This is a genomic window from Enterobacter nematophilus, from assembly GCF_026344075.1.
GTDB lineage: Bacteria > Pseudomonadota > Gammaproteobacteria > Enterobacterales > Enterobacteriaceae > Enterobacter > Enterobacter nematophilus.
In genome coordinates this window covers 1140201-1195544 of record NZ_JAPKNE010000001.1, presented here as the reverse complement: position 1 = coordinate 1195544, position 55344 = coordinate 1140201, and the positions used below count along the sequence as shown (strand labels likewise).

The window sequence follows — 55344 nt, the reverse complement described above, 5'->3', positions numbered from 1 at the left end:
GTCAGGATGACGCGATAGCTGCGTTTCAGAACTTTGTTAAGAAATACCCTGATTCAACCTACCAGCCAAATGCCAATTACTGGCTCGGTCAGTTGAATTACAACAAGGGTAAAAAGGACGATGCGGCGTTTTATTTTGCCTCAGTGGTGAAAAATTACCCGAAATCGCCGAAAGCGCCAGATGCGATGTACAAAGTTGGCGTGATCATGCAGGACAAAGGCGACACGGCGAAAGCCAAAGCGGTTTATCAGCAGGTGGTCGCAAAATTCCCGGGCACCGAAGGTGCTAAGCAGGCGCAAAAACGCCTGAATTCGATGGGATGATTATCGCATGACCAGAAATCGCGTTATTTCTGGTCGTGCAGCATGATTCGTAAGCAGTTAAGTGATCTTCATCGAAATTTTTGTTGCGCTGAATTCTTAAATCAGTAATATATGCCGCCGTTGCCACGGGATATCAAACAACGTGAAAACAGCGTAAAAGTGGGTCGTTAGCTCAGTTGGTAGAGCAGTTGACTTTTAATCAATTGGTCGCAGGTTCGAATCCTGCACGACCCACCACTTAACGCATTACCGGCAGTACAGAGTGGGTGATTAGCTCAGTTGGTAGAGCATCTCCTTTACACGGAGGGGGTCGGCGGTTCGAGCCCGTCATCACCCACCACTCGGGTCGTTAGCTCAGTTGGTAGAGCAGTTGACTTTTAATCAATTGGTCGCAGGTTCGAATCCTGCACGACCCACCAATTTAATTGGTACCGAGTGATAATTCAGGCAACACCCAGATGGGTCGTTAGCTCAGTTGGTAGAGCAGTTGACTTTTAATCAATTGGTCGCAGGTTCGAATCCTGCACGACCCACCAGCCTGAATAAATTTGAAGTACATCCCGCAAGGGGTCGTTAGCTCAGTTGGTAGAGCAGTTGACTTTTAATCAATTGGTCGCAGGTTCGAATCCTGCACGACCCACCAATGTTAAAAAGCGCCCTAAAGGCGCTTTTTTGCTATCTGCCGTACAACAAATGCTCCTCCCATCTATTCCCGGTGACTTTTCACTTCAGATTCGCTATCTTGTTTAGTATATGAAACACAATTGCCGCGCGTTTTGCTTTCTCAGGCAAAAGAAAGGCAATATTGTTAAGCCAGTAAAACGAGAAGCCATAATGAGCGTGATGTTTGATCCAGAAGCCGCAATCTATCCGTTTCCGCCAAAGCCTGTGCCACTAAGCCAGGATGAAAAACAATTCTACCGCGAGAAGATCAAACGGCTTCTCAAAGAGCGCGATGCGGTGATGGTGGCCCATTACTACACCGACCCGGAAATTCAGCAGCTGGCGGAAGAGACCGGGGGCTGTATTTCTGATTCACTGGAGATGGCCCGCTTCGGTGCAAAACATCCCGCTTCCACGCTGCTGGTTGCAGGCGTGCGTTTTATGGGCGAAACGGCAAAAATTCTCAGCCCGGAAAAAACCATTCTGATGCCGACGCTCAATGCGGAATGTTCGCTCGATCTCGGCTGTCCGATTGACGAATTCACAGCCTTCTGCGATGCCCATCCTGACCGGACCGTGGTGGTTTACGCCAACACCTCCGCGGCGGTAAAAGCGCGCGCAGACTGGGTGGTTACGTCGAGCATCGCCGTTGAGCTGATTGAGCATCTGGACAGCCTGGGTGAGAAAATTATCTGGGCCCCGGACCGCCATCTTGGCAAGTATGTTCAGAAGCAGACCGGCGCTGACGTTCTCTGCTGGCAGGGCGCATGCATTGTGCACGACGAATTCAAGACCCAGGCGCTGTCCCGCATGAAAGCGCTTTATCCTGACGCCGCCATTCTTGTACATCCTGAATCACCGCAGTCGATTGTCGATATGGCCGATGCGGTTGGTTCAACCAGCCAGCTTATCAACGCGGCCAGGACGCTGCCGCACAAGCAGCTCATCGTCGCGACCGATCGCGGTATCTTCTATAAGATGCAGCAGGCCGTACCGGAGAAAGAGCTGCTGGAAGCGCCAACGGCGGGCGAGGGCGCGACGTGCCGCAGCTGCGCGCATTGCCCGTGGATGGCGATGAACGGCCTGAAAGCGATTGCTGAAGGGCTCGAGACGGGCGGTGCGGCGCATGAAATCCATGTCGATGCCGCCCTGCGTGAAGGTGCGTTAATTCCGCTTAACCGCATGCTGGATTTTGCGGCTACACTACGTACTTAATTCAAAGACGCCCTGGGGAAAAGATGGATTTTTTTAGCACGCAGAACATTCTGGTTCATATACCGATTGGTGCAGGTGGCTATGACCTGTCATGGATTGAAGCCGTAGGCACGCTGGCGGGTTTGCTGTGCATCTGGCTGGCAAGCCTGGAGAAGATCGGCAACTACGCGTTCGGGCTGATTAACGTCACGCTGTTTGCGATTATCTTCTTCCAGATCCAGCTGTACGCCAGCCTGCTTTTGCAGTTGTTTTTCTTCGCCGCCAATATTTACGGCTGGTACGCCTGGTCCCGGCAGAATAGCCAGCAGGAGGCTGAGCTGCAGATCCGCTGGCTGCCCCTGCCGAAAGCCATCGCCTGGTTCGTTGCCTGCGTGGTTGCCATTGGTTTAATGACCGTCTACATCAACCCGGTGTTTGCGTTCCTGACCCGCGTTGCCGTTTCGGTCATGTCCGCTATGGGCCTCAACGTGACGATGCCGGAGCTTCAGCCGGATGCCTTCCCGTTCTGGGATTCCTGCATGATGGTGCTGTCGATCGCGGCGATGGTCCTGATGACCCGTAAATACGTTGAGAACTGGCTGCTGTGGGTCATTATCAACGTCATCAGCGTGGTGATTTTTGCCCTTCAGGGCGTTTATGCCATGTCGCTGGAATATCTGCTGCTGACCTTCATTGCCCTGAACGGCAGCCGGATGTGGATCAAGAGCGCGCGTGAGCGTGGCTCACACGCGCTATCAAGCTAATGGTGGTGATGATGTGAATGGTCGGGCTGCGCCTCGTTAAGGTGGCAGTCCGGCCCGCTACAGGGCTGATACTCCATCTGGATGGTGGCGTGACCAATCTCATAGTGATGTTCAAGAAAGTGCTGGATGCGTTCGAGCAGCGCATCGTGGTCGTGCGGCGGGATCACCTGGACGTGTAATGTCATAACCGGTTTCTCGCCCACCAGCCAGACGTGTACGTGATGAACGTTACGCACTTCCGGGACAGTACGGCGCAGGTTGCGCTTAAGCTCGTCAATGTCCATGGATGCCGGTGCCCCTTCCAGCAGTTCATTGACGCTCTCCTTCAGCAGTCGCCAGGCGCTGCGCAAGACCAGACACGACACCAGCACGGAGAGAATCGGGTCAACGGGCGTCCAGCCGGTATAGAGGATCACCAGCGCGGCGACAATCGCCCCAACTGAACCGAGCAAATCCCCCAGCACGTGCAGAGCCGCAGCGCGCACGTTGAGGTTCTTTTCCCCGCTGCCGCGATGCAAAATCCAGAACGCCAGAATATTTGCCAACAGCCCCGCCACGGCAATCACCATCATTGTCGTCCCGGCGATGGGCTGCGGGTGCCTGAAACGCTGTACGGCTTCCCAGACGATAAGAACAGTAATAACCACCAGCGCGATGGCGTTAACAAACGCGGCAAGGGTGGTCAGCCTCAGCCAGCCGAAGGTATGGCGCGCGTTGGGCGGGCGGCGAGCAAACTGCACCGCCAGCAGGGCGAAAAGCAGCGCTGCGGCATCGGTCAGCATATGTCCGGCATCAGCCAGCAGCGCCAGAGAGCCGGAAACCAGGCCGCCAATGACCTCGATAACCATAAACGTGGCCGTAACGCCAAAGGCCAGCATAAGTCGTTTTGCGTTGTCGTTGCCGGGAGAAGAGGGGTGTGAGTGGGTGTGCGCCATGTCTGCTTTCCTGATTCGTTATTATTTTAGTGTAGCGTTTTTAACAGGTTACTCCAAAAAGAAAGGAGAGCCTGGGCTCTCCTTTCGCACTTAACGCATCCAGAATTACTGAGTTGTGCCGTCAGTTTTGGTATTGGCGTCGTTACCCACTTTGTCGTTCGGATCGGGACATTTGCCGTCCTTACACATCGAGTTCTTATGAACCTCATCCGAGCTCATATTGTCATGATTCATGGTGTCAGAAGCACTACCGTTCGGATGCAGCATGGTGCCGCCGGTGTTGGTATTGCCGGTATTGATCTGGCTGTTATCGACATTATTCGGGGCGATATTCTGTTTCGCATCAGGCGCAACCTGGCCTGCCGCTGCTGCCGCATTGGCATCACCGTTGCTGTCTGAAGCACCCGTTTCTGCGGCCAGGACGCTGCCGCTGGCAAGGGTGAGTGTGGCAGTCAGGAAGAGGGTGGTCAGTTTTGTCATTTTCATGATGGTGCTCCTGTTCTTGTCGTTACGCTGGATAACATTCTCCAACAGTGCATCTTTTTAGAGGCGAAAGATTCCGCCTTACGGACTTACGTCAGTAGGGAATCGCGTTTAAGCGTTTAAAAATGGTTGTTACAGTTAAAAAGCTTAGGTTAGATCTCATTTTTCGCTATTTTGTGGCGATTTTTAGGCGAATTCCAGGAATTATCTGCGTGAAGTGTAAAACCGTGTTTACACTTCCTGGTCGACAAGATAGATTGAAAGGATTGCTTTCATTACTAAAGATATGGCAGAGCTGGAAAGAAGATGAATTATCAGAACGACGATTTACGCATTAAAGAGATCAATGAGTTATTACCTCCTGTAGCACTCCTTGAGAAATTCCCCGCCACTGAAAATGCCGCAAACACGGTTTCTCATGCTCGTAAAGCGATCCACAAGATCCTGAAAGGTAATGACGATCGTCTTCTGGTGGTGATTGGCCCGTGCTCCATTCACGATCCTGCCGCCGCGAAAGAGTATGCGGCGCGTCTGCTCACCCTGCGTGAAGAGTTGAAGGACGAGCTGGAAATCGTTATGCGCGTCTATTTTGAAAAACCGCGCACGACCGTGGGCTGGAAAGGGCTGATTAACGATCCGCATATGGATAACAGCTTCCAGATCAACGACGGCCTGCGCATTGCGCGCAAGCTGCTGCTGGAGATCAACGACAGCGGCCTGCCTGCTGCCGGCGAGTTCCTGGATATGATTACGCCACAATACCTGGCAGACCTGATGAGCTGGGGCGCGATTGGTGCGCGCACCACCGAATCTCAGGTTCACCGCGAGCTGGCTTCCGGTCTCTCTTGCCCGGTGGGCTTCAAAAACGGCACTGACGGCACCATTAAGGTGGCTATCGACGCCATCAACGCCGCGGGTGCGCCGCACTGCTTCCTGTCCGTGACCAAATGGGGTCACTCCGCCATCGTTAACACCAGCGGTAACGGTGATTGCCATATCATTCTGCGCGGCGGCAAAGAGCCAAACTACAGTGCAAAACACGTGGCAGAGGTGAAGGCCGGGCTGGAAAAAGCCGGGCTGCCGCCGCAGGTGATGATCGACTTCAGCCACGCCAACTCCAGCAAGCAGTTCAAAAAGCAGATGGAAGTGGGGACTGACGTCTGTCAGCAGATCGCCAACGGTGAGAAGGCGGTAATTGGGGTGATGATTGAAAGCCATCTGGTTGAAGGTAACCAGAACCTGGAAGGCAGCGAGCCGCTGGTGTATGGCAAAAGCGTTACCGATGCCTGCATTGGCTGGGACGATACCGATGCCATCCTGCGTCAGCTGGCGAATGCGGTAAAAGCGCGCCGCGGCTGAGTCTTAACGCACAAATAAAAAAGCGCGGAAGGCTCCGCGCTTTTTTTACGTCCGGCGAAAATTACTTCGCTTTACCCTGGTTCGCGACAGCCGCTGCTTTCGCTGCGATTTCGTCCGCGTTACCCAGGTAGTAGTGTTTGATTGGCTTGAAGTTTTCGTCGAACTCATACACCAGCGGTACGCCAGTTGGGATGTTCAGTTCGAGGATCTCGTCTTCGCCCATGTTGTCCAGGTATTTCACCAGCGCGCGCAGGGAGTTACCGTGAGCAGCGACGATCACGCGCTCGCCGCTTTTCAGGCGTGGCAGAATGGTTTCGTTCCAGTAAGGCACAACGCGGTCGATGGTCAGCGCCAGGCTCTCGGTGGTTGGCAGCTCAGCGTCGGTCAGTTTCGCGTAGCGCGGGTCGTGGCCCGGATAGCGCTCGTCATCTTTGGTCAGCTCTGGTGGGGTTACCGCGAAGCCGCGACGCCACTGTTTAACCTGCTCGTCACCGTATTTCTCAGCGGTTTCCGCTTTGTTCAGGCCCTGCAGCGCACCGTAGTGACGCTCGTTCAGTTTCCAGGATTTCTCAACCGGCAGCCAGGCCTGATCCAGTTCGTCCAGCACGTTCCACAGGGTGTGGATGGCACGTTTCAGCACAGAGGTGTAAGCAAAATCAAAGCTGAAGCCTTCTTCCTTCAGCAGTTTACCTGCTGCTTTTGCTTCGCTTACGCCTTTCTCGGACAGATCAACGTCGTACCAACCGGTAAAGCGGTTTTCGTTGTTCCACTGGCTTTCGCCGTGACGCACCAGGACCAGCTTAGTAATAGCCATCTCTTACTCCTCAAGCATTTTTAGAATGATAACAATTCTCATTATATTGCTGTGGCCGTGCCAGCAGCAACGCTTAACCCTAACCATAGCGAAAATAGTCTCTGAGTGTAAGATGCTTGTGAATTCAGGGTTATGATTTTGTCTGCGATCGGCGCTATTTTCAGCAAGACGCGCAGAAAAAAGCCCTCCGATGGGAGGGCTGGAAATCATTTCGGAATAAAATGGTATTCCGTCACGCTAATGTACTCTCCACCGGGGCGCAGCACGCAGTCCGGCTGCGGCCATTCAGGATGATTCGGGCTGTCCGGCAGGAACTCGCTCTCTAATGCAAGGCCTTGCCAGTCGCTGTACTCATCGTGTTCGCGTGCCGTCGTGCCGCCGAGGTAGTTGCCCGAATAGAATTGCAGGGCAGGGGCGGTGGTATACACCGTCATCTTCAGTTTCTCATCGCTGGACCAGACCTGCGCGGCAGGCTGCTTCACATCACCTTTGGCCTGCAGCAGGAACGCGTGGTCGTAGCCTTTCACCTTGCGCTGATCGTCATCGCTCAGGAAATCCTCGGCGATAACCTTAGCGCTGCGGAAATCAAAGCTGGTTCCGCTCACGTCTTTCAGGCCCTGATACGGAATGCCCGTCTCGTCAACCGGCAGATACGCGTCCGCCAGGATCTGCAGCTTGTGGTTACGCACGTCGCACTGGTTGCCGTCCAGATTGAAGTAGGCATGGTTAGTCAGGTTGACCGGGCACGGCTTGTCGACCGTCGCACGGTATTCAATGGCGATACGGTTGTCGTCCGTCAGCGTAAAGCGCGCGGAGGCGGTAAGGTTCCCCGGGAAGCCCTGATCGCCATCAAGCGAATCCAGCGAGAACAGCACTTCGCCGTCGTTTTGACGAACAATCTTCCAGCGGCGTTTATCAAACCCGTCCGGGCCGCCGTGCAGCTGGTTCTCCCCCTGGCTTGGCAGCAGGGGATACTGCACGCCGTCGAGCTCAAAGCGGCTCTTCGCGATGCGGTTGGCATAGCGCCCGACGGACGCGCCCAGATAGGCAGACTGATTCACGTACTGCTCGGGCGAGGCGCAGCCGAGCAGGGTTTCGCGCACGCTGCCGTCCGGCATCGGTACGCGGGCTGAAAGCAGGGTCGCACCCCAGTCCATCAGCGTAACCACCATCCCCGCGCTGTTGCGCAGGGTTAACAGGCGATACGGCAGACCATCCGGTGCGAGGGTAGGTGTTTCGTTTAGCACTGTCCGGCTCCTTGTGATGCTTTACATACATAGAACGTTTCTTTGATGCCCGTTTTCGCTTCGTACTGCTTCTCTACGGCGTCCTGGACGGCAGGGACCAGCTCTTCAGGCACCAGCGCGACGATGCAGCCACCAAAACCGCCGCCCGTCATGCGCACGCCGCCTTTATCACCAATGACCGCTTTGACGATGTCCACCAGGGTGTCGATCTGCGGCACGGTGATTTCAAAATCATCGCGCATGGAGGCGTGAGATTCCGCCATCAGCTCACCCATGCGCTTCAGGTCGCCTTTCGCCAGCGCGGAGGCGGCTTCAACGGTACGGGCGTTCTCCGTCAGCACGTGGCGCACGCGTCTGGCGACGACAGGATCCAGCTCGTGCGCCACTTTGTTAAATTCATTGAGCGTCACGTCGCGCAGGGCAGACTGCTGGAAGAAGCGCGCGCCGGTTTCGCACTGTTCGCGGCGGGTGTTGTACTCGCTGCCCACCAGCGTGCGTTTAAAGTTGCTGTTAATAATCACCACGGCCGCGCCTTTTGGCAGCGGAACGGCTTTGGTGCCAAGCGAGCGGCAGTCGATCAGCAGCGCGTGCTCTTTTTTGCCCAGCGCGGAGATCAGCTGGTCCATGATGCCGCAGTTGCAGCCCACGAACTGGTTTTCCGCTTCCTGACCGTTCAGGGCGATTTGCGCCCCGTCCAGCGGCAGATGATACAGCTGCTGAAAGACGGTTCCCACGGCCACTTCGAGCGAGGCCGACGAGCTTAAGCCCGCACCCTGCGGCACGTTGCCGCTGATAACTAAATCCGCACCGCCAAAGTTCTTGTTGCGCTTCTGCAGATGCTTCACCACGCCGCGCACGTAGTTAGACCACTGCTGGCCGTCGTGCGTCACAATCGGGGCGTCGAGGGAAAACTCGTCCGTCTCATTACCGTAATCTGCCGCAATGACGCGGACTTTGCGGTCGTCGCGCTTTGCGCAGCTGATGACCGTCTGGTAATCAATGGCGCACGGCAGCACGAAGCCGTCGTTGTAGTCGGTGTGTTCACCGATCAGGTTGACGCGACCAGGTGCCTGAATAACGTGGGTGGCAGGGTAGCCAAATTTCTCAGCAAACAGGGATTGTGTTTTATCTTTCAGACTCATTTTTAGACTCCTGATTCGCGATAGTGGACGTCGCTGACGGCGCGCAGACGCTCTGCCGCCTGTTCCGCCGTCAGGTCACGCTGGGTTTCCGCCAGCATTTCATAGCCCACCATAAATTTACGCACCGTCGCAGAGCGCAGCAGCGGCGGATAGAAATGGGCGTGCAGCTGCCAGTGCTGATTATCCTCACCGTTAAACGGCGCGCCGTGCCAGCCCATGGAGTACGGGAAGGAGCACTGGAACAGGTTGTCGTAACGGCTGGTCAGTCTTTTCAGCGCCAGCGCCAGGTCGTCGCGCTGCGCGTCGCTGAGATCGGTAATGCGCTGAACGTGCGCTTTCGGCAGCAGCAGCGTTTCAAACGGCCAGGCGGCCCAGTAAGGCACGACCGCCAGCCAGTGTTCGGTTTCCACTACGGTGCGGCTGCCGTCGGCCAGCTCGCGCTGGGTGTAGTCCACCAGCATGGGTGAGCCGTTTTCTGCGAAATAGGCCTTCTGCAGGCGGTCTTCACGCTCGGCTTCGTTGGGCAGGAAGCTGTTCGCCCAGATCTGGCCGTGCGGATGCGGGTTAGAGCAGCCCATCGCTGCGCCTTTGTTTTCGAACACCTGCACCCACGGATAGCTCTGCCCCAGCTCAGCGGTTTGCGCCTGCCAGGTGCTGACCACCTCTTTCAGCGCGTCCACGCTCAGTTCCGGCAGCGTTTTGCTGTGATCGGGCGAGAAGCAGATCACGCGGCTGGTACCGCGCGCGCTTTCGCAGCGCATCAACGGGTCGTGGCTCGCGGGGGCGTCCGGGGTGTCGGTCATCAGGGCGGCAAAATCGTTGGTAAACACGAAGGTGCCTTTGTAGTCCGGATTTTTATCCCCGGTCACGCGCGTGTTGCCCGGACAGAGGAAGCAGTCCGGGTCATGCTGTGGCAGCGTCTGTTTTGCAGGCGTCTCCTGCGCCCCCTGCCAGGGGCGCTTGGCGCGATGCGGGGAAACCAAAATCCATTGCCCGCTTAGCGGGTTAAAACGACGATGCGGATGATCGACGGGATTAAACGAAGTCATGACGGATCCTTAGTCCGGATAACCCTGCGGGTGGCGTGACTGCCAGTGCCAGGTATCCTGTGCCATTTCATCGAGCGTGCGGGTGACACGCCAGTTAAGTTCTTTATCGGCTTTGGTGGCATCCGCCCAGTAAGCAGGCAGGTCGCCATCGCGACGCGGAGCGAAGTGGTAGTTCACCGGCTTACCGCAGGCTTTGCTGAAGGCGTTAACCACGTCCAGCACGCTGCTGCCGACCCCGGCGCCGAGGTTATAAATATGCACGCCCGGTTTGTCAGCCAGCTGCTGCATGGCTGCAACGTGGCCGTCTGCTAAATCCATCACGTGGATATAGTCACGCACGCCGGTGCCGTCTTCGGTAGGGTAGTCATTGCCAAAAATGGCCAGCGACTCGCGACGGCCTACGGCCACCTGGGCGATGTACGGCATCAGGTTGTTCGGGATGCCCTGCGGATCTTCACCCATATCGCCAGACGGATGGGCGCCGACCGGGTTGAAGTAGCGCAGCAATGCGATGCTCCACTCCGGCTGGGCTTTTTGCAGGTCGGTCAGGATCTGCTCAACCATCAGCTTGCTTTTGCCGTACGGGCTTTGCGGGGTGCCGGTCGGGAAGCTTTCAACGTAAGGAATTTTTGGCTGATCGCCATAGACGGTGGCGGAGGAGCTAAAGATAAAGTTTTTGACGTTTGCCGCGCGCATGGCGGAGATCAGACGCAGGGTACCGTTGACGTTGTTGTCGTAATACTCAAGCGGTTTCGCAACGGATTCACCGACCGCTTTCAGCCCCGCGAAGTGGATCACCGCTTCGATGGCATGGTCGTGAAGGATCTCGGTCATCAGCGCTTCGTTGCGGATGTCGCCTTCCACGAATGTCGGCTGTTTACCGGCAAGACGTTCAATCACCGGCAGCACGCTGCGCTTACTATTGCACAGGTTGTCGAGGATGATCACATCGTGACCATTTTGCAGCAGCTGCACACAGGTATGACTTCCGATGTAACCGCTACCACCTGTTACCAGAACTCGCATAATTCGCTCCATTGGGCCTATGGTATGTAATAACCATAGCATAACAGAGACGCGAAAAGTGTGACATGGGATAAAATAGTGGAATCGTTTACACTCGTTTTCACACTCGCTTTTTCGATGACGTAGAGCATTCTAGATCAAAGAGATAGGGATGTATTGATGCAAGTTATCTGAAAAGAGGAGGGCGGTGCCCTCCGCGGTTAATCTACGCTGCCGAGAAGGTAGCGATAACCCTCGCCGTCCGCGACAAACTCGAGGCGGTGGGTGATGCAGGCGGGGGCATCTTCGGCATGATGTGAAACGAACAGCAGCTGCGTTTCACCTTCGCTAATCAGCACGTCCACAAAGCGGCGGACCAGCTGTCGGTTAAGCGGATCCAGCCCCTGCAGCGGCTCGTCGAGGATCAGGAGCGTAGGGTGTTTTACCAGCGCGCGAACGATCAATGCCAGGCGCTGCTGCCCCCACGACAGGCTATGAAACGGCGCGTCAGCCACCCGGCTATCCATCCCCAGAATATCCAGCCACTGCTGGGCCAGCTTGTGCTGTTTGTCCGACACCGCCTGATAAATGCCGATGGAATCAAAATACCCGGATAGGATCGCGTTGCGTACCGTGGTACTGACCCGGTAATCCAGATGCAGGCTGCTGCTGACGTAGCCGATGTGCTTTTTGATATCCCAGATGGTTTCGCCGCTGCCGCGACGGCGGCCAAACAGCGTCAGATCGTTGCTGTAGCCCTGCGGGTGATCGCCGACGATCAGGCTCAGCAGCGTGGATTTCCCCGCGCCGTTGGGGCCGACGATCTGCCAGTGTTCGCCAGGATTGACCGTCCAGCTGAGGTGGTTAAGGATCGGACGGTCATCATAGGAGACCACCCCGTCGCGCAGAACGATAAGCGGCTGCCGGGGATCGAGACCGTGGCGTGCTGCCTGCGCGTCGGGCTCCGGCAGCGCAATGCCCGCCAGCTTTTCGCTGTGCGCAAGCTGGGCTATCAGCGCCTGTCGGAGCAGGGCGGATTTTTCCCCGGTTTCGATCAGGCTGCAGTCTGCCAGCACGCCCGCGTTCTGCACGAAATCAGGAATTTCATCAAAGCGGTTCAGCACCAGTACGATCGTATAGCCTTCCTGATTCAGAGAGCCCAGCAGGGCGGCCAGCTGGGCGCGGGAGTGGACATCCAGCCCGTCAAAGGGCTCATCCAGAATCAGCAGCTCCGGCTGGCCCATAAGCGCCTGGCACAGCAGCGTTTTCCGCGTCTCGCCGGTAGAGAGGTATTTAAACCGCCGGTTCAGCAGCGCGGAAATGCCAAATTGTTCGGCCAGATGCTGGCAGCGAGCGGGATCTTTCACCTCATCCTGAATAATTTCCGCCGCCGTGCGGCCGGTATCTTCTTCGCCAGGACTGAGCAAATCGGTGTTATTGCGCTGCCACTCGTCGCTGACCAGCTTCTGCAGCTGTTCAAAGGACAGGCGCGTCAGGCGCGTGAAATCGCTCCGGCATTCGCCTTTGAGAAGGGGAAGCTCTCCCGCCAGCGCGCGGGCCAGCGCGGATTTACCGCTGCCGTTTGTGCCGACAAACGCCCAGCTTTCACCCGCGCGTATTGTCAGACCGGCAATCGTCAGCGTTCGGGTATCGCTAAGACGAAACGTACCTTGCGAAATATGCAATGATGACATGATTTATCCCATTTTTTGCAGCAACAGACGTCAGGGATACGCACTGTCGGCACGATTGTCAATGCGCTCAGCACAATGTGGCGATAATCACCCGGTCTGCGTTGAAATATGCGGTGACGATAGCACCTTCTTCTAAACCATCCGCCTCGCTGAGCGGAACCGTTGCGCAGAGCGCCTGTCCGTCTGCCAGGGGCATCAGCACCTCACACTGCTCCTTGCCGCGTTCAATATGGCTGACGGTGCCGCGCAGCTGGTTATCAGCCGCCTTTGCCGCGTTTGGGTCGCGTGTGATATTTACCCAGGGCGCTTTCAGCAACACCAGTACCTCTTTGCCTTCATCCAGATCGAGGCGCTGTGCACTCTGCGCCGTTATCGCCGCTTTCAGACGAGTGACGCCGTCGGCAAGCAGGATCTCAACATGCTGCTGTACCTGGAGATTATCGCGCGCCGTCACCGTACCAAACCACTGGTTGCGGGCGCTGGTCTGCAACGAGAAGCGGGAAATGGCGGCCAGCAAGCTGTCCAGCGGAACGTTGTCGTCGTCACTCAATACATCGAACGCTTTTTGCTGAATCTGTCCCAGGAGATCGTAAAGCTGAATCAGGCGCTTGCCGTAACGTGTGACGACAGCACCTCCACCGCCTTTGCCCCCTGTGGCTCTGTCCACCAGCGGTTGTTCGCTCAGGGTGTTCATTTCATTGATGGCATCCCAGGCGCTTTTATAGCTAATCCCGGCGTTCTTAGCGCCCTGGCTAATTGATCCGGTTTGTTCTATCTGTTTAAGCAGGGCAATACGTCGTGGATCGGCGAAAAGCTTTTGCTGAAGTCGGAGAGTAAGAAGAATTTCGGCCTGCATAACAGTGTCCTGGCAAAAAGAATATTGTGACCCAAATGGTGCAGGGCGCAAAGGGCACCGCACAAAAGGGGATGTTTTTCTTACTTTTCGGGGTAGAATAGCCCATTCACAAAATCTGGAGAAAACCATGTTAGAGTTGTTGAAAAGTCTGGTATTCGCCGTGATCATGGTACCAGTAGTGATGGCCATCATCCTCGGTGCCATCTACGGCCTGGGTGAAGTGTTCAACGTCTTTTCGAATATCGGTCACAGAGACCGTGCGAAAAAGCAGCATTAATTTCCCACAAAACGCCCGGCTTGCCCGGGCGTTTTGCTCTCAAGCTTTTCTTTCTTTCGCCGATATTATTTAACGCATCACACCGATTACCCCTTGAGCGGTACGAATTACCGCTGGGATCTCCCTGACGATACCGTTATATTAATATGTATATAACGCTACTCACAGGAGTTACAGATGGCACGTTCATGGGTACGCCTTTTCGCAGGGGCAACGCTGACGCTTTCACTTACCGGACACGCGCTGGCGGACGAAGGTAAAATCACGGTCTTTGCGGCGGCGTCGTTGACCAACGCGCTGCAGGATATTGCGACGGCGTATAAAAAAGAGAAAAACGTCGAGGTGGTCTCCTCTTTTGCCTCTTCCTCTACGCTGGCGCGTCAGATACAAGCGGGCGCTCCGGCAGATCTGTTTATCTCTGCTGACCAGAAGTGGATGGACTACGCGGTGGAGAAGAAATCGATTGATTCGGCGAGCCGCGAAACGCTGCTGGGCAACAGCCTTGTTGTGGTTGCACCGAAGGCCAGCGCGCAGGGTGAATTCACCATCAACAAAGAGACAAACTGGACTCGTCTGCTGAACGGTGGCCGTCTGGCGGTGGGTGACCCGGAACATGTTCCGGCCGGGATTTACGCTAAAGAAGCGCTGCAAAAGCTGGGCGCATGGGAGACCCTGTCACCAAAACTGGCCCCGGCGGAAGATGTCCGCGGCGCGCTGGCGCTGGTGGAACGTAACGAAGCTCCGCTGGGCATTGTGTATGGCTCCGATGCCGTTGCCAGCAAGGGCGTAAAAGTGGTTGGCACCTTCCCGGAAGACTCACACAAGAAAGTGGAATATCCTGTGGCGATTGTTGATGGACATAAAAATGCGACCGTAACGGCCTTCCGCGATTATCTGAAGGGGCCGGAGGCGAACGCAATCTTTAAACGTTATGGATTTACGACTCACTGATGATACTGACCGATCCTGAATGGCAGGCTGTTCTGCTGAGCCTTAAAGTCTCCTCCCTTGCGGTTGCGCTGAGTTTGCCCTTTGGGATCTTTTTTGCATGGCTACTGGTTCGCTGTCGGTTTCCCGGCAAAGCCCTGCTCGACAGCGTCCTTCATCTTCCCCTGGTTTTACCGCCCGTGGTGGTCGGTTATCTGCTGCTGATTTCGATGGGGCGACGCGGCTTTATCGGCGAAAAGCTCTACGACTGGTTCGGAATCACCTTTGCCTTTAGCTGGCGCGGTGCGGTACTGGCGGCGGCGGTGATGTCATTCCCGCTGATGGTCAGAGCGATCCGCCTCGCGCTGGAAGGCGTGGATATGAAGCTCGAACAGGCAGCCCGCACGCTCGGTGCCAGGCGCTGGCGCGTCTTTTTTACCATCACGCTTCCGCTTACGCTGCCGGGCATCATTGTCGGGACGGTGCTGGCGTTCGCTCGCTCGCTGGGCGAGTTTGGTGCGACCATCACGTTTGTGTCGAACATTCCCGGCGAGACGCGAACCATTCCGTCGGCCATGTATACCCTGATCCAGACGCCGGGGGGAGAGAGTGCCGCAGCGCGGCTGTGCATCATCTCCATCGTATTAGCCCTGGTTTCTCTGCTGGTTTCTGAATGGCTGGCGCGTCTGAGCCGCGAGCGGATGGGGAAATAACGATGCTGGAACTGAATTTCACCCAGACGCTGGGAAACCACACCCTGACGCTTAACGAGACGCTGCCTGCAAGCGGCATCACCGCCGTCTTCGGCGTGTCGGGCGCGGGAAAAACGTCTCTGATTAACGCCATCAGCGGCCTGACGCGCCCGCAGTCAGGCCGTATTGTCCTGAATAACCGCGTCCTGAATGACGTGGAGAACAAGGTTTACCTCTCGCCGGATAAACGCCGCATCGGCTATGTTTTCCAGGACGCGCGCTTGTTCCCGCACTACAGCGTGCGCGGCAACCTGCGCTACGGCATGGCGAAAAGCATGGCCGGACAATTTGATAAGCTGGTGACGCTTTTAGGCATTGAACCCCTGCTCGACAGGCTGCCGTCCTCGCTCTCCGGCGGTGAGAAACAGCGCGTGGCCATTGGCCGCGCGTTGCTTACCGCCCCCGAACTGCTGCTGCTCGACGAGCCGCTGGCCTCGCTGGATATACCGCGCAAGCGCGAACTTCTGCCTTACCTGCAGCGTCTGACCCGCGAAATTAATATTCCGATGCTTTACGTCAGCCATTCACTGGATGAGATCCTCCATCTGGCCGATAAGGTGCTTGTGCTGGAAGAGGGCAGCGTGAAGGCCTTCGGCAATCTGGAAGAGGTGTGGGGCAGCAGCGTGATGCACCCCTGGTTACCCAGAGAGCAGCAGAGCAGCATCCTGAAGGTCAGCGTTCTGGAGCATCATCCGCACTACGCGATGACCGCCCTGGCGCTGGGCGACCAGCATCTGTGGGTCAATAAGATCGATAAACCGTTACAGTCCGCGCTGCGTATTCGCATTCAGGCATCGGACGTCTCGCTGGTGCTGCAGCCGCCGCTGCAAACCAGTATTCGAAATATTCTGCGCGCCAAAGTGGCGGAGTGTTTTGATGATAACGGGCAGGTGGAAGTGAAGCTCGACGTGGGCAGCAGGACGCTCTGGGCGCGCATCAGCCCGTGGGCCAGGGATGAGTTAGCAATCAAGCCCGGCCTGTGGCTTTACGCGCAAATCAAGAGCGTCTCGATTACCGCCTGATTACAGCAGGTGGGTATAGATGTACTGCGCGATGCTGTCGGTGGTGTTGTCGCCAATCACCACGTTAGCGCGCGCTTTTACCGCGTCGTCGGCATTGCCCATCGCCACGCCCGTACCGGCGGCTTCCAGCATGCTAATGTCGTTGTAGTTATCGCCGAAGGCAATCACGTCCTGCATAGACCAGCCTTTTGATTCCACGTACTGCGTCAGGCGCTTGCCTTTGCTGTTACCCTTGCGGGCAATATCCACCTGATCGTGCCATGACCATTCGCACTCCAGCCCCAGCGTATCCTCGACGTGTTTCGCGAAGGTGTTCAGCTTGTTGGTGTCTTCATCCGTCAGGGCGAATTTCCAGATGGCTTCAACATCCCGGGCCGCCTGCCGCAGGGAGGAAACCTGGGTAAAGACCGGACGCTGCGCTTCAGGCAGGGACAATGCCCAGTTGCTGGTGCGCACCACGTGGCCGGTTGGGCGCTCGTACACCATCGCGTTATCCACGTACATCAGGCCGTGAACGTTATGCTCATCCAGCAGATCAATCAGCTGCAGCGCCTGGGGAACCGGCAGCGGGTCGGAGGCTAAAACCTTTTTTGCCTGATAATCATACAAATAAGTGCCATTACAACAAATTGCAGGTGTATCTAGCGCCAGTGCCTGATAAAAAGGGTGAATGGCAACGTGATGTCGACCCGTTACGATAAGGAGTTGATATCCCACTTCCTGCGCACGTTTAAGCGCTTCAAGGGAAGAGGGGAGCAGGGTTTTCTGAGGGGTAAGTAATGTTCCGTCTAAATCCAGTGCAATCACACGCGAGGTCATTTGTTCTTCCGGGTTAATGTTGAATTTTAGGTCTCAGGGGATGTTACACCGAGAGTAAATCGCTGCAAAATTCCTGGCTAAAATTCAGCATTCACCGTTAAAAATAATCACTTTCACGTGCAGTGAGGAAAGGAGTATTCATGAAACAAACCGTTTATACCGCCAGTCCTGAAAGTCAGCAGATCCACGTCTGGCGCTTGAATGCAGAAGGTTCGCTCACGCTGGTTCAGGTTGTTGATGTGCCGGGCCAGGTGCAACCGATGGTCGTCAGCCCGGATAAACGTTTCTTGTACGTGGGTGTGCGCCCGGAGTTTCGCGTGCTGGCCTACCGCATCTCTCCTGACGACGGCGCGCTGACCTACACCGCTGAAGCGCCACTGCCGGGCAGCCCAACCCACATCTCGACCGATCGTAAAGGCAACTTTGTCTTCAGCGGCTCATACAACGCAGGCTGCGTTAGCGTTACGCGACTGGACGATGGTATTCCGACGGATACCGTGGACGTGGTGGAAGGGCTTGAAGGTTGCCACTCGGCGAATATCTCTCCGGACAACCGCACGCTGTGGGTGCCTGCGCTTAAGCAGGATCGTATCTGCCTGTTTACCCTGAGCGACGATGGTCACCTGGTGGCGCAGAATCCTGCTGAAGTCACCACCGTTGAGGGCGCAGGTCCTCGCCATATGGTCTTCCACCCGAACCAGCAATATGCCTACGTCGTTAATGAACTGAACAGTTCTGTGGACGTATGGGAGCTGAAAGATCCTAACGGCCAGATTGAGTGCGTGCAGACGCTGGATATGATGCCGTCTGACTTCTCCGACACCCGCTGGGCGGCGGATATTCACATCACGCCGGATGGCCGCCATCTGTACGCCTGCGACCGTACCTCCAGCCTGATTACCGTCTTCAGCGTTTCCGAAGATGGCAGCGTGCTGGCTATTGAAGGCTTCCAGCCAACGGAAACCCAGCCGCGCGGCTTTAATATCGATCACAGCGGCAAATACCTGATTGCGGCGGGGCAGAAATCCCACCACATCGCACTGTATGAGATCAAAGGCGAGCAGGGGCTGCTGGAAGAGAAAGGACGTTACGCCGTCGGCCAGGGGCCAATGTGGGTGGTGGTAAACGCTCACTAAGCGGCTAAGAACAAAAAACCTCGCGAATGCGAGGTTTTTTTATGCCCGGTGGTTGCCGGGTGAGCACATCAAAACGTAACCAACACGTCCATCATAATATTGGCTTAAGGTGATGTAAATTCATCATTAACGTAGAAAAAAGATTATGAGACGATGTAAGATATAAATATTTAATATAATCAGTTGGTTATTTGTGTTCTCTTTATAAATTCCTAAACTCCCTTTAACTGTTTTTATGTACAGTAATGGTCTGATGTCATTCTGTCCGTTGGTTTGATGTGTTGCAGTTCCGCAATTCAGGATCCCTTTTAAGTCCTGGCTGTCGGGTGGTGCCGGCGGTGCCTAAACTGCGGAGCACATCAAAACATAACCAACACACCTCTGGTGACAGGCAGCGGAAAGGTAAATCAGAGGAGAAGTGCTCTATACCAAAGGAGTGGCGTATGAGCGGTGTGGAATGGGCAATTCTGTTCCTGCAACTCATGGTTGCGATTATGCAACTATTGGATGCGTATCTTAAGTTTAGTGCCTGACGTATCCAGTCGCAGTAAAAAGGGGGATTAACATCCCCCTTTTACTCTTATCTTACTGCTTCGGCTCAGCAACCACGTTGCTGCCCAGACCGCGGTTGTTGTATTCCCACATGCGGTTGAAGTTCGCGTCGTTCAGGTTGCGCTGCACGTTCCCTTTGTCATCCACCGCACCGGTATTGCCGGAGAACGGACGTTTAGAGATAGCGGCATCAGCCCACGGCTTCGCCACGTTAAAGCCTTCGTTGATTACGCTGTCGCGGATAACGACCTGGCCGTTGGTAGCGGAGTCCACGTCCAGGGATCGGCCCAGCTGCGCCACGCCGTCACCGGCCGCGTTAAAGCGGCTGTTCACGGCCAGGAAGCCGTAGAACAGGTTAGACTGGGTTGCCGGAGCAAACACATAGCCTTCCTGCTGGGTACGGGAATTCACCACGCGGAAATCGGTGTTATCAAACACCACCGCGCCGCGACCGGACACCAGATCCACGTCACCTTCAACGTAGCTGTTGGTCACCAGCGTACGGGTCAGACGGTTGTTCTGCAGCGTGTTCTGTACGCCGCTGTTGGTCACGAAGAAGGTGTTCTGACGGCCCAGAATGTTGACGTTGTTAATCTGCACCTTATCGCCGTCGCTACGCAGCGCAACGGCCTGGTGGTTACCGGCATCCACGCTGTCACCCAGGGTATTCTGAATGGTCAGGTTCTGTAGCTGCAGGCCATTATTCTGCGACCAGAATACCGCCGAGCACATCATGCCAACGGTGGCGGAACGCTTGCTCTGGCAGTTATCAAACATATACCACGCCGGTTTGCCCGGCATATATTTGCCGGCCGGGTTCACCAGGTGACGCCAGGCGGTGCTGTCGATTTCGGAATCAATCGCCAGGCCAATTTTTACGTCGATGGCTTTTTCACCCAGACCGTAAATCGTAATGCTGCCAGGTGCCGCCGGAACATACACGGTGCCTTCGTATTCACCCGGCAGGATCGCGATGTACTGACGAGACGCGCTGTGCTTAGCGATCGCCGCGTCAACCGCTGCCTGGATAGAGGTGTGCGTTACGTCCTGCGCGCCAGCCGGGCCAACGACGAAGTCAGGCTGCTTAGGCAGGTTAATAGAAGACGGTGTCCACGGCGCGGCGTTAGGATCCATCGCCGAGAAGTAATGGGCACGGTCAAAGTTCTTCGCTTCATCCGCGGACAAAATCGGGCGGGAGGCAGTACCGGGCGCAACCTGCTCAGAAGGACGCTGATCCGGTGGTGTTGAACTGCATGCGGATAATGTCACGCCAAAGGCGAGCGCTAACGCCAGACGGGAAATCCTGGAAATGTTCAAGGTGAAGCTCCTGGGTATGCAAGTCTTTACGGGATAGACGAAATAGCCTGCTTTTTTATACTAAGTTGAACGAAACGGGAAGATAAAAAGGGTAAAAGTTGCATTTTTTGCCCGGAGGTGACGGGAAAGTCATCACAAATAAATAACATTTTCCCTCAAGGCGGTTGACAGCAGACGATGGATGCAAATAAATGTCTATACAACCCATGACAAGTGGAATGCCCATGCAGCTTCATCCTGACGATGTTATCTGGCGAAATGCGCGCCTGGCAACAATGGTTCCCGATACATCCTCGCCTTATGGCCTGAAAGAGCAGCACGCGCTGGTCGTGCGCGGCCAAACCATCCTTGCCGTGCTCCCTGAACCTGACCTTCCTTCCGGACACCGTCACGTCATCGATCTTGAGGGACGTCTGGTCACGCCAGGCCTGATTGACTGCCATACCCATCTGGTGTTCGGCGGCGACCGCGCGGCGGAGTGGGAGCAGCGTCTGAACGGCGTCTCTTACCAGACCATCAGCGCTCAGGGGGGCGGGATTAACGCCACCGTGACGGCAACGCGCAGCAGCTCACCCGAAACCCTGCTTAAGCTGGCGCAGCAGCGGCTCCAGCGTTTGATGAATGAAGGGGTAACGACCGTTGAAATCAAATCGGGATACGGGCTAAACCTTGATACCGAAGAGAAGATGCTGCAGGTTGCCCGCCAGCTGAGCCTCGATAATCCGATCGATATCAGCCCAACGCTGCTGGCTGCCCATGCGGTGCCGGCAGAATATCGACAGGATCCGGATGCATACCTCGCGCTGGTCTGTGAGCAGATCCTGCCCGCGCTGTGGCAAAAAGAGCTATATGAAGCAGTAGACGTGTTTTGTGAAAACGTCGGCTTTACCCCGTCGCAAACCGAGCGTCTCTTCCAGGCCGCTGCCGCGCTCGGTATCCCGGTGAAAGGGCATGTTGAACAGCTGTCGAATCAGGGCGGCGCGGCGCTGATCAGCCAGTATAACGGGCTCTCGGCCGATCATATCGAATATCTCGACGACGCGGGCGTTCAGGCGATGGCGCAAAGCGGCACGGTTGCCGTCCTGTTGCCGGGGGCGTTCTATTTTCTGCAGGAGCGCCAGCGTCCGCCGGTTGAACAGCTCAGAAAACGCGGTGTTCCGATGGCCGTCGCCACCGACTATAACCCCGGCACCAGCCCGTTTGCGAGCCTGCACCTGGCGATGAACATGGCCTGCGTCCAGTTTGGCCTCACGCCTGAAGAGGCCTGGGCTGGCGTCACGCGCCATGCGGCTCAGGCGCTGGGTCGCGGCGCAACCCACGGGCAGCTGCGGGCGGGGTTTGTTGCCGATTTTATCGTCTGGGATGCTCGCCATCCGGTGGAGATGGTCTACGAGCCGGGGCGCAACCCGCTTTATCAACGCGTTTTCCGTGGGGAGGCAGCATGAGCTTATGGCGGCCCGTAGCCGAAACGGTCTGGCAGGGGCGCGACGACAGCGCCGAGGCCAGCAATGCAACGCGTATTTTCCAGACGATACAACAGCAGGCGCAGTTCACGCCGCTTTCATCCGGCATCGCGCTGATTGGCTTTGAATGCGATGCAGGGGTTAAACGCAATCAGGGCAGGCCCGGCGCCGCGCAGGCCCCTGATATTCTGCGCAAAGCGCTGGCGAATATGGCAAGCCATCAGGGACACGAACGGCTGGCGGACATGGGCTCGGTGTACGTTGAGGGCGATGAGCTTGAATCCGCGCAGCGGGCGTTAAGCGATGCCGTCACGGCCTGCCAGCAGTCCGGGATGCGCACGCTGGTGTTTGGCGGCGGGCACGAAACCGCCTGGGCGCACGGCCGGGGTGTTCTGGATGCGTTCCCCGGCGAGCGCGTGGCGGTGATAAACCTGGACGCGCATCTTGACCTGCGCAAGGCCGACCGGGCGACGTCCGGTACGCCGTTTCTCCAGCTGGCTAACTACTGCGATGAACGCGGGCGCGAGTTTCGCTACGCCTGCTTTGGCGTCAGCCGCGCGGCGAACACTCAGGCGTTGTGGGATGAGGCCGAACGCCTGAACGCTACGCTGGTGGAGGATCTCCATTTCAGGCGCGAGGCATTACCGGCGCTGGAAAAGGTGCTGGCGCAGGCCGATCGCGTCTATCTGACGATCGATCTGGACGTCCTGCCCGCGGGCGAAATGCCTGCCGTTTCCGCCCCTGCGGCGTTAGGGGTTCCGGCGCTGGATCTGCTGCCGGTTATCGAACAAATCTGCCGCAGCGGTAAGCTGCAGGCCGCCGATCTGGTAGAGTTTAACCCGCAGTACGATCGGGACGGACAGGGCGCAAAGCTCGCCGCCCGTCTGGCCTGGCAAATTGCTCACTGGTGGGCATAACACTATTTAAGGAGTCATGATGTTTTCACGCTCGCCCCTGCCGCAACCGAGCCCTCCCGCGCCTTTCTATGAAAAGGTGAAGCAGGCGATCAGCGAAAAGATTGCTGCCGGCGTCTGGCGCCCGCACGACCGCATTCCGTCGGAGGCTGAGCTGGTGGCGCAGTTCGGTTTTAGCCGGATGACCGTCAACCGGGCGCTGCGCGAGCTCACCGACGAAGGGCTTCTGGTGCGCCTGCAGGGGGTTGGGACATTCGTGGCGGAGCCCAAAGGACAGTCGGCGCTGTTTGAAATCCGCAGCATCGCGGACGAAATTGCCGCGCGTAATCATCAGCACCGCTGCGAAGTGCTGGTGCTGGAAGAGACTCAGGCCAGCGCCGAGCAGGCCGTTGAGCTGAACGTCAAAGAGGGCAGCCGCATCTTCCACTCTGTGATGGTGCATTTTGAAAACGACGTTCCGGTGCAGATTGAAGATCGTTGCGTCAGCGCAGAGCGGATACCGGAATACCTGAACCAGGACTACACCCACACCACGCCGCACGCCTATCTCTCGCTCGTCGCACCGCTCACGGAAGGGGAGCACATTGTGGAAGCCGTGCGCGCGACGCCGCAGGAGTGCGAGCTGTTGCGCATTAAAGAACACGATCCGTGCCTGCTGATCCGCCGTCGTACCTGGTCGTCATCGCACATCGTGTCGCACGCCCGACTGCTTTTCCCGGGGAACCGTTACCGGCTGCAGGGCCACTTTATGTCATAAGTTTTATAAGCGTGATCGCTAACGCAATATAACAAAATTGTATCTTTTTTGTTAAATCCGACCTTGTGTGTGCTTGTCTATACAAGTATATCTAAATGCATCATCTGTCCCTTATGAGGAGCACACAATGTCGTCAGGTAAATACCGCCAGCAGGATGTCCGCGCCCCGCGCGGCACCACGCTTACCGCTAAAAGCTGGCTCACCGAAGCCCCGCTGCGCATGTTGATGAACAACCTTGATCCTGAGGTGGCGGAAAACCCCCACGAGCTGGTGGTCTACGGCGGCATAGGCCGCGCCGCGCGCAGCTGGGAATGCTATGACGCAATTGTAAAATCCCTGACCGAACTCGAACATGACGAAACCCTGCTGGTGCAGTCCGGCAAGCCGGTTGGCGTGTTCAAAACCCACAAGAACGCGCCGCGCGTGCTGATCGCCAACTCTAACCTCGTGCCGCACTGGGCCACCTGGGAACACTTCAACGAGCTGGACGCGAAAGGGCTGGCGATGTATGGCCAGATGACCGCCGGGAGCTGGATCTACATCGGCAGCCAGGGGATTGTGCAGGGCACCTACGAAACCTTCGTGGAAGCGGGGCGTCAGCACTATAACGGCTCGCTGAAGGGGCGCTGGGTGCTGACTGCGGGTCTCGGCGGCATGGGCGGCGCGCAGCCGCTGGCCGCCACGCTTGCCGGTGCCTGCTCGCTGAACATTGAGTGCCAGCAGAGCCGCATTGATTTCCGTCTGCGCACCCGCTACGTCGACGAACGGGCCGACAACCTCGATGACGCGCTGGCGCGCATCAAAAAGTACACCGCTGAAGGCAAAGCGGTGTCGATTGCCCTGTGCGGCAACGCGGCGGATATTCTGCCGGAGCTGGTTGCCCGCGGCGTGCGCCCGGATCTCGTCACCGACCAGACCAGCGCCCACGATCCGCTGCACGGCTACCTGCCAAAAGGCTGGACGTGGGAAGAATACCAGCAAAAAGCGGAAACCGACCCGGAAGGCACGGTGCTCGCCGCCAAACGGGCCATGGCAGAACACGTCTCCGCGATGCTGGCCTTCAGCCAGATGGGCATTCCGACCTTTGACTACGGCAACAACATTCGCCAAATGGCGAAAGAGATGGGCGTGAATAACGCCTTCGACTTCCCGGGCTTCGTGCCTGCCTATATTCGTCCGCTGTTCTGCCGCGGCATCGGCCCGTTCCGCTGGGTGGCCCTGTCCGGCGATCCTGAAGATATCTACAAAACCGACGCCAAAGTGAAGGAGATCGTCGCAGACGACGAACACCTCCACCACTGGCTGGATATGGCCCGCGAGCGCATCAGCTTCCAGGGCTTACCGGCGCGCATCTGCTGGGTGGGGCTGGAGTGGCGGCAAAAGCTGGGCCTGGCCTTCAACGAAATGGTTCGCAGCGGTGAAGTCTCCGCGCCGATCGTCATTGGCCGCGACCATCTGGACTCCGGCTCCGTCGCCAGTCCGAACCGTGAAACCGAAGCCATGCGCGACGGCTCTGACGCGGTCTCCGACTGGCCATTGCTTAACGCCCTGCTGAATACCGCCAGCGGCGCCACCTGGGTGTCGCTACACCACGGCGGCGGCGTCGGGATGGGCTTCTCCCAGCACTCAGGGATGGTCATCGTCTGTGATGGAACCGATGAAGCGGCCGCGCGCATCGCCCGCGTGCTGCACAACGACCCTGCAACCGGGGTGATGCGTCACGCGGATGCGGGTTACGAGATTGCCATTGACTGTGCCAAAGAGCAGGGACTGAACCTGCCGATGATCCCTGCCACACAAGGAAAGCATGCATGAACGCGTTAACACTCACTCCCGGCTCGCTGACGCTCAAACAGCTGCGTAACGTCTGGCGTCAGCCGGTCACCCTTTCACTTGATGAAAGCGCCCACGCCGCGATAAACGACAGCGTCGCCTGCGTAGAAGCGATTGTTGCCGAAGGGCGCACCGCCTACGGGATTAACACCGGATTTGGCCTGCTGGCGCAGACCCGCATCGCCACGCACGATCTGGAAAACCTGCAGCGTTCTCTGGTGCTGTCCCACGCGGCGGGCGTCGGCCAGCCGCTGGACGACGAGATTGTCCGTCTGATGATGGTCCTCAAAATCAACAGCCTGGCGCGCGGCTTCTCCGGCATCCGCCTGAGCGTGATCCAGGCACTGATGGCGCTGGTGAATGCGGAAGTCTATCCGTGGATCCCCGCCAAAGGCTCCGTTGGCGCGTCTGGCGATCTCGCGCCGCTGGCGCATATGTCGCTGCTGCTGCTGGGTGAAGGCAAAGCGCGCTGGCAGGGCGAATGGCTTCCTGCGAAAGAGGCGCTAAAAAAAGCCGGATTAGCCCCGATCACCCTGGCGGCGAAAGAGGGGCTGGCGCTGCTGAACGGCACCCAGGCGTCGACCGCTTTCGCGCTGCGCGGCCTGTTTGAAGCGGAAGATCTGTTTGCCTCGGCGCTGGTGTGCGGTGCGCTGACCACGGAGGCGGTGCTGGGCTCGCGCCGTCCGTTTGATGCGCGTATTCATGACGTACGCGGCCAGCGCGGGCAGATTGACGCCGCCGCGATGTACCGCCACGTGCTTACCGATACAAGTGAGATTGCGGATTCACACCATAACTGCGAGAAGGTGCAGGATCCGTATTCCCTGCGCTGCCAGCCGCAGGTAATGGGCGCATGCCTGACGCAGCTGCGCCAGGCGGCAGAGGTGCTGCTGGTGGAGGCCAACGCGGTGTCAGACAACCCGCTGGTGTTCGCCCAGGAAAACGAGGTGGTCTCCGGGGGCAACTTCCACGCCGAGCCGGTGGCGATGGCGGCGGATAATATCGCGCTGGCGATTGCCGAAGTCGGAGCGTTATCCGAGCGCCGCATCGCGCTGATGATGGATAAACATATGTCCCAGCTGCCGCCGTTCCTGGTGCGTAACGGCGGGGTCAACTCGGGCTTTATGATTGCCCAGGTGACCGCGGCGGCGCTGGCAAGCGAGAACAAAGCCCTGTCGCACCCGCACAGCGTGGACAGCCTGCCAACCTCGGCGAACCAGGAAGATCACGTTTCGATGGCTCCGGCTGCCGGACGTCGTCTGTGGGAGATGGCCTCCAACACCCGCGGCGTGCTGGCGGTGGAATGGCTGGCGGCGTGCCAGGGTATCGATCTGCGTGATGGGCTAAAATCCAGCCCGCTGCTGGAGCAGGCGCGCCATGCGCTGCGCGAGCACGTATCGCACTACGATGATGACCGCTTCTTTGCGCCGGATATTGATAAGGCGATGCAGCTTCTGGAAGAGGGAAGGCTGGTAGGGCTGTTGCCTTCGGTGCTGTGATGTTTCCCCTCACCCCGGCCCTCTCCCCATAGGGGAGAGGGTGTTCAAGTTCCCTCTCCCCTATGGGGAGAGGGCTAGGGTGAGGGGCCATTAACCCGCACTATTACGAATACATCGCCGTAATCGACGCGCTGCCAAGCGTATGGAAATGCACGTTGAACCCGACCATCGCGCCGCTCGCCCCTTCATCGACCTCAATTTTCTCCACGTCCAGCGCGTGCACCGTGAAGATATAGCGGTGGGTTTCCCCTTTTGGCGGCGCCGCGCCGCCGTAGCCCGCTTTACCAAAGTCGGTGCGGGTCTGGATCGCACCCTCAGGCAGGGCAACCAGATCGGAACCGGAACCCTGCGGCAGCACGCGCGTGTCGGCAGGCAGGTTTGCCACAACCCAGTGCCACCAGCCCGAGCCGGTCGGCGCGTCCGGGTCGTAGCAGGTCACGACAAAGCTTTTGGTTCCGGCCGGCACCTCGTCCCACGCCAGGTGCGGGGAGATATTATCGCCCTGATACCCCATGCCGTTGAAAACGTGGCGTTCCGGAAGTTTTTCACCGTCGCGCAGATCTTTACTGATGATTTTCATACGGTTTACCCTTGTTATTCACTCGTTCAGGAAGTGTAACGCATGGGGTTAAATCGCGAAATGCGCGGGAATGTTAACGGCTGTTACGACCGCGTCGGTTAATTTACGCAGCTGCTCCGGCTTGATGCTGTACGGCGGCATCAGATAGATAAGCTTGCCGAAAGGCCGCACCCAGACGCCCTGCTCAACGAAGAAGCGCTGCAGCGCCGCCATGTTCACCGGATGGGTGGTTTCAATCACCCCGATGGCACCCAGCACGCGCACGTCCGCCACGAAATTTGCACCCGATGCGGCGCTCAGCGCGTCTTTCAACTGCGCCTCAATGGCTGCGACCTGCGTCTGCCACTCGCCGCTCTCCAGAATGGCGAGGCTTTCGCTTGCGACGGCGCAGGCCAGCGGGTTGCCCATAAACGTCGGGCCGTGCATAAAGCAGCCCGCCTCGCCGTCGCTGATGGTGTCGGCAACCTGACGGGTGATGAGGGTGGCAGAGAGCGTCATGGTGCCGCCGGTCAGCGCTTTGCCCAGACACAGAATATCCGGCGAAATGCCCGCGTGTTCGCAGGCAAACAGCTTGCCGGTGCGGCCAAAGCCGGTGGCAATTTCATCGGCAATCAGCAGGATGCCCTCGCGGTCGCACATCTTGCGAATACGCTTCAGCCATTCCGGATGGTACATCCGCATCCCGCCCGCGCCCTGCACAATCGGCTCCAGGATCACGGCGGCAATATCATGACGATGCGCCGCCATTAGCCGCGCGAAACCGACCATGTCCATCTCGTTCCACTCGCCGTCGAAGCGGCTCTGCGGGGCCGGGGCAAACAGGTTTTCCGGCAGATAGCCCTTCCACAGGCTGTGCATGGAGTTGTCCGGATCGCACACCGACATCGCCCCGAAGGTATCCCCGTGATAGCCGTTGCGGAAGGTGAGGAACCGCTGGCGCGTTTCGCCCTTCGCATGCCAGTACTGCAGCGCCATCTTCATCGCCACTTCCACCGCCACCGAGCCGGAATCGGCCAGGAACACGCACTCCAGCGATTCAGGCGTCATCGCCACCAGGCGACGGCATAAATCCACCGCGGGCTGATGGGTGATCCCGCCAAACATCACGTGCGACATCTGGTCAATTTGCGCCTTCATCGCCGCGTTAAGGCGCGGATGATTGTATCCGTGAATGGCCGCCCACCAGGAGGACATCCCGTCAACCAGCCGCTCGCCGCTGGCGAGATGCAGCTCGCAGCCGTGGGCTGAAGCCACCGGATAGACGGGAAGGGGGCGGGTGGTGGAGGTGTAAGGGTGCCAGATATGCTGCTTGTCGAAGGCGAGATCGTCCTGGGTCATAATCGACTTGTAAACCATTTTGAAAAGTTTTAGGTTTACGAATATAAACCGAACCGAAAATTAACAAAACCCTTTGGAGAAGCCCCATGGCTCACCACGCACGCTGGACGATGTCGCAAGTTACTGAATTATTCAACAAACCTTTCCTTGAGCTGATGTTTGAAGCCCAACAGGTGCATCGTCAGCACTTCGATCCGCATCATGTTCAGGTCAGCACGCTGCTGTCGATCAAGACCGGCGCCTGTCCGGAAGACTGTAAATATTGCCCGCAGAGCGCGCGCTACAAAACCGGTCTCGAATCCGAGCGCCTGATGGAGGTGGAGCAGGTGCTCGACTCCGCGCGTAAGGCGAAAAACGCCGGCTCAACCCGCTTCTGCATGGGCGCTGCGTGGAAGAACCCGCACGATCGCGACATGCCTTACCTGGAGCAGATGGTGAAGGGTGTGAAGGAGATGGGCCTCGAAGCCTGTATGACGCTCGGCACGCTGAACGAGGAGCAGGCGCAGCGCCTCTCGGCGGCGGGGCTGGACTACTACAACCACAACCTCGACACCTCGCCGGAATTTTACGGCAACATCATCACCACGCGCACCTATCAGGAGCGTCTGGACACGCTGGATAAAGTGCGCGATGCGGGGATCAAGGTCTGCTCCGGCGGCATCGTGGGCTTAGGCGAAACGGTGAAAGACCGCGCGGGCCTGCTGCTGCAGCTGGCGAACCTGCCGACCCCGCCGGAAAGCGTGCCGATCAACATGCTGGTGAAGGTCAAGGGCACGCCGCTGGCGGATAATGAGGACGTGGATGCATTTGATTTTATTCGCACCATCGCGGTGGCGCGCATCATGATGCCAACCTCTTACGTCCGCCTTTCTGCGGGCCGCGAGCAGATGAACGAGCAAACTCAGGCGATGTGCTTTATGGCCGGGGCCAACTCCATCTTCTACGGCTGCAAGCTGCTGACCACGCCGAACCCGGAAGAGGACAAAGACGTTCAGCTGTTCCGCAAGCTGGGGCTGAACCCGCACCAGACCGAAGTGCTGACGGGCGATAACGAGCAACAGCAGCAGCTGGAGCAGCAGATTTTCAACGCCGACACCGACCAGTTCTACAACGCGGCAGCCGTATGACCTGGCAGGCACGGATTAATGCCGCGCTGGAAGAACGCCGGGCGGCAGAGGCGTTTCGCGTTCGCAGGGTGGTGGAAAACGGCGCGGGCCGTTTTCTGACCCGCGAGGGGCGGCAGTTTTGTAATTTCTCCAGCAACGACTATCTCGGGCTGAGCCAGCATCCGGCCATCGTCCGCGCCTGGCAGCAGGGCGCGGAGCGGTTTGGCGTGGGCAGCGGCGGCTCGGGACACGTCAGCGGCTACACCACGGCGCATCAGGCGCTGGAGGAAGAGTTGGCCGACTGGCTGGGCTACCCGCGCGCGCTGCTGTTTATCTCCGGCTTTGCCGCCAATCAGGCGGTCATAACGGCCATGATGGGGAAAGAGGACCGCATTGTCGCCGACCGCTTAAGCCACGCCTCGCTGCTGGAGGCGGCAAACTTAAGCCCGGCGCAGCTGCGCCGCTTTGCCCATAACGATGCGTCACAGCTCGCTACGCTGCTGGATAAGCCCTGCGACGGGCAACAGCTGGCGGTGACGGAAGGGGTGTTCAGCATGGACGGCGACAGCGCGCCGCTTGCCGCGCTTCACGAGGCCGCAAAGCGGCAAAACGCCTGGCTGCTGGTCGATGACGCCCACGGCACTGGCGTGATGGGCGATGAAGGACGCGGCAGCGCCCATCAGCAAAACGTGAAGCCGGAACTGCTGGTGGTTACCTTCGGCAAAGGCTTCGGCGTCAGCGGCGCCGCCGTGCTGTGCAGCGAATCTGTCGCCGACTATCTGCTGCAGTTTGCCCGTCACCTCATCTACAGCACCAGCATGCCCCCGGCGCAGGCCGTGGCGCTGTCGGCGTCGCTGGCGGTGATCCGCAGCGCAGAAGGGGATGAACGCCGTCAGCGGCTGGCAGAGCACATCTCCTGCTTCCGTCAGGGATTGGCGGCGCTTCCCTTCCAGAGTCCCGATTCGCAGAGCGCCATCCAGCCGGTGATTGTCGGCGAAAACGGCCGCGCGCTGGCGCTGGCCCAGGCGCTGCGCGAGCGGGGGATGTGGGTTACGGCCATTCGTCCGCCGACCGTCCCGCCGGGGACGGCGCGTCTGCGCTTAACCCTGACGGCGGCGCATGAGGCGCAGGATATCCAGACGCTGCTGGAGGCGCTTCATGATGAGGGTGAATAAGCAGGCCGTTGCGGCGGCGTTTGGCCGGGCCGCGCGCAGCTATTCGCAGCACGATGAACTCCAGCGCCAGAGCGCTCAGGGGCTTCTGGCCGCGCTTGGCGAGAACCACTTCCCGCAGGTGCTGGACGCCGGCTGCGGTCCCGGCAGCAACAGCCGCTACTGGCGCGGGGCGGGGAGCGAGGTGACGGCTATCGACCTGTCGCCCGCCATGCTGGACGAGGCGCGTCAGCAGCAGGCTGCGCACCACTATGTCGTGGCGGATATCGAAGCTATCCCGCTGGCGGATGCGCAGTTCGATCTGGTCTGGAGCCATCTGGCGGTCCAGTGGTGCAGCAGCCTTCCGCAGGCGTTACGCGAGCTTTATCGCGTCGCACGACCGGGCGGAAAGGTGGCCTTTACCACCTTGCTCGAAAGTTCGCTGCCGGAGCTGAATCAGGCGTGGAAAGCGGTGGATGAGCAGCCGCACGCAAACCGCTTTTTATCGCATGAGCAGGTGACGCAGGCGCTGGCAGGCTGGCGCTGTCGCAGCACGGTGCAGACCATCACGCTTAATTTTAGCGACGCGTTCAGCGCCATGCGCTCTCTGAAGGGCATCGGCGCCACGCACCTGCACGCCGGGCGGGAGAAAAAACCGCTGACCCGGGGGCAGCTGCAGCGCCTGGAGCTGGCCTGGCCGCAGCAGCGGGGCCTTTTCCCGCTCTCTTATCAACTTTTTCATGGGATTATCGAACGTGACTGAACGTTATTTTGTTACCGGCACGGATACGGAAGTGGGCAAAACGGTTGCCAGCGCTGCGCTGCTGCAGGCGGCACGACTGCTCGGAAAAAACACCGCCGGATATAAGCCCGTGGCTTCCGGCAGCGAGATGACGGCGGAAGGGTTACACAATACCGACGCGCTGGCGCTCCAGCGTAACAGTAGCCTTGAGCTTGCCTATTCGGCGGTGAATCCATACACCTTTGCCGAGCCGACGTCGCCGCACATTATCAGCGCTGACGAAGGCCGTCCGATTGATTTCGCCGTGCTGTCTGCCGGGTTACGGACGCTGGAAAGCCAGGCCGACTGGGTGCTGGTGGAAGGCGCGGGCGGCTGGTTTACGCCGCTTTCGGACACGCAGACCTTTGCTGACTGGGTGCAGGCCGAGCGGCTTCCGGTCATTCTGGTCGTCGGCGTGAAGCTGGGCTGCATCAATCACGCCATGCTGACCGCGCAGGCCGTTCAGCAGGCAGGGCTGACGCTGGCAGGCTGGATAGCTAACGACGTGGTTGCGCCGGGCAGGCGGCATCAGGAGTATCTGGCGACCCTCAAGCGCGTGCTCCCGGCGCCGTTCCTCGGGGAAATCCCCTGGATTGCTGGCGATGCTGAGCAGGCCGAAACCGGTCGCTATCTCGACCTCAGCGTCTTGCTTCCCGCGACATCCAGTGGGCAATAAGCTCATCGTTCAGCTCGCTAACGTGGCCCTGCGCCACGTTACGCCCGCGATAAAGCATGCAAAACCGATCCGCCACCCGGCGGATAAACGACAGCTGCTGCTCCGCCAGCAGCACCGTCATGCCTAACTCCCGGTTTAAGCGCACCAGCAGCTGCGCCAGCTTCTGGGCAAAGCCGTGTCCCGCGCCGTGCATGGGCTCATCCAGAATCAGCATCCGCGGGCGGTTGACCAGCGCATTCGCCAGGGCGAGCTGATACTGATCCTCTGGCGAAAGAGCATTGCCCCGCGTCTGACGTCGCGCGTAAAGTTCCGGGAACAGATCGTACACGTCGCTTTTCGCCGCCGGGTCGGGTTTCCCCACCGCCCGCATGGCAATATGCAGATTCTCCTCAATCGTCAGCTGAGAAAAAATACGCCTGTCCTGCGGCACATAGCCTATTCCCGGCCCTGAACGCTGTTCCGGTGGCTGACTAAGCAAATCACGCGGCGGTGCGCCCGCTTCATGCCAGATGATGGTGCCGCTATCGACGGGCACTTTTCCTGTAATGCAGTTCATGAGGGTGGTTTTGCCCATCCCCGGCAGGCCAACAACGCCTGTACACATCCCTTGCGGAAAATCTAAATCCACGTTCCATAGCGTATGTTGGCTTCCGTAAAACTGATTCACTGCACGCAGACTCAACATCTTTCTCTCCTTAAAAATGCGTAGGGATAGGCCTGATGTGAAGCTGCAAAACTCCTGCCAGAAACCTGAAATCGATTAAAAAAACGCCTTTTTTAGGAATAAGCCACAGGAGAGCAGGGTAAAAACGCGTGGCTTGCACATCGGCGGTGCCGGGAATGTTGAGTCGTGGTGCAGGACGGAAAATGGCTGAAATGTGAGCAGGATCGCATCTGTTGGTTATGAATGACTCAACTGTTTATCGTCAAAAAATAGCTATAAAAATTTTTTGTTGCCGCCTCGTGGGAAAATCCGGGAATTTGCTGAGCGGCGGTCTACACGGGCTGGAAGCAGTTATCCACTATTCCTGTGGATAACCATGTGCATTAGAGTTAGAAAACACGCGATAAGCGAGAGAAGACGCGGCTTTCGCCCAAATTGACGCGAAACGCGGCTTTAGAAAATATCGTTTAAAATTTAACTGCTTAGATAAAAGCAATTACCGTAATGAAAGTGTCACTCGTTGCCATAAAACTATCATTACCTGGCTTGACAAATGTTAAAAAAGAAAAAGTTCTGGGGATAACCCAGCCTCGCTGGTTTTTTATCTCGTCGGAGCCTAAATTTTGTCCGCTAACGCGCTAATGACTCCGCCGCTACGCTAAATATCCTGACACGCCACTGGTTTTTCATCCAGTGTTTTTTACTGGCATTCCTGCCAACAACGAGTAAAATTACTCACCTGCCGCTTATAACGTCATCAGGTCGTCGCCCATGAGTAAACCGTTCAAACTGAATTCTGCTTTCCGCCCATCTGGCGATCAGCCTGAGGCGATCCGTCGTCTTAAAGAGGGGCTGGAGGACGGGCTGGCGCACCAGACGCTGCTGGGGGTAACCGGCTCGGGCAAAACGTTTACTGTCGCCAACGTGATCGCTGACCTGCAGCGCCCCACGATGGTGCTCGCACCTAACAAAACCCTTGCGGCACAGCTTTACGGCGAGATGAAAGAGTTCTTCCCGGAAAACGCGGTGGAGTATTTCGTCTCCTACTACGATTACTACCAGCCGGAAGCCTATGTGCCGAGCTCTGACACCTTCATCGAGAAAGATGCTTCAGTGAACGAACACATCGAACAGATGCGACTGTCTGCGACCAAGGCGCTGCTTGAGCGTCGCGATGTGGTTGTGGTCGCGTCTGTTTCGGCGATTTACGGCCTGGGCGACCCGGACCTCTATCTGAAGATGATGCTGCACCTGACGCAGGGGATGATCATCGATCAGCGCGCGATTTTGCGCCGTCTGGCCGAGCTGCAGTACACCCGTAATGACCAGGCCTTCCAGCGCGGGACGTTCCGCGTTCGCGGTGAGGTGATCGACATCTTCCCGGCGGAATCGGACGATATGGCGCTGCGCGTCGAGCTGTTTGACGAAGAGGTCGAACGTTTGTCGCTGTGCGACCCGCTGACCGGCCACGTTGAGTCGGTGATCCAGCGTTTTACCATCTACCCTAAAACGCACTACGTAACGCCACGCGAGCGTATCGTGCAGGCGATGGAAGAGATCAAAGAGGAGCTGGCAGAGCGCCGTAAGGTGCTTCTGGCCAACAATAAGCTGCTGGAAGAGCAGCGCCTGAGCCAGCGCACCCAGTTCGATCTGGAAATGATGAACGAGCTGGGCTATTGCTCGGGCATCGAAAACTACTCGCGCTTCCTCTCCGGACGCGGGCCGGGCGAGCCGCCGCCGACGCTGTTTGACTACCTTCCGGCCGACGGTTTGCTGGTGATCGACGAATCCCACGTCACGATCCCGCAGATCGGCGGGATGTACCGCGGCGACCGCGCGCGTAAAGAGACGCTGGTGGAGTACGGCTTCCGCCTGCCGTCAGCGCTGGATAACCGTCCGATGAAGTTTGAAGAGTTTGAGGCGCTGGCGCCGCAAACTATCTACGTGTCGGCCACGCCGGGCAACTACGAGCTGGAGAAATCCGGCGATGAGGTGATCGACCAGGTGGTCCGTCCGACCGGGCTGCTGGACCCGGTTATCGAGGTGCGCCCGGTGGCGACCCAGGTGGACGATCTGCTCTCTGAGATCCGGGCCCGTTCCGCCATCAACGAGCGCGTGCTGGTGACGACGCTCACCAAGCGCATGGCGGAAGACCTGACCGAGTATCTGGAAGAACACGGTGAGAAGGTGCGCTATCTGCACTCGGACATCGATACCGTGGAGCGTATGGAGATCATCCGCGATCTGCGTCTGGGCGAGTTTGACGTGCTGGTGGGGATCAACCTCCTGCGAGAAGGTCTGGATATGCCGGAAGTCTCGCTGGTGGCGATTCTGGACGCCGATAAAGAGGGCTTCCTGCGCTCTGAGCGCTCCCTGATCCAGACCATTGGCCGCGCCGCGCGTAACGTCAACGGGAAAGCGATTCTGTACGGGGACAAAATCACCCCGTCGATGGCGAAAGCGATTGGCGAAACGGAACGCCGCCGCGAGAAACAGCAGCGCTACAACGAAGAGCACGGCATCACGCCGCAGGGGCTGAACAAGAAGGTGGTGGATATTCTGGCGCTGGGTCAGAACATTGCGAAGACCAAAGCGAAAGGCCGCGGCAAGGCGCGTTCAGTGGTGGAAGAAGATACCGTCGTGCTGACGCCGAAGGCGCTGCAGCAGAAAATCCACGAGCTGGAAGGGCAAATGATGCAGCACGCCCAGAACCTGGAATTCGAAGAGGCGGCGCAGATCCGCGACCAGCTTCATCAGCTGCGGGATCTGTTTATCGCGGCATCGTGAGTAAGCGTTGTTTTCTCCCTCTCCCCGTGGGAGAGGGCCGGGGTGAGGGCATCAGGCCGCACCAAACGAACCTAACCCAACGCCTGAATCGCCTTCTCCAGCGCTTCACGCAGCAGGTGGCGGTCGTGACGATACTTGATGTCTGAGGCCTCCAGCGGCTCCTGCACCACCAGACGATCGTCAATCCCTGACACATCAACCTTTGGCCCCACCACCACGCCGTCAATGATCTTCTTCCCGACGTAATGCTCCATCAAATTGAGCTTGTCCGCCAGCGACAGGCTCGCCGCCGCCGGGCTCAGCTCGCGGCCGAGGTTACCGATATAGACCATCGGGGCAGGGGTGCGACGCAGCGCCTGCGCCAGCTCTTTCACCAGCAGGATCGGCATCAGGCTGGTATAAAAGCTGCCGGGACCGATCAGAATTAAATCCGCTTCGCCAATGGCTTCGACGGCTTCACGCGTCGCCGGCACGCTCGGGTAGGTCATCAGCTCTTTTGGCGGCAGCAGAAGCTGGTCGATGTTCACTTCGCCGTACACTTCGTGATCGTCGGCATCAATCGCCATTAAATCCACCGGCTGTTCAGACATCGGGATCAGAAACGCATCCACTTTCAGCAGGTTTCTTATCAAATTGATGGCTTCAAGCGGGCGCACGCTCAGGTGATCCAGCGCTTTAAGCATTAAATTTCCGAGGTTATGCCCGGAAAGTTCACCATTGCCGCCAAAACGGTACTCAAACATCGCCGACGCGACGCTCGGCTCGGTAATTAACTGGTTCAGGCAGTTGCGCATATCTCCCCAGGCAATGCCGCCTTCAGCCCGCCTGATCCGCCCGGTTGAGCCGCCGTTGTCGGTGGTTGTCACTATCCCTGTCAGCCGTGAGCCCAGTGACGACAAAGAGGACATAACGCGGCCCAGGCCGTGGCCTCCGCCAAGAGCGACCACTCGGTCAAGATCCGCAAAAGTGCGACTGCGCATACATATTCCTTTTCACCCGTAATCGCGTAACAGTAACCTAACTACCCCCAAAAGACGATGCCTCACCCAATGCAAAATGACGTATATCAATGCGAAAATGCGGTTTTTAGGTATTCTGTAGCGAAAATGCAGGACTGAGTCGCTATATACATAATTATATAGCGAAAGGCGATGATGGCGAAGTGAGAATTTCCGCGCTACTATCGCCATAACCACGTTTTCTCAACTGAAAACATACACTCTAGCCCTGGCGCCTGTGTCGAATGATATGGCGCCCTGGCCGTGGCGGATTTGCCACCAGGGTACAGAAAGAAATGACTGTGCCTCCCGTATCTGGAAAGGTGTACATGGCTTCACAACTTACTGATGCTTTCGCGCGTAAGTTTTACTACTTGCGTCTGTCGATTACCGACGTGTGCAACTTCCGTTGCACCTACTGCCTGCCCGATGGCTACAAGCCGGGCAGCGTCACCAACAATGGCTTTCTCTCCGTGGACGAAGTGCGCCGCGTCACGCGTGCGTTCTCTGAGCTCGGTACGGAAAAAGTCCGTCTGACCGGGGGCGAACCCTCCCTGCGTCGTGATTTCCCCGACATCATTGCCGCCGTTCGTGAAAACGAACGCATCCGCCAGATTGCGGTGACCACCAACGGTTACCGCATGGCGCGTGACGTGGCCAACTGGCGCGATGCGGGCTTAACCGCTATCAACGTCAGCGTGGACAGCCTTGATGCCCGGCAGTTTCGCGCCATTACCGGGCAGGATAAATTCCGCCAGGTCATGGACGGCATCGACGCGGCGTTTACCGCCGGGTTCGAAAAGGTCAAGGTCAACACGGTGCTGATGCGCGACGTTAACCATCATCAGCTGGACACCTTCCTGGCATGGATCAAACCGCGCCGCATTCAACTGCGTTTTATCGAGCTGATGGAAACCGGCGAGGGCAGCGAGCTGTTCCGTCGCCATCACATCTCCGGCATGGTGCTGCGCGACGAACTGCTGAAACGCGGCTGGATCCATCAGATCCGCCAGCGCAGTGACGGCCCGGCACAGGTCTTTTGTCACCCGGATTACGAAGGCGAGATTGGGCTTATCATGCCCTACGAGAAAGACTTCTGCGCCAGCTGTAACCGCCTGCGCGTCTCCTCCGTTGGCAAGCTCCACCTTTGCCTGTTCGGCGACGGCGGCGTAGATCTGCGCGATCTGCTGGAAGACGATGCGCAGCAGGACGCGCTTGAAGCACGCATTTCTGAAGCGCTGACGCATAAAAAGCAGACCCACTTCCTGCATCAGGGCAATACCGGCATTACTCAGAACCTGTCCTATATCGGCGGGTAATCAGGCTTTAGAAGGAACCAGAAGATGAGTCAGGTAAGCGCAGAATTTATCCCGACACGCATTGCTATTCTTACCGTTTCCGACCGCCGTGGTGAAGAGGACGATACCTCCGGCCACTGGCTGCGCGAGGCGGCCCACGAAGCCGGACACCATATTGTTGATAAAGCGATCGTTAAAGAGAACCGTTACGCCATTCGCGCGCAGGTTTCGCAGTGGATTGCGAGTGACGACGTCCAGGTGGTGCTGATCACCGGCGGCACCGGCTTTACCGCAGGCGATCAGGCGCCGGAAGCGCTGCTCCCGCTGTTCGACCGCGAAGTGGAAGGCTTCGGCGAAGTGTTCCGCATGCTCTCGTTTGAAGAGATCGGCACCTCCACGCTGCAGTCTCGCGCCGTAGCGGGCGTGGCGAACAGGACGCTGATTTTCGCCATGCCGGGCTCGACCAAAGCCTGCCGCACCGCGTGGGAAAATATTATTGCCCCGCAGTTGGATGCCCGTACCCGTCCGTGTAATTTTCATCCCCATTTGAAGAAGTAAACTATGTCACAACTGACCCACATTAACGCCGCTGGCGAAGCGCATATGGTGGACGTCTCCGCCAAAGCGGAAACGGTGCGCGAGGCGCGCGCGGAGGCGTTCGTCACCATGCTGCCCGAAACGCTGGCGATGATCATCGACGGCAGCCATCACAAGGGTGACGTGTTTGCGACCGCCCGCATTGCCGGTATTCAGGCCGCGAAACGCACCTGGGACCTCATCCCGCTTTGTCATCCGCTGATGCTGAGCAAGGTGGAAGTGAACCTGCAGGCGCAGCCGGAGCACAACCGCGTGCGCATTGAGTCCCTCTGCCGCTTAACCGGGAAAACCGGCGTGGAGATGGAAGCCCTGACGGCGGCCTCCGTCGCCGCGCTGACCATTTACGACATGTGCAAAGCGGTGCAGAAAGATATGGTGATTGGCCCGGTTCGTCTGCTGGCGAAAAGCGGCGGCAAATCCGGTGATTTTAAGGTGGACAGCCATGATTAAGGTGCTCTTTTTCGCCCAGGTGCGCGAGCTGGTCAATACCGACAGCCTGACGCTGGACGCCTCTTTTGAAAACGTCGCCGCCCTGCGCGCGCATCTGGCGGCACAAAGCGACCGCTGGGCGCTGGCGCTTGACGAAGGCAAGCTGCTGGCCGCCGTTAACCAGACGCTGGTGGAGTTCACCCACCCGCTGACCGAAGGGGATGAAGTGGCCTTCTTCCCGCCGGTCACAGGGGGCTAAGATGGCGGAAACCCGAATTCTGGTCGGTCCCGAGCGCTTTAACGTCGGTACAGAATATGACTGGCTGGCGGAGCGCGATGAAGACGGCGCGGTCGTTACCTTCACCGGTAAAGTGCGTAACCACAATCTCGGCGACAGCGTGAAGGCGCTGACGCTGGAGCATTATCCGGGCATGACGGAGAAATCGCTTGCGGCAATTGTGAATGAAGCGCGAGGGCGCTGGCCGCTTGGGCGGATCACAGTGATCCACCGCATCGGCGAGATGTGGCCAGGCGAAGAGATTGTCTTTGTCGGCGTGACCAGCGCGCACCGCGGTAGCGCCTTTGCGGCAGGGGAGTTCATTATGGATTATCTCAAAACCAAAGCGCCGTTCTGGAAGCGCGAAGCCACGCCGGAAGGCGACCGCTGGGTGGAATCTCGCGACAGCGATAAACAGGCCGCCAGCCGTTGGTAGTCGGTTTACGTGGATGTGTTACTCTTAACGTGTGTGTCTTCTTAATCTTAATCAGGAGTGAATCATGGACCGATTTCCGCGTTCCGATTCAATAGTACAGCAGACCCGTAGCGGCCTGCAGACGTATATGGCGCAGGTGTACGGCTGGATGACGGTCGGCCTGCTGCTTACCGCGTTCATCGCGTGGTATGCGGCGAACACGCCTGAGCTGATGATGTTTATCTTCTCCAGCAAAATCACCTTCTTTGGGCTAATTATCGCGCAGCTGGCGCTGGTGTTTGTGCTTTCTGGCCTGGTGCAGAAGCTCAGTGCCGGAATGGCGACCACGCTGTTTATGCTCTATTCGGCGCTGACCGGGCTGACGCTCTCCAGCATTTTCATCGTCTACACCTACTCCTCCATCGCCAGCACGTTTGTGGTGACCGGCGGTATGTTTGGCGCGATGAGCCTCTACGGCTATACCACCAAGCGTGACCTGAGCGGCTTAGGCAACATGCTGTTTATGGGGCTGATCGGGATTGTGCTGGCGTCGCTGGTGAACCTGTGGCTGAAGAGCGACGCGCTGATGTGGGCCGTGACCTACATCGGGGTGGTGGTCTTCGTTGGCTTGACGGCCTACGACACCCAGAAGCTGAAAAACATTGGCGAGCAGATCGACGTGCGCGACAGTTCCAACCTGCGCAAATACTCGATTCTGGGCGCGCTGACGCTTTATCTGGACTTCATCAACCTGTTCCTGATGCTGCTGCGGATTTTTGGCAACCGTCGTTAAAGATTGCCCCTCACCCTAACCCTCTCCCCAAAGGGGAGAGGGGACTTTAACACCCTCTCCCCTTTGGTGAGAGGGCCAGGGTGAGGGGGGGTTATTTTGCCATCGCCTTCTCGTTCTTCGCCCTCAGCTTCTTCGCCCGGCTCTCCAGCACCAGATAGCAGACCGTTGCCAGCGCCAGCGGCAGGAAGTAATAGAGCATGCGGTAGGCGAGCAGAGCGGCAATAATCGTCCCCTGTGAAACATGCTCTCCGGCCAGCAGCGCGATAAATACCGCCTCCAGCACCCCAATCCCCGCCGGGATATGCACGATAACCCCGGCGATACTGCTCACCAGCAGCACGCCCAGCACGAAGAAGTAATTCACGTCCTCGCCAATCAACAGCCAGATGATTGCCCCCATCGCCATCCAGTTGGCGCTGGATACCGCCATCTGCAGCACCGCGAACTTCCACGACGGCAGGACCAGTTTCTGCCCTTTAATGGTCATATGGCGGCGTTTGGCAAAGGCGCAGGCCCACAAATACACGGCGATAATCAGCAGCAGCACGACGCCGAGAATGCGCAGCGTGGCTTCGTCGATATACCAGTGCGCGGGCAGCTGCACCACGCCAATGGTGAAAATCACCCCGCCGAGCAGAATATAGCCCAGCCAGTTGGTGGTGATGCTTAGTGAGAAAATACGCGTGATGGTCCCACCCGGCAGGCCAAGCCGCGAGTACAGGCGATAGCGCATGCCAATCCCCCCGACCCAGGTGCTCAGCGTCAGGTTAAAGGCGTAGCAGATAAACGATACCAGCATCACCTGACGTTTAGCCAGCTTGTGGCCGCAGTAGGCGCGCCCGAGCAGGTCATAGCAGCCGTACATCAGGTAGCTGACGACAACCAGCCCTGCGGCGCCCAGCAGCACCAGCCGGTTATAGTTGCGGATAGCCTTCCACACCTCCTCCCAGTCCACTTTCTGCGCGTACACCACCAGCAGTACCGCGACCGCAATGAAGAACACCCAGGTGAGGATTTTTTTTGCCAGCCGCCAGCGAGGATGAGATTTTGACATCAGGGTTTGCCTCCATCTTCCGCTTCAACGCGGTCCTGGGTTTCCATTTCGGGTTGTACCGGCGGATCCACCTGCGCCAGCTTCGGCGTATGCGCCGGCAGCCAGCCGACCATCGCCGGGAAGTGGCGCAGGAAGTGGAACACCACCACGCCGATGCCAACGTTCCACCAGCTCCGTTTCGGCACCATGGATTCATCCACCCGCACGCAGTCCTTATGGATAAGCCCCTGAAGGTTATCGCGCAGGGTCTGGTTAAACTGACGGTCATGGATGATCAGGTTCGCTTCCAGGTTAAGCGACAGGCTCAGCGGATCGAGGTTACTGGAGCCGACGGTTGCCCAGTGGTCATCCATGACGGCCACTTTGCCGTGCAGCGGGCGGCGGCGGTATTCATAAATCTGCACGCCGCTTTTCACCAGGTAGCGGTAGAGCAGGCGCGCGCCCACCTTCACAATCGGCATATCCGGCTCGCCCTGCACAATCAGTTTAACGCTCACGCCGCGTCGGGCCGCGTTGCGCATGGCGTGCAGAATACGGTAGCCGGGGAAGAAATAGGCGTTGGCGATAATCACTTCGCGCTTCGAATTGGCCAGCATCTTCAGGTAATGACGTTCAATGTCGTCCCGATGCTCCTCGTTGTCCCGCCAGACAAACAGGGCCTGCGCTTCGCCGGGCTTGCGGTTCTCTTCCGGGCGATGACGGCGTCGCCACCAGCGGCGAGCGGCCTCTTTACCGGGCAAGTTTTCCAGCACGAACAGCTGAATGTCCTGAACCACCGGTCCCTCAATGCGGATCGCGTAGTCCTGCTTGGCCTCCGGGCCGTAATCCGACATATGCTCGGCGGAGTAGTTAATGCCGCCCACGAACGCCACCGTTTCGTCCACCACCACGATTTTGCGGTGCATGCGGCGGAACAGGTTGGTTCGCATGCCGAACAGGCGCGGACCGGGATCGTAGTAACGGAACACCACGCCGGCGGCGGTGAGCTCGTTAACAAATTCATCGCTGAGGTCCGGCGAGCCATACCCGTCGAGCAGGGCCTCGATTTTTATCCCGCGCCGGGCGGCATGCAGCAGTACGCTGTGCAACTGCCTGCCAACGTCGTCTTCAAACCAGATAAACGTTTCAAGGTAGACTTTCTGCTGTGCGTGGCTAATCGCCTCAAAGACCGCCGGATAAAAGTTATCGCCGTTTTCCAGCAGCGTAATACGGTTACCTTCCTGCCATGTGCATTTCATAAGTGGATCTCCGCGCTCAGCGGGGCATGGTCGGAAAGATGTCGCCAGTTAAGTAACGCCAGCGCCGTCGGGCTGCTGGCATGCGCATTTTTCACGTAGATGCGGTCCAGGCGCAGCAGGGGGAAGCGCACGGGAAACGTCCGTGCGGGACGACCATGTGCCCGGGTGAAAATTTCCTCCAGCCCCGCATTCACCTTCAGAGGGTGGTTGGCACGCTGCCGCCAGTCGTTAAAATCTCCGGCCACCACCACGGGTTCGCCTTCCGGCAGCGCATTGGTCCAGTCAGCCAGCATCTCCAGCTGCGCCTGACGGTGGGCTTCACGCAGTCCGAGGTGAACGCAGCCCACGTGAACGGGAACGTCAAGATCCGGCGGCGCGATGCGGCAGTAAAGCAGCCCGCGCTTTTCGCTCTCCCCGACGGAAACGTCCCGGTTCTCATAATGTTCGATAGGAAAACGCGACAGCACCGCATTACCGTGATGGCCTTCCGGATAGACCGCGTTGCGGCCGTAAGCGTAATCGCTCCACATGGTGTCGGCCAGAAATTCATAGTGGGGCGTGTCGGGCCAGTTTTCGAAATGCATGGGGTGCACCTCGTGGGCGCCCATCACCTCCTGCAGGCAGACAATGTCCGCGCTGACGGTGCGTACCGCGTCGCGCAGCTCCGGTAAAATGAAGCGGCGGTTAAATGCTGTGAAGCCCTTATGAATGTTAATCGTCAGCACCTTAAGCGAGAAATGCTGCGTTTTTTTGCTCATAAACACCTTCCTGGGTGACTATCCCGATGAAAATAAAGTGTAGTCGGCGTCACAAAAAGATGCGGCGTTACGGAATTTTCCGTAAAGTGCGGTAGTCTGATTAAGCAGAGAAAAATCCTTCAGGAGAGAAGCCATGAAGTGGCAACAACGTGTTCGTGTCGCAACCGGTTTGAGTTGCTGGCAGATAATGTTGCATTTACTGGTCGTGGCCGTACTGGTGATGGGCTGGATGAGCGGCACGCTGGTGCGTGTTGGCTTAGGGCTATGCGTCCTCTATGGCGTCACCGTGCTGTCGATGCTGTTCTTACAGCGCCACCATGAAGCGCGCTGGCGCGAGGTAGGTGATGTGCTCGAAGAGCTCACCACCACCTGGTACTTTGGTGCCGCGATGATCGTGCTTTGGCTGCTGTCACGCGTGCTGCAAAACAACCTGCTGCTGGCCCTGGCGGGTCTGGCAATCCTTGCAGGGCCAGCGGTAGTGTCGCTGCTCACCAAAGAGAAAAAGCTACGCAATGTTGCGTCTAAACATCGCATAGGCCACTGAGCCCGTCGTGGCCGCTATGACTAGTAGCGGCCACAAACTTCCCCAGACAATGTCCAGACTCGCATCCTTCAGATAGATCTGCTTGGTGATATCCGTAAAGTGTCGAATCGGGTTTATCCACGTTAAATCCTGCAGCCACACCGGCATGTTCTCGACGGGTGAAACGTACCCGGAGAGCAGAATCGCCGGCATCATAAAGACGAATACCCCGATAAACGCCTGCTGCTGCGTGGAGCAGAGCGCCGAAATCAGCAGCCCAAACCCCACCAGCGACAGCCCGTAAATCACCATCGTGAAGTAAAACAGCGCCAGCGATCCGGCAAACGGGATCTCGTAGGCCCAAATTCCCACCCCCAGCACGATGGTGGCCTGGAACGTCGCGACGATCAGCGCCGGCACCGCTTTGCCGACGAAAATCTGCCAGGTGGCGAGCGGGGAGACCAGCAGCTGATCCAGCGTGCCCTGCTCGCGTTCGCGGGCGACGGACAGGGAAGTCACGATCATCACCCCGATAGTGGTGATCATGGCGATCAGCGACGGCACCACAAACCACTTGTAGTCCAGGTTCGGGTTGTACCAGTTGCGCACCACCAGCTCGCTGTTATTGGGCTTCGGTTTGCCCTCCATCAGCTCCTGCTGATAATCCTTCACCACCTGCTGCAGGTAGTTGGCCGCTATCTGGGCGCTGTTGGAGTTGCGCCCGTCGAGGATCAGCTGCATCGGCGCGGTCTGGAAGGTATCCAGGTTGCGGGAGAAATCCGCCGGGAAGCGCACCAGCAGCAGCGCTTTTTGCGTGTCGATGGTGGGCTGGATCTCCTGCGGGCTTTTCAGCAGCAGGATGTGGGTAAAGGCCTTCGCCCGGGCAAAGCGCTGCGTCAGCTCAACGGCGTGTTTGCCGTTGTCTTCGTTATAAATGGCAATGGTGGCGTTAGTGACCTCAAGGGTGGCGGCAAACGGGAACAGTAAAACCTGAAGCAGCACCGGCAGCACCAGAATGGCGCGGGTTTGCGGCTCGCGCAGCAGGGACTGCAGCTCTTTGCGGATCAGTGTCCATAAACGGTGAAACATGTGCGCTCCTTAATCCAGTCGCCGCTTGGTTTTCAGCCACGTCAACCCGATAAACATCACCGCCGACGCCATCAAAAACAGGGTGTTGATAATCAGCACCACCGGAATATTCCCCGCCAGGAACAGGCTCTGCAGCGTGCTCACGAAGTAGCGCGCCGGAATGATGTAGGTCACGGCGCGGATCACCGCCGGCATGCTGTCTATCTGGAAGATAAACCCGGAGAGCATAATCGACGGCAGGAAGGCGGCGTTTAGCGCCACCTGCGCGGCGTTAAACTGGTTGCGGGTGATGGTGGAGATGAGCAGCCCCATCCCCAGCGTGCTGAGTAAAAACAGGCTGGTTATAAAGAACAGCACCACCAGCGAGCCGCGGTACGGCACGCCGAGGATAAAGACCGCGACCAGCATGCAGAGCAGCATCGCCAGCATGCCGAGGAAGTAGTAGGGGATGAGCTTGCACAGCAGCAGCTCAACTCGCGTCACCTCGGTGGAGAGCAGCGCCTCCATGGTGCCGCGCTCCCACTCGCGGGCGATCACCAGCGAGGTCAGTATCGCGCCGATCACTGTCATGATGATGGTTACCGCGCCCGGGATAATAAAGTGCTGGCTGATGGCGGCGGGGTTAAACCAGTAGCGCGTCTGCACGTCAATGAGCGGTTCAAACGTCTCGCCCCGGTCTTCGGCGCGCTGCATCTGCCAGAGCTGCCAGATGCCCTCCGCGTAGCCCTGCACGAAGTTCGCGGTGTTCGGTTCGCTGCCGTCGGTAATCACCTGGATCGGCGCATCGGCGCCAGGTCGCGCCATGTTGGCGGCGAAATCCACCGGGATGACGATCAGGCCGCGAATTTTCCCGGCCTGCATTTTCTGGATCAATTCCTGCCGGTTGTCGCTGACGGTGGCGTCAATATAGGGCGAGCCGGTCATGGCGTGGGTGAAGTCCAGCGCCTCTTCGCTCTGCTGCTCCAGCAGAATGCCGACCCGCAGCTTGCTGGAATCGAGGTTAATGCCGTAGCCAAAGATAAACAGCAGCAGCAGGGGGATCACCACCGCAATCAGCCAGCTGCTGGGGTCGCGCACGATCTGCCGCGTCTCTTTGATACACAGCGCGCGCACCCGGCGCCAGGAAAGGGCACTACTGCGCATGGGTATTCTCCTTATCCCAGTCGTGGATGAGGGTGATAAACGCCTGCTCCATAGTTGGGTCTGGCTGTTCTTCGTCAGCGGCCTGCTCCTTCAGGTCGTCCGGCGTGCCGTGAGCGATCAGCTTGCCGCGATAGACCAGCCCGATGCGGTCGCAGTACTCCGCCTCGTCCATAAAGTGGGTGGTCACCATCACCGTCACCCCTTTTTCCACCATGCTGTTGATGTGCAGCCAGAACTCGCGGCGGGTAATGGGGTCAACGCCCGAGGTGGGTTCATCCAGAAACAGAATATCGGGCTCGTGCATCAGCGAGCAGGCCAGCGCCAGCCGCTGCTTAAAGCCGAGCGGCAGCTCGTCGGTGGCGTGTGATGCAATATTCGTTAACCCGAAGGCGTCGCTCATGCGGCGAATTTTCTCGCTCTGCGCCCGCCCGCGCAGGCCGTACACGCCGGAGAAAAAGCGCAGATTCTGCTCGACCGTCAGGTTGCCGTACAGCGAGAATTTCTGCGCCATATAGCCGAGATGCTGGCGCGCCTTGCCGGAACTGACTTTCAGATCCATGTCCAGCACCAGCGCCTTGCCGGACGTCGGGACCAGCAGGCCGCACATCATCTTAAAGGTGGTCGATTTTCCCGCGCCGTTCGGCCCGAGCAGGCCAAATATCTCGCCGCGCTTCACGGCAAAATTCACGTTGTCGGTGGCGGCGAAATCCCCGAATTTTTTGGTCAGGGATTTGGCTTCGATCACCGTTTCGCCCGGCGTGCCTTCCACCGTGTGCAGGATCGCGCCAAGAGGCGATTCCGACGTGCCCGCACCGCCCAGCAGGTCGATAAAGGCATCCTCAAAGCGCGGCGCGGTTTCCGTCATGTCGATCTCAGGCATGCCCGGCGCACGGCGGATATCGTCGACGGTGGCCTCTTTTTTGAGGATCGCGCGCACCGAGCGGCCCTGAATCATCCCGTCGCTCACCTGCGGCAGCTTTAGCACCCGCTGGAGCAGCCTGCGGTTAGACTCCTGCGGGCTGTGCAGCAGGAAGCTGCGCCCGGCCATGGTTTGCGTCAGCTCGGTCGGTTCGCCCTGATAGAGCAGTTCGCCCTCGTTCATCAGCAGCACGTCCCGGCACTGCTCCGCTTCGTCGAGGTAGGAGGTGCTCCAGAGGATCAGCATCCCGTCGCCCGCCAGCTCGTGCACCATCTGCCACAGCTCGCGGCGGGATATCGGGTCCACGCCGACGCCGGGCTCATCCAGCAGCAGCACCTTCGGCTCGCCCACCAGCGTGCAGGCCAGCCCCAGCTTCTGCTTCATCCCGCCGGAGAGCTTGCCCGCCAGCCGCCCGGTAAACGGGCCGAGGGAGGTGAACTCCAGCAGGCGGGCGAAGGTTTTCTGCCGGGCTTCACCGGTGACGCTGCGCAGGTCGGCGTACAGATTGAGGTTTTCCATCACCGTCAGATCTTCGTACAGGCCAAACTTCTGCGGCATATAGCCGAGCATGGCGTGGAGCGCGCCGTCGTCTTTAATCGGATCCAGGCCAAGCACGCTGGCCGAGCCTTCATCCGGCTTCAGCAGCCCCGCCAGCATCCGCATCAGCGTGGTTTTGCCCGCGCCGTCCGGGCCGACCAGTCCGGTCACGTAGCCTTTCTGAATGGTGCAGTTCAGCGGCGCGACCGCCGGCTTGTCCATGCCCGCGAAGCGTTTGACCAGACCGTTGAGCTGGATAACCGCATCATTCATGACGTTCCCCGTCGCTTAAGGTCACGGTAACAGGCATGCCCTGACGCAGCGCGTCGTCCGCATCGGTGACGATGATGCGCAGGCGGTACACCAGGTCGGTACGCAGATCCGGCGTTTCAACGGTTTTCGGCGTGAATTCGGCGGTAGGGGAGACAAAGCCGACCTTGCCGTGATACGGCTTGTCCGGGCGGCCGTCGGTGTAGAGCAGCAGCTCGCGCCCCGGCTGCATCTGGCCGAGGTTTGGCTCGTCAATGTAGGCGCGCACCCAGACCGGACGGGTCAGGGAGAGCGTTAAGACGGTGCTGCCCGCGCTGAGCATGCTGCCCGGCTCCACCGCGCGGGTCATCAGCGTGCCGTCAGACGGGGCGGTTAAGGTCGTGTCGTGCAGATCCAGTTCCGCCTGAGCCAGCTGCGCCTGCGCCTGCTCAAGGCTGGCTTTCGCCTGGGCGATGTCCTGCTCGCGGTTACCGGAGCGGTACTGGCTTAATTTATCCTGCGCGGATTTCAGCGTCGCCTGCGCCTGGTCGCGGGATGACTGGGCGTTTTCCAGATCGTTGGCGGAAATGGTGCGGCTTTTCCACAGTCCCTGCTGGCGGTTGTAGAAGTTCTGCGCGTAGTCGTAGGCGGCTTTGGCCTGCTTAACGGCGGCAGCGGCCTGGGCAATTTCTTCATCGCGATAGCCCGCCAGCATCAGGTCATACTGCGCCTGCGCGACGGAAACACCGGCTTTAGCCTGCATCAGCGCGTTCTCAAAGGGGGCTTTATCCAGCATCCCCAGCGTCTGCCCGGCTTTGATGGCATCGCCTTCGTCAACGCTCAGCGAGGCGAGACGCCCGCCAACGCGGAAGCTCATATTCACGGTGCGAATATCCACGTTACCGTACAGCGTCAGGCCCCGATCCTGCTGGCTCTGATACCACAGCCAGCCACCGATTCCCGCGGCAAGCAATACAACAACCACCAGAACGATGGCGACAGGTTTTTTCATGACTTCAGACTCCTTTGCGTTAAGCCTTGCAGGATCAGATCGAGATGACAGGTGATGACCTGGATAATCTGCGCGGCTTTATCCTCATCGAATTGTGTCCAGCCCGTGCGTAACAGGATGGTCTCACGCCCCAGACGGAAGGCGAGAATTTCGCCCAGCAGGGCGTGGGTATGCAAAATGGTGTCGGTATCGCTGGCGTCCCGTCCGGTGTAGGCGGCAATCAGCCGGGTCAGATGGGTGTGCATCGGGGCAATCACCTGATCGTGTACCAGCTGGTAGGCGGCGGTGGGGGAGAGCTGCTCGCGGGAGATAAACTTGCTCAGGTTGAGCGTATCGTCGTGCGTCAGCAGGCGGATCATATTGTGACAGGCATTGAGAATAAGCTGCCTGATAGCGGTACGATCCGGCGTCGGCTGGCTCAGCAGCCCGGTGGCCTCCTCAACGTGCGGGCGAAAGTGGGTGCCGATAAAATCGGCTATCCACTGGGCGCAGGCGAGGTATAAATCCTCTTTTGAGCCAAAATAGTAGGTAATGGCCGCAATGTTTTGCCCGGCCTGGGCGGCAATATCCCGCGTGGTGGCATGCAGGCCATACTCGCCAAACTGCGCCAGCGCGGCGGCGATAAGCTGGCTTTTGGCCTGTTCACCTTTGGTTGTCGTCGGTGTCGTATTCATGGAGGTATTAAAAATTAATCAATCGATTGATTAAAATTATACCTGAATCGCTAATCCGTCGAGGGATACAACAGGGATATTTTATGCGCCACGTCACAAAAGCTGCTACACTCCGCTCCTTCGCGACATTGTGGTTTTTGTCCTTCTATTCGTGATATCTCCCTGAAAACTACACCTGTGATGGTCGGGGCGGTTCGGAGTTTTTATGTCTTTTGATTCCCTTGGCCTGAACCCGGAAATTCTGCGCGCGATCGCAGAGCAGGGCTACGTTGAGCCAACCCCTATCCAGCAGCAGGCTATTCCGGCCGTGCTTCAGGGCCGTGACCTGATGGCCAGCGCCCAGACCGGCACCGGTAAAACCGCGGGCTTTACGCTGCCGCTGTTAGAGCTGCTGGTAAAAAACCAGCCGCATGCCAAAGGCCGTCGTCCGGTGCGCGCGCTGATCCTCACCCCAACCCGCGAGCTGGCAGCCCAGATTGGCGAGAACGTGCGTGAGTACAGCCGCTACCTCAACATCCGCTCGCTGGTGGTTTTCGGTGGCGTGAGCATTAACCCGCAGATGATGAAGCTGCGCGGCGGCGTGGACGTGCTGGTGGCAACGCCGGGCCGTCTGCTGGATCTGGAACACCAGAACGCGGTGAAGCTTGATAGCATTGAAATTCTGGTGCTGGACGAAGCCGACCGCATGCTCGACATGGGCTTCATCCACGATATTCGTCGCGTGCTGGCTAAGCTGCCGCCGCGTCGCCAGAACCTGCTCTTCTCCGCGACCTTCTCCGATGAGATCAAGGCGCTGGCGGAAAAGCTGCTGCATAACCCGCTGGAAGTGGAAGTAGCGCGCCGCAACACCGCCTCCGAGCAGGTGACGCAGCACGTTCACTTTGTGGATAAAAAGCGCAAGCGGGAGCTGCTCTCCCAGATGATCGGCCAGGGTAACTGGCAGCAGGTGCTGGTCTTTACCCGCACCAAGCACGGCGCGAACCACCTGGCGGAACAGCTGAATAAAGACGGCATCCGCAGCGCGGCGATCCACGGTAACAAGAGCCAGGGCGCGCGTACCCGCGCGCTGGCGGACTTCAAATCCGGCGACATCCGCGTGCTGGTGGCGACCGACATCGCTGCCCGCGGCCTCGATATTGAAGAGCTGCCGCACGTGGTGAACTACGAGCTGCCGAACGTTCCGGAAGATTACGTTCACCGTATCGGCCGTACCGGCCGTGCGGCGGCGACCGGTGAGGCGCTCTCTCTGGTCTGCGTGGACGAGCACAAGCTGCTGCGCGACATCGAACGTCTGCTGAAGAAAGAGATCCCGCGCATCGAAACCCCGGGCTACGAAGTGGACCCGTCCATCAAAGCCGAGCCGATTCAGAACGGTCGTCAGGGCGGCGGTCGCGGTCAGGGCGGCGGCGGTCGCGGCCAGCAGCCTCGTCGTGCCGAAGGCGGCGCGCCGAAGTCATCGGGCAAACCGCCGCGTCGTAACAGCGACGGCAAGCCGGCCGGTGAAAGCCCGTGGCGCAGTGGGGAAGGGAAACCGGCAGGGGAAGGGCAGCGCCGACGCCGCCCGCGCAAACCTGCTAACCCGCAGTAATCTGGAAGCCCGGTCGTAAAGCCGGGCTTTTCTTTTTGCCGCAGCGAAGAGAAAGTGCCACAATAGTGGCTGTTTATACAGTATTTCAGGTTTTCCAATGGCTTTAACCGCGGCGCTGAAAGCGCAAATTGGCGCATGGTATAAGGCGCTACAACAGCAGATCCCCGATTTTATCCCCCGAGCGCCGCAGCGGCAGATGATTGCCGACGTGGCAAAAACGCTCGCCGGGGACGACGGGCGACATCTGGCGATTGAAGCCCCGACCGGCGTCGGGAAAACCCTGTCGTACCTCATTCCCGGCATCGCGATAGCGCGGGAGGAGGACAAAACGCTGGTGGTCAGCACCGCCAACGTGGCGCTGCAGGACCAGATATTCAGCAAAGATTTACCCCTGCTGCGCAAAATTATCCCCGACCTGCGGTTTACCGCCGCCTTTGGACGCGGGCGCTACGTATGCCCGCGTAACCTGGCGGCGCTGGCAAGCAGCGAGCCCTCGCAGCAGGATCTGCTCGCCTTTCTGGATGATGAGCTGACGCCAAACAACAAGGCAGAGCAGGAGCAGTGCGCAAAGCTCAAAGCCGAACTCGACGGCTATAAGTGGGACGGGCTGCGGGATCACACCAGCCTGGCGATTAGCGACGACTTGTGGCGCAGGCTGAGCACCGATAAAGCGAGCTGCCTGAACCGCAACTGTCACTACTACCGCGAGTGTCCGTTCTTTGTCGCCCGGCGCGAGATCCAGGAAGCCGAAGTGGTTGTCGCCAACCACGCGCTGGTGATGGCCGCGCTCGAAAGCGAAGCGGTGCTGCCGGAGCCTAAAAACCTGCTGCTGGTGCTCGACGAAGGCCACCATCTGCCGGACGTGGCGCGGGACGCGCTGGAGATGAGCGCTGAAATTACGGCGCCGTGGTTCCGCCTGCAGCTCGACCTCTTCTGCAAGCTGGTGGCGACCTGCATGGAGCAGTTCCGCCCGAAAACCACGCCGCCGCTGGCGATCCCTGAGCGGCTGAGCGAGCACTGCGAAGAGGTCTATAGCCTTATTTCGTCCCTGAATAACATCCTGAACCTCTATCTTCCCGCCGCCCAGGAAGCGGAACACCGCTTTGCGATGGGGGAGCTACCGGAAGAGGTGATGGAGATTTGCCAGCAGCTGGCAAAGCATCTGGAAAAGCTGCGCGGACTGGCGGAGATGTTCCTGAACGACCTCAGCGAGAAAACCGGCTCGCACGACGTGGTGCGTCTGCACCGCATCCTGCTGCAGATGAACCGCGCGCTGGGGATGTTCGAAGCGCAGAGCAAGCTCTGGCGGCTGGCCTCGATGGCGCAGGCCTCGGGCGCGCCGGTCACCAAATGGGCCACCCGCGAAGTGCGGGACGGGCAGGTGCACCTCTTTTTCCACTGCGTGGGCATCCGCGTGGCCGATCAGCTCGAAAAGCTCATCTGGCGCAGCGTGCCGCACGTGGTGGTCACCTCCGCGACCCTGCGCTCCCTGAACAGCTTCTCCAGGCTACAGGAGATGAGCGGCCTGAAGGAGAAAGCGGGCGACCGTTTTGTGGCGCTGGACTCGCCGTTTAACCACTGCGAGCAGGGCAAGCTGGTCATTCCGCGCATGAAATTCGAGCCGCTTATCGACAACGAAGAGCAGCACATTGCCGAGATGGCGGCCTACTTCCGCGAGCAGGTCGAGAGCAAAAAATACCCCGGCATGCTGGTGCTGTTTGCCAGCGGGCGCGCGATGCAGCGTTTCCTCGAACATGTTACCGATCTGCGTTTACTCCTGCTGGTGCAGGGCGACCAGCCCCGTTACCGGCTGGTGGAAACCCACCGCAAGCGCATCGACAGCGGCGAGCGCAGCGTGCTGGTGGGGCTACAGTCTTTTGCCGAAGGTCTGGATCTGAAGGGTGACTACCTGACGCAGGTGCATATCCATAAAATCGCCTTCCCGCCCATCGACAGCCCGGTGGTGATCACCGAAGGCGAGTGGCTGAAAAGCCTCAATCGCTATCCGTTTGAGGTGCAGAGCCTGCCTGCGGCGTCGTTTAACCTGATTCAGCAGGTGGGGCGTCTTATTCGTAGCCACGGCTGCTGGGGCGAGGTGGTGATTTACGACAAGCGTCTGCTCACCAAAAACTACGGCCAGCGTTTGCTGAACGCGCTGCCTGTTTTCCCGATTGAACAGCCGGAGGTGCCGGAGGTAAAAAAACGCCCGGCAAAACTGACCGCCGGGCGTGGAAAAAGCATCCGTGCTAAGAGGCGCGGTCCTACTGGTAAGTGAAGGTCACCTGCACTACGCTGCTGAACGTGCCGGCGGTGACGGGCATGGCTGTGGCGTAATAGCGCGCGGAGAGCGGAAACGTCGCCGTGTGGTCGCTCGGGTTAATGGCGGCGTTAAAAGCGGCCTGCGGGGCAATTAGTATTTTGTCCTGACGGTCTGCCAGCTCCAGCGCCAGCCCTTTTGCGCTGCCGATATTGGCGAATTTAGTCGGGTGTGTGCTGTCGGCCTGGCCGTAGAAAAAGGCCGTGGCGAGAGCAAGCGTGGCCGGGCAGTGCGACACAGAAAGGGAAAAGTCTTTCCACTCGCCGGTATCGCCCACGTCTTTAAAGCTGCCCGACACCGCCTGGCCCAGATCCACCGTCAGGTTTCGGCTGGCGCTGTCGATGACGCAGGTGTTGGCGTAAATATTGCCCGTCATCTGGATCTGAATGTCGTCGGCGTGAGCCTGGGCGATCAGCCCCAGCGCCAGAATCGAAATGGTCTTTTTCATGTTGGTCACTTATAGGCAAGCGTGATGGTAGCAACGGTGTTGGCCGGGCCGGGGGTAACTACATCGCTGACCTGCTCGTAGCGTACCTCAAACGGTATGGTCAGCGTCTCGTTGGCGATGGCTTCGCTTCGGGTGTTAACGTAGGTGTCAAAGGTGGCGATATTGTCGTCGAACAGCATGCGTACGCCGACTCCCGTTGCGGCTCCGGGCTGCTGCGTGAGTTTTAGCACTCCTTCAAACGCCGCTTCATAGCCGTTTGAGCTGGTGATCTTTACTTCGGGCTGCACGGTGCTGTCGCAGTGCACCGTGACGTCAAAATTCTGCGCCGGAGAGGAGAGCATCCCCACGCTGACAAAGTCGCTGACCGGGAAATCTCCAAGGTTAACCGTCAGGTTTTTTGGCAGGACGGAGCAGGTGACCTCTTTAAGGATGACGTTGCCCGCATAGGCGATGTCGTTAGGGTTGCCGATCCCTTCGTGGTGATACACCCCGATACCAAAACGAGTCTGGCTCTGATCGAGCGTGCCAGACGCTACCGTATCGCTGGTTTTGACCAGCTCCAGCGTAACGTCAAAATTAAAGCTCTGTTTGCCATCGCTGGAAACATACCCCACCGGCGTTCCCGTTGAGATGCAGTTAACGCCGCCAGCTCCGCTGATGCGCTGCCCCCGATCGTTCATCAATGCCACCCCAACGCCGGGAACACCAGAGTCGTAGACACCTTTTAGTCCTGGGATCTCTGCTCCCGTACCGTAGTAGCAGGATACGATCTCCAGGCCGCTATCTGCGGCCTGATCGCAGTTACCGGCGACATGGGCAACCTGTTCTGTTCCAGGAATGGTCTCACCTACCGCCAGCGTTGTCGGAACGGAGATTGACGCCACGTTAATCATCTTCGGCAGGTCCGGCGTTGTACAGGTCGCCTTCGCATGCGGCATAAATAACGCGGCGGTTCCCAGAACCAGTAAGAAAAAGCACTGTTTAATCATTTGCATAATCGTTAGCCTGAACGGTAGATCAATGACACTGCGCGGCAGCGTTAATGATGCTGGTTTTCTCTTTCTCATCCGTTAGCGCATAGTCAGCGACGCAGTGCTCGCTCGCCTCC

At 58.4% G+C, this 55344-nt stretch carries 55 protein-coding genes, 5 tRNA genes and 1 riboswitch (2 of these 61 running past the window's edge); of the genes, 34 read left to right on the top strand and 26 right to left on the bottom strand.

All coding sequences use genetic code 11. The features are described from left to right. The 8 genes from cpoB to pnuC all read left to right on the top strand — a co-directional run. A protein-coding gene (gene cpoB, locus OSH03_RS05685; protein WP_116343917.1) for a cell division protein CpoB crosses the window boundary here: on the top strand, positions 1-323 show its 3' end. The gene continues 472 nt to the left of window position 1, outside the view; the window shows 323 of its 795 coding nt (coding positions 473-795); its start codon lies off the left edge, out of view; the stop codon is at positions 321-323. Between the two features lie 161 nt (positions 324-484). Beyond that, positions 485-560: transfer RNA gene (locus tag OSH03_RS05680), tRNA-Lys, on the top strand. A gap of 27 nt (positions 561-587) precedes the next feature. Further along, positions 588-663 (top strand) — tRNA-Val (locus tag OSH03_RS05675). A gap of 3 nt (positions 664-666) precedes the next feature. Then, positions 667-742 (top strand) — tRNA-Lys (locus tag OSH03_RS05670). 41 nt (positions 743-783) lie between these two features. Further along, positions 784-859, top strand: a tRNA-Lys gene (locus tag OSH03_RS05665). A 31-nt stretch (positions 860-890) separates the two neighbouring features. Then, positions 891-966: transfer RNA gene (locus tag OSH03_RS05660), tRNA-Lys, on the top strand. A 191-nt stretch (positions 967-1157) separates the two neighbouring features. Continuing rightward, a complete protein-coding gene (gene nadA, locus OSH03_RS05655) occupies positions 1158-2201 on the top strand; it encodes a quinolinate synthase NadA (RefSeq protein ID WP_266178511.1) in 1044 nt (347 codons plus the stop codon). Positions 2202-2224: 23 nt separating this feature from the next. Next, positions 2225-2944, top strand: coding sequence for a nicotinamide riboside transporter PnuC (gene pnuC, locus OSH03_RS05650; protein ID WP_266178510.1), 720 nt, complete (start codon positions 2225-2227; stop codon positions 2942-2944). Here the strand turns inward: pnuC and zitB are convergent. Together zitB and OSH03_RS05640 are read right to left on the bottom strand one after the other, a co-directional pair. Beyond that, complete coding sequence (zitB, locus tag OSH03_RS05645; RefSeq protein WP_061098840.1) at positions 2941-3879, bottom strand: CDF family zinc transporter ZitB; 939 nt, start codon at positions 3877-3879, stop codon at positions 2941-2943. The two genes, pnuC and zitB, sit on opposite strands and share 4 nt — an antisense overlap. Positions 3880-3984: 105 nt before the next feature. Beyond that, the gene (locus OSH03_RS05640; RefSeq protein ID WP_045259933.1) at positions 3985-4365 is read right to left on the bottom strand and encodes a protein YbgS; all 381 of its coding nucleotides are present in this window, start codon (positions 4363-4365) and stop codon (positions 3985-3987) included. 303 nt (positions 4366-4668) lie between these two features. Here OSH03_RS05640 and aroG point away from each other — a divergent pair, with 303 nt between their 5' ends. Then, complete coding sequence (aroG, locus tag OSH03_RS05635; protein WP_151412752.1) at positions 4669-5721, top strand: 3-deoxy-7-phosphoheptulonate synthase AroG; 1053 nt, start codon at positions 4669-4671, stop codon at positions 5719-5721. A 61-nt stretch (positions 5722-5782) separates the two neighbouring features. Here the strand turns inward: aroG and gpmA are convergent, their stop codons facing one another. The 7 genes from gpmA to modE all read right to left on the bottom strand — a co-directional run bounded on the left by gpmA (position 5783) and on the right by modE (position 13528). Beyond that, a complete protein-coding gene (gpmA, locus tag OSH03_RS05630) occupies positions 5783-6535 on the bottom strand; it encodes a 2,3-diphosphoglycerate-dependent phosphoglycerate mutase (protein WP_266178509.1) in 753 nt (250 codons plus the stop codon). A gap of 206 nt (positions 6536-6741) precedes the next feature. After that, complete coding sequence (galM, locus tag OSH03_RS05625) at positions 6742-7782, bottom strand: galactose-1-epimerase (RefSeq protein WP_266178508.1); 1041 nt, start codon at positions 7780-7782, stop codon at positions 6742-6744. Further along, positions 7776-8924, bottom strand: a complete 1149-nt coding sequence (gene galK, locus OSH03_RS05620) for a galactokinase (RefSeq protein ID WP_266178507.1) — start codon at positions 8922-8924, stop codon at positions 7776-7778. Before galK ends, galM begins: the two co-directional genes overlap by 7 nt. A gap of 2 nt (positions 8925-8926) precedes the next feature. After that, positions 8927-9973 carry a galactose-1-phosphate uridylyltransferase gene (galT, locus tag OSH03_RS05615; protein ID WP_266178506.1) on the bottom strand — a complete coding sequence of 349 codons (1047 nt, stop codon included), beginning with the start codon at positions 9971-9973 and terminating at the stop codon, positions 8927-8929. A gap of 9 nt (positions 9974-9982) precedes the next feature. Then, a complete protein-coding gene (gene galE, locus OSH03_RS05610; RefSeq protein WP_266178505.1) occupies positions 9983-10999 on the bottom strand; it encodes a UDP-glucose 4-epimerase GalE in 1017 nt (338 codons plus the stop codon). A 200-nt stretch (positions 11000-11199) separates the two neighbouring features. Continuing rightward, entirely contained in the window at positions 11200-12672 is a 1473-nt protein-coding gene (modF, locus tag OSH03_RS05605) for a molybdate ABC transporter ATP-binding protein ModF (RefSeq protein ID WP_266178504.1), read from the bottom strand. Between the two features lie 67 nt (positions 12673-12739). Next, a complete protein-coding gene (gene modE, locus OSH03_RS05600; RefSeq protein WP_266178503.1) occupies positions 12740-13528 on the bottom strand; it encodes a molybdenum-dependent transcriptional regulator in 789 nt (262 codons plus the stop codon). Between the two features lie 127 nt (positions 13529-13655). Between modE and OSH03_RS05595 the strand changes: the two genes are divergently transcribed. The 4 genes from OSH03_RS05595 to modC all read left to right on the top strand — a co-directional run bounded on the left by OSH03_RS05595 (position 13656) and on the right by modC (position 16506). Continuing rightward, the gene (locus tag OSH03_RS05595) at positions 13656-13805 is read left to right on the top strand and encodes an AcrZ family multidrug efflux pump-associated protein (RefSeq protein WP_013097516.1); all 150 of its coding nucleotides are present in this window, start codon (positions 13656-13658) and stop codon (positions 13803-13805) included. A 177-nt stretch (positions 13806-13982) separates the two neighbouring features. Further along, positions 13983-14756, top strand: a complete 774-nt coding sequence (gene modA / locus OSH03_RS05590) for a molybdate ABC transporter substrate-binding protein (protein WP_266178502.1) — start codon at positions 13983-13985, stop codon at positions 14754-14756. Beyond that, the gene (modB, locus tag OSH03_RS05585; protein WP_266178501.1) at positions 14756-15445 is read left to right on the top strand and encodes a molybdate ABC transporter permease subunit; all 690 of its coding nucleotides are present in this window, start codon (positions 14756-14758) and stop codon (positions 15443-15445) included. Before modA ends, modB begins: the two co-directional genes overlap by 1 nt. Before the next feature lie 2 nt (positions 15446-15447). Next, complete coding sequence (modC, locus tag OSH03_RS05580; RefSeq protein ID WP_151412756.1) at positions 15448-16506, top strand: molybdenum ABC transporter ATP-binding protein ModC; 1059 nt, start codon at positions 15448-15450, stop codon at positions 16504-16506. Here the strand turns inward: modC and OSH03_RS05575 are convergent, their stop codons facing one another. Beyond that, positions 16507-17325: a pyridoxal phosphatase gene (locus OSH03_RS05575; RefSeq protein WP_266178500.1), complete on the bottom strand. Its 819-nt coding sequence runs from the start codon at positions 17323-17325 to the stop codon at positions 16507-16509. Positions 17326-17465: 140 nt separating this feature from the next. Here OSH03_RS05575 and pgl point away from each other — a divergent pair, with 140 nt between their 5' ends. Continuing rightward, on the top strand, positions 17466-18461 hold the full coding sequence (pgl, locus tag OSH03_RS05570; protein ID WP_266178499.1) for a 6-phosphogluconolactonase: 996 nt from the start codon (positions 17466-17468) through the stop codon (positions 18459-18461). Positions 18462-18904: 443 nt separating this feature from the next. Then, positions 18905-18994, top strand: a complete 90-nt coding sequence (tisB, locus tag OSH03_RS22160) for a type I toxin-antitoxin system toxin TisB (protein WP_071888273.1) — start codon at positions 18905-18907, stop codon at positions 18992-18994. 52 nt (positions 18995-19046) lie between these two features. Here the strand turns inward: tisB and OSH03_RS05565 are convergent, their stop codons facing one another. After that, complete coding sequence (locus OSH03_RS05565) at positions 19047-20330, bottom strand: putative acyl-CoA thioester hydrolase (protein ID WP_266178498.1); 1284 nt, start codon at positions 20328-20330, stop codon at positions 19047-19049. Positions 20331-20554: 224 nt separating this feature from the next. Between OSH03_RS05565 and hutI the strand changes: the two genes are divergently transcribed. The 5 genes from hutI (at position 20555) to hutH (ending at position 26797) form a co-directional block, all read left to right on the top strand. Continuing rightward, positions 20555-21775, top strand: coding sequence for an imidazolonepropionase (gene hutI / locus OSH03_RS05560; RefSeq protein WP_266178497.1), 1221 nt, complete (start codon positions 20555-20557; stop codon positions 21773-21775). Beyond that, positions 21772-22710 carry a formimidoylglutamase gene (hutG, locus tag OSH03_RS05555; RefSeq protein WP_266178496.1) on the top strand — a complete coding sequence of 313 codons (939 nt, stop codon included), beginning with the start codon at positions 21772-21774 and terminating at the stop codon, positions 22708-22710. The genes hutI and hutG overlap by 4 nt, the downstream gene beginning before the upstream one ends. A 19-nt stretch (positions 22711-22729) precedes the next feature. Then, positions 22730-23464 (top strand): histidine utilization repressor, encoded by a 735-nt coding sequence (locus OSH03_RS05550; protein ID WP_266178644.1) that lies wholly within the window; start codon positions 22730-22732, stop codon positions 23462-23464. 127 nt (positions 23465-23591) lie between these two features. Next, positions 23592-25280 carry a urocanate hydratase gene (hutU, locus tag OSH03_RS05545; RefSeq protein WP_266178495.1) on the top strand — a complete coding sequence of 563 codons (1689 nt, stop codon included), beginning with the start codon at positions 23592-23594 and terminating at the stop codon, positions 25278-25280. Further along, positions 25277-26797, top strand: a complete 1521-nt coding sequence (gene hutH, locus OSH03_RS05540) for a histidine ammonia-lyase (protein ID WP_266178494.1) — start codon at positions 25277-25279, stop codon at positions 26795-26797. Before hutU ends, hutH begins: the two co-directional genes overlap by 4 nt. 103 nt (positions 26798-26900) lie before the next feature. Here the strand turns inward: hutH and OSH03_RS05535 are convergent, their stop codons facing one another. Both OSH03_RS05535 and bioA read right to left on the bottom strand, forming a co-directional pair. After that, a complete protein-coding gene (locus OSH03_RS05535) occupies positions 26901-27377 on the bottom strand; it encodes a kinase inhibitor (RefSeq protein ID WP_061098822.1) in 477 nt (158 codons plus the stop codon). 48 nt (positions 27378-27425) lie between these two features. Further along, positions 27426-28715 carry an adenosylmethionine--8-amino-7-oxononanoate transaminase gene (bioA, locus tag OSH03_RS05530; RefSeq protein WP_420909750.1) on the bottom strand — a complete coding sequence of 430 codons (1290 nt, stop codon included), beginning with the start codon at positions 28713-28715 and terminating at the stop codon, positions 27426-27428. Between the two features lie 86 nt (positions 28716-28801). On the opposite strand from bioA, the gene bioB reads away from it, so the two are divergent. From bioB to bioD, 4 genes are read left to right on the top strand one after another with little or no spacing between them, the layout of a single operon-like run. Beyond that, on the top strand, positions 28802-29842 hold the full coding sequence (gene bioB / locus OSH03_RS05525; RefSeq protein WP_266178492.1) for a biotin synthase BioB: 1041 nt from the start codon (positions 28802-28804) through the stop codon (positions 29840-29842). Beyond that, complete coding sequence (gene bioF / locus OSH03_RS05520) at positions 29839-30996, top strand: 8-amino-7-oxononanoate synthase (protein ID WP_266178491.1); 1158 nt, start codon at positions 29839-29841, stop codon at positions 30994-30996. Before bioB ends, bioF begins: the two co-directional genes overlap by 4 nt. Next, on the top strand, positions 30980-31735 hold the full coding sequence (bioC, locus tag OSH03_RS05515) for a malonyl-ACP O-methyltransferase BioC (protein ID WP_266178490.1): 756 nt from the start codon (positions 30980-30982) through the stop codon (positions 31733-31735). Before bioF ends, bioC begins: the two co-directional genes overlap by 17 nt. Then, a complete protein-coding gene (gene bioD / locus OSH03_RS05510) occupies positions 31728-32429 on the top strand; it encodes a dethiobiotin synthase (RefSeq protein WP_266178489.1) in 702 nt (233 codons plus the stop codon). Before bioC ends, bioD begins: the two co-directional genes overlap by 8 nt. On the opposite strand, the gene OSH03_RS05505 is transcribed toward bioD, so the two are convergent. Further along, the gene (locus OSH03_RS05505; protein WP_151412762.1) at positions 32392-33114 is read right to left on the bottom strand and encodes an ABC transporter ATP-binding protein; all 723 of its coding nucleotides are present in this window, start codon (positions 33112-33114) and stop codon (positions 32392-32394) included. The two genes, bioD and OSH03_RS05505, sit on opposite strands and share 38 nt — an antisense overlap. A gap of 750 nt (positions 33115-33864) precedes the next feature. On the opposite strand from OSH03_RS05505, the gene uvrB reads away from it, so the two are divergent. Further along, entirely contained in the window at positions 33865-35880 is a 2016-nt protein-coding gene (gene uvrB, locus OSH03_RS05500) for an excinuclease ABC subunit UvrB (protein WP_266178488.1), read from the top strand. A 71-nt stretch (positions 35881-35951) separates the two neighbouring features. Here uvrB and yvcK read toward each other — a convergent pair whose 3' ends face one another. Further along, the gene (gene yvcK, locus OSH03_RS05495) at positions 35952-36860 is read right to left on the bottom strand and encodes a uridine diphosphate-N-acetylglucosamine-binding protein YvcK (protein ID WP_061098815.1); all 909 of its coding nucleotides are present in this window, start codon (positions 36858-36860) and stop codon (positions 35952-35954) included. Positions 36861-37085: 225 nt separating this feature from the next. Beyond that, positions 37086-37220, top strand: a riboswitch (molybdenum cofactor riboswitch). On the opposite strand from yvcK, the gene moaA reads away from it, so the two are divergent. The 6 genes from moaA to OSH03_RS05465 all read left to right on the top strand — a co-directional run bounded on the left by moaA (position 37208) and on the right by OSH03_RS05465 (position 40687). Beyond that, positions 37208-38197: a GTP 3',8-cyclase MoaA gene (gene moaA, locus OSH03_RS05490; protein ID WP_266178487.1), complete on the top strand. Its 990-nt coding sequence runs from the start codon at positions 37208-37210 to the stop codon at positions 38195-38197. It overlaps the preceding riboswitch by 13 nt. Positions 38198-38221: 24 nt before the next feature. After that, on the top strand, positions 38222-38734 hold the full coding sequence (gene moaB / locus OSH03_RS05485) for a molybdenum cofactor biosynthesis protein B (RefSeq protein WP_061098813.1): 513 nt from the start codon (positions 38222-38224) through the stop codon (positions 38732-38734). Positions 38735-38737: 3 nt separating this feature from the next. Then, entirely contained in the window at positions 38738-39223 is a 486-nt protein-coding gene (gene moaC, locus OSH03_RS05480; RefSeq protein WP_008501142.1) for a cyclic pyranopterin monophosphate synthase MoaC, read from the top strand. Then, entirely contained in the window at positions 39216-39461 is a 246-nt protein-coding gene (gene moaD / locus OSH03_RS05475) for a molybdopterin synthase sulfur carrier subunit (protein ID WP_045259953.1), read from the top strand. Before moaC ends, moaD begins: the two co-directional genes overlap by 8 nt. Before the next feature lies 1 nt (position 39462). Further along, on the top strand, positions 39463-39915 hold the full coding sequence (moaE, locus tag OSH03_RS05470) for a molybdopterin synthase catalytic subunit MoaE (RefSeq protein ID WP_266178486.1): 453 nt from the start codon (positions 39463-39465) through the stop codon (positions 39913-39915). A gap of 64 nt (positions 39916-39979) precedes the next feature. Further along, positions 39980-40687, top strand: a complete 708-nt coding sequence (locus OSH03_RS05465) for a Bax inhibitor-1/YccA family protein (protein WP_061098812.1) — start codon at positions 39980-39982, stop codon at positions 40685-40687. Between the two features lie 91 nt (positions 40688-40778). Here the strand turns inward: OSH03_RS05465 and OSH03_RS05460 are convergent, their stop codons facing one another. Genes OSH03_RS05460 through OSH03_RS05450 form a run of 3 tightly spaced genes read right to left on the bottom strand, consistent with a single transcriptional unit; the run spans position 40779 to position 43737 of the window. Then, complete coding sequence (locus OSH03_RS05460) at positions 40779-41741, bottom strand: lysylphosphatidylglycerol synthase domain-containing protein (RefSeq protein WP_266178485.1); 963 nt, start codon at positions 41739-41741, stop codon at positions 40779-40781. Continuing rightward, positions 41741-42979 carry a cardiolipin synthase ClsB gene (clsB, locus tag OSH03_RS05455; protein ID WP_266178484.1) on the bottom strand — a complete coding sequence of 413 codons (1239 nt, stop codon included), beginning with the start codon at positions 42977-42979 and terminating at the stop codon, positions 41741-41743. The genes OSH03_RS05460 and clsB overlap by 1 nt, the downstream gene beginning before the upstream one ends. Further along, on the bottom strand, positions 42976-43737 hold the full coding sequence (locus OSH03_RS05450; RefSeq protein WP_061098810.1) for an endonuclease/exonuclease/phosphatase family protein: 762 nt from the start codon (positions 43735-43737) through the stop codon (positions 42976-42978). The genes clsB and OSH03_RS05450 overlap by 4 nt, the downstream gene beginning before the upstream one ends. A gap of 133 nt (positions 43738-43870) precedes the next feature. Here OSH03_RS05450 and OSH03_RS05445 point away from each other — a divergent pair, with 133 nt between their 5' ends. Next, positions 43871-44281, top strand: a complete 411-nt coding sequence (locus OSH03_RS05445; protein WP_115874544.1) for a YbhQ family protein — start codon at positions 43871-43873, stop codon at positions 44279-44281. On the opposite strand, the gene OSH03_RS05440 is transcribed toward OSH03_RS05445, so the two are convergent. From OSH03_RS05440 to cecR, 5 genes are read right to left on the bottom strand one after another with little or no spacing between them, the layout of a single operon-like run. Continuing rightward, positions 44243-45349, bottom strand: a complete 1107-nt coding sequence (locus OSH03_RS05440) for an ABC transporter permease (RefSeq protein ID WP_266178483.1) — start codon at positions 45347-45349, stop codon at positions 44243-44245. The genes OSH03_RS05445 and OSH03_RS05440 overlap by 39 nt on opposite strands. A 9-nt stretch (positions 45350-45358) precedes the next feature. Next, positions 45359-46492 (bottom strand): ABC transporter permease, encoded by a 1134-nt coding sequence (locus tag OSH03_RS05435; RefSeq protein ID WP_061098807.1) that lies wholly within the window; start codon positions 46490-46492, stop codon positions 45359-45361. Next, the gene (locus OSH03_RS05430; protein ID WP_266178482.1) at positions 46482-48221 is read right to left on the bottom strand and encodes an ATP-binding cassette domain-containing protein; all 1740 of its coding nucleotides are present in this window, start codon (positions 48219-48221) and stop codon (positions 46482-46484) included. The genes OSH03_RS05435 and OSH03_RS05430 overlap by 11 nt, the downstream gene beginning before the upstream one ends. After that, positions 48214-49209: a secretion protein HlyD gene (gene hlyD / locus OSH03_RS05425; RefSeq protein ID WP_266178481.1), complete on the bottom strand. Its 996-nt coding sequence runs from the start codon at positions 49207-49209 to the stop codon at positions 48214-48216. The genes OSH03_RS05430 and hlyD overlap by 8 nt, the downstream gene beginning before the upstream one ends. Then, positions 49206-49883: a transcriptional regulator CecR gene (gene cecR, locus OSH03_RS05420; RefSeq protein WP_266178480.1), complete on the bottom strand. Its 678-nt coding sequence runs from the start codon at positions 49881-49883 to the stop codon at positions 49206-49208. Before cecR ends, hlyD begins: the two co-directional genes overlap by 4 nt. A 205-nt stretch (positions 49884-50088) precedes the next feature. Between cecR and rhlE the strand changes: the two genes are divergently transcribed. Continuing rightward, positions 50089-51471: an ATP-dependent RNA helicase RhlE gene (gene rhlE / locus OSH03_RS05415; protein WP_061098803.1), complete on the top strand. Its 1383-nt coding sequence runs from the start codon at positions 50089-50091 to the stop codon at positions 51469-51471. A 97-nt stretch (positions 51472-51568) separates the two neighbouring features. Beyond that, positions 51569-53746 carry an ATP-dependent DNA helicase DinG gene (dinG, locus tag OSH03_RS05410; protein WP_266178479.1) on the top strand — a complete coding sequence of 726 codons (2178 nt, stop codon included), beginning with the start codon at positions 51569-51571 and terminating at the stop codon, positions 53744-53746. Here the strand turns inward: dinG and OSH03_RS05405 are convergent. The 3 genes in view from OSH03_RS05405 to OSH03_RS05395 are tightly spaced (at most 22 nt apart) and all read right to left on the bottom strand, a layout consistent with a single transcriptional unit that may run on beyond the window. Continuing rightward, positions 53733-54236: a fimbrial protein gene (locus tag OSH03_RS05405; RefSeq protein WP_266178478.1), complete on the bottom strand. Its 504-nt coding sequence runs from the start codon at positions 54234-54236 to the stop codon at positions 53733-53735. The two genes, dinG and OSH03_RS05405, sit on opposite strands and share 14 nt — an antisense overlap. A 5-nt stretch (positions 54237-54241) precedes the next feature. Then, a complete protein-coding gene (locus OSH03_RS05400; protein ID WP_266178477.1) occupies positions 54242-55231 on the bottom strand; it encodes a fimbrial protein in 990 nt (329 codons plus the stop codon). A 22-nt stretch (positions 55232-55253) separates the two neighbouring features. Beyond that, positions 55254-55344, bottom strand: the 3' portion of a protein-coding gene (locus OSH03_RS05395) for a fimbria/pilus outer membrane usher protein (RefSeq protein WP_266178476.1). It continues 2453 nt past the right edge of the window; the window shows 91 of its 2544 coding nt (coding positions 2454-2544); its start codon lies beyond the right edge, outside the window; its stop codon occupies positions 55254-55256.

Coding starts and splice junctions, on each gene's coding strand:
- galE (WP_266178505.1), bottom strand. CDS start 10,999: ATGCGAGTTCTGGTAACAGGTGGTAGCGGTTACATCGGAAGTCATACC.
- OSH03_RS05640 (WP_045259933.1), bottom strand. CDS start 4,365: ATGAAAATGACAAAACTGACCACCCTCTTCCTGACTGCCACACTCACC.
- moaB (WP_061098813.1), top strand. CDS start 38,222: ATGAGTCAGGTAAGCGCAGAATTTATCCCGACACGCATTGCTATTCTT.
- modB (WP_266178501.1), top strand. CDS start 14,756: ATGATACTGACCGATCCTGAATGGCAGGCTGTTCTGCTGAGCCTTAAA.
- aroG (WP_151412752.1), top strand. CDS start 4,669: ATGAATTATCAGAACGACGATTTACGCATTAAAGAGATCAATGAGTTA.
- zitB (WP_061098840.1), bottom strand. CDS start 3,879: ATGGCGCACACCCACTCACACCCCTCTTCTCCCGGCAACGACAACGCA.
- clsB (WP_266178484.1), bottom strand. CDS start 42,979: ATGAAATGCACATGGCAGGAAGGTAACCGTATTACGCTGCTGGAAAAC.
- yvcK (WP_061098815.1), bottom strand. CDS start 36,860: ATGCGCAGTCGCACTTTTGCGGATCTTGACCGAGTGGTCGCTCTTGGC.
- hutU (WP_266178495.1), top strand. CDS start 23,592: ATGTCGTCAGGTAAATACCGCCAGCAGGATGTCCGCGCCCCGCGCGGC.
- OSH03_RS05550 (WP_266178644.1), top strand. CDS start 22,730: ATGTTTTCACGCTCGCCCCTGCCGCAACCGAGCCCTCCCGCGCCTTTC.
- hutG (WP_266178496.1), top strand. CDS start 21,772: ATGAGCTTATGGCGGCCCGTAGCCGAAACGGTCTGGCAGGGGCGCGAC.
- OSH03_RS05445 (WP_115874544.1), top strand. CDS start 43,871: ATGAAGTGGCAACAACGTGTTCGTGTCGCAACCGGTTTGAGTTGCTGG.
- OSH03_RS05535 (WP_061098822.1), bottom strand. CDS start 27,377: ATGAAAATCATCAGTAAAGATCTGCGCGACGGTGAAAAACTTCCGGAA.
- dinG (WP_266178479.1), top strand. CDS start 51,569: ATGGCTTTAACCGCGGCGCTGAAAGCGCAAATTGGCGCATGGTATAAG.
- OSH03_RS05465 (WP_061098812.1), top strand. CDS start 39,980: ATGGACCGATTTCCGCGTTCCGATTCAATAGTACAGCAGACCCGTAGC.
- nadA (WP_266178511.1), top strand. CDS start 1,158: ATGAGCGTGATGTTTGATCCAGAAGCCGCAATCTATCCGTTTCCGCCA.
- bioB (WP_266178492.1), top strand. CDS start 28,802: ATGGCTCACCACGCACGCTGGACGATGTCGCAAGTTACTGAATTATTC.
- moaE (WP_266178486.1), top strand. CDS start 39,463: ATGGCGGAAACCCGAATTCTGGTCGGTCCCGAGCGCTTTAACGTCGGT.
- modC (WP_151412756.1), top strand. CDS start 15,448: ATGCTGGAACTGAATTTCACCCAGACGCTGGGAAACCACACCCTGACG.
- moaC (WP_008501142.1), top strand. CDS start 38,738: ATGTCACAACTGACCCACATTAACGCCGCTGGCGAAGCGCATATGGTG.
- OSH03_RS05450 (WP_061098810.1), bottom strand. CDS start 43,737: ATGAGCAAAAAAACGCAGCATTTCTCGCTTAAGGTGCTGACGATTAAC.
- hutH (WP_266178494.1), top strand. CDS start 25,277: ATGAACGCGTTAACACTCACTCCCGGCTCGCTGACGCTCAAACAGCTG.
- modF (WP_266178504.1), bottom strand. CDS start 12,672: ATGTCATCATTGCATATTTCGCAAGGTACGTTTCGTCTTAGCGATACC.
- galT (WP_266178506.1), bottom strand. CDS start 9,973: ATGACTTCGTTTAATCCCGTCGATCATCCGCATCGTCGTTTTAACCCG.
- OSH03_RS05435 (WP_061098807.1), bottom strand. CDS start 46,492: ATGCGCAGTAGTGCCCTTTCCTGGCGCCGGGTGCGCGCGCTGTGTATC.
- OSH03_RS05595 (WP_013097516.1), top strand. CDS start 13,656: ATGTTAGAGTTGTTGAAAAGTCTGGTATTCGCCGTGATCATGGTACCA.
- hlyD (WP_266178481.1), bottom strand. CDS start 49,209: ATGAAAAAACCTGTCGCCATCGTTCTGGTGGTTGTTGTATTGCTTGCC.
- rhlE (WP_061098803.1), top strand. CDS start 50,089: ATGTCTTTTGATTCCCTTGGCCTGAACCCGGAAATTCTGCGCGCGATC.
- galK (WP_266178507.1), bottom strand. CDS start 8,924: ATGAGTCTGAAAGATAAAACACAATCCCTGTTTGCTGAGAAATTTGGC.
- hutI (WP_266178497.1), top strand. CDS start 20,555: ATGCAGCTTCATCCTGACGATGTTATCTGGCGAAATGCGCGCCTGGCA.
- bioA (WP_420909750.1), bottom strand. CDS start 28,715: ATGACCCAGGACGATCTCGCCTTCGACAAGCAGCATATCTGGCACCCT.
- pgl (WP_266178499.1), top strand. CDS start 17,466: ATGAAACAAACCGTTTATACCGCCAGTCCTGAAAGTCAGCAGATCCAC.
- OSH03_RS05505 (WP_151412762.1), bottom strand. CDS start 33,114: ATGTTGAGTCTGCGTGCAGTGAATCAGTTTTACGGAAGCCAACATACG.
- bioF (WP_266178491.1), top strand. CDS start 29,839: ATGACCTGGCAGGCACGGATTAATGCCGCGCTGGAAGAACGCCGGGCG.
- gpmA (WP_266178509.1), bottom strand. CDS start 6,535: ATGGCTATTACTAAGCTGGTCCTGGTGCGTCACGGCGAAAGCCAGTGG.
- OSH03_RS05405 (WP_266178478.1), bottom strand. CDS start 54,236: ATGAAAAAGACCATTTCGATTCTGGCGCTGGGGCTGATCGCCCAGGCT.
- OSH03_RS05430 (WP_266178482.1), bottom strand. CDS start 48,221: ATGAATGATGCGGTTATCCAGCTCAACGGTCTGGTCAAACGCTTCGCG.
- modA (WP_266178502.1), top strand. CDS start 13,983: ATGGCACGTTCATGGGTACGCCTTTTCGCAGGGGCAACGCTGACGCTT.
- pnuC (WP_266178510.1), top strand. CDS start 2,225: ATGGATTTTTTTAGCACGCAGAACATTCTGGTTCATATACCGATTGGT.
- bioC (WP_266178490.1), top strand. CDS start 30,980: ATGATGAGGGTGAATAAGCAGGCCGTTGCGGCGGCGTTTGGCCGGGCC.
- moaD (WP_045259953.1), top strand. CDS start 39,216: ATGATTAAGGTGCTCTTTTTCGCCCAGGTGCGCGAGCTGGTCAATACC.
- tisB (WP_071888273.1), top strand. CDS start 18,905: ATGAGCGGTGTGGAATGGGCAATTCTGTTCCTGCAACTCATGGTTGCG.
- OSH03_RS05440 (WP_266178483.1), bottom strand. CDS start 45,349: ATGTTTCACCGTTTATGGACACTGATCCGCAAAGAGCTGCAGTCCCTG.
- OSH03_RS05460 (WP_266178485.1), bottom strand. CDS start 41,741: ATGTCAAAATCTCATCCTCGCTGGCGGCTGGCAAAAAAAATCCTCACC.
- OSH03_RS05400 (WP_266178477.1), bottom strand. CDS start 55,231: ATGCAAATGATTAAACAGTGCTTTTTCTTACTGGTTCTGGGAACCGCC.
- modE (WP_266178503.1), bottom strand. CDS start 13,528: ATGCAGGCCGAAATTCTTCTTACTCTCCGACTTCAGCAAAAGCTTTTC.
- cecR (WP_266178480.1), bottom strand. CDS start 49,883: ATGAATACGACACCGACGACAACCAAAGGTGAACAGGCCAAAAGCCAG.
- OSH03_RS05575 (WP_266178500.1), bottom strand. CDS start 17,325: ATGACCTCGCGTGTGATTGCACTGGATTTAGACGGAACATTACTTACC.
- uvrB (WP_266178488.1), top strand. CDS start 33,865: ATGAGTAAACCGTTCAAACTGAATTCTGCTTTCCGCCCATCTGGCGAT.
- moaA (WP_266178487.1), top strand. CDS start 37,208: ATGGCTTCACAACTTACTGATGCTTTCGCGCGTAAGTTTTACTACTTG.